The organism is Streptomyces sp. NPDC002701, assembly GCF_042889045.1.
GTDB lineage: Bacteria > Actinomycetota > Actinomycetes > Streptomycetales > Streptomycetaceae > Streptomyces.
In genome coordinates this window covers 57672-114848 of the sequence record NZ_JBIAQL010000005.1, presented here as the reverse complement: position 1 = coordinate 114848, position 57177 = coordinate 57672, and the positions used below count along the sequence as shown (strand labels likewise).

Below are 57177 nucleotides of genomic sequence, written 5' to 3'. Positions count from 1 at the left end.
GGAGGACAGCTCGGGGAGGCGTATCTGCACGGGATGAACGGAGTGGCGGAGGGAGTGCGGCAACTGCGCGGTGCGTCCGCGAACCAGATACCCGGAGCGAGTCGGGTGCTGGTGACCTCGGGGACGGGCGTTCCGACGTCGGGGCTGGTTCTCGGTTCGGACGATCGGGGCTGATCGGCTGATTGCGGGGGCGGACGGATGAACGTGGCGCGTGTCCGGCCCCGACAGCGAGGCCGGGGCCGTTGACTCGGCTCATGCGTTGGCTGCGATGTCACAAGATGATCGTCGGATTCGGATTCGTCCTGCTTCTCCTCGGGCTCACGGCGGCACCGCCGGCGGAGGCGGGGTCGTGGGCGCCGGGCGCCGCCGCTCGGGTGGGTTCCCGGACCCCGGATGCGGAACTCCGTGTTCCGGAGTCCGGCATGGAACCTGAGGTGCGCACCTTCAAGGGCCGCGCGTTCGACACCTGCCGGGCGCCGTCCGCGGACACCATGCGGAGGTGGCGGGCATCCCCGTACCGGGCCGTGGGTGTCTACTTCGGCGGTCGTGGGCGGGCCTGCAAGGCGCAGCCCCATCTGAGTCACGGCTGGATGCGGACGGTGCAGGGCCAGGGCTGGCGGGTGCTGCCGCTGTACGTGGGCTCACAGGCGACCTGCGTGTTCGCGCGGCACAAGAAGAGCGTCCCGATCGGGCGGCACCCTTGGAAGCAGGGGACGGCGGAGGCCCGCGACGCGGTGAAGAAGGCGGCGGCGCTCGGCATCCGGCCGGGTAGCCCGCTGTTCCTGGACATGGAGGCTTATGCGGACGGGAAGAAGAAGTGCGCCCGCTCCACGCTCCTGTTCGTACGGGGGTGGAACCGGGAGGTGTCGCGCCGGGGGTACCTCGCGGGGTTCTACAGCAGCGCCGAGTCGGGCATCCGACACATGGAGCGCTCGCGGCGGGCCGGAGTGCGGGACCTGCCGTCGGTCGTGTGGTTCGCGCGATGGGGCGTACGGAACGGGCTGCACAGCGAGCCCGTCCTGCGGAAGACCGCGTGGACGCCCGCGCGGCGCATCCACCAGTACGCGGGGAACGTACGGGAACGGCACGGCGGCCGTACGCTGCTGATCGACCGCAATCTGATGCACGCGCCGGTCGCACGCATCGACTGAGCCGACAGCACGCCGGAGCATGGGCGTACTCCTTCCGCACCATGCCGGCGGGCGGCCTACTGCGGGCGGAGTGGGGTGGGGGCCGTTTCTCAGGGGTGAACCCCCAGGGGTCCGGAGCCTCGTGTCCACCTTCAGGAGGTGGGGCCTGCCCCCCTCCTACAACCTGAGGCGGACACGGCTTCGGGACCTGCGGCCGATCCGCTGGAGTAGGGGGCGATCCTAGCGTGGAGCCATGACCACATCCGTCTGCACCAGCGCTTCGAACGCAGCGACGCGGACCCATGCGTACCCGTCGTTCTCCTCGTACATGAGGGCTCGCCAACCCGTGTTGCTGCGTACCGCGCGCTCGCTTACCGCGAACCCGTGTGACGCGGAGGACCTGCTGCAGACCGCCCTCACCAAGACGTACGTCGCCTGGGAGCGGATCGAGGACCACCGGGCGCTCGACGGCTATGTACGGCGGGCGCTGCTGAACACGCGGACGTCGCAGTGGCGGAAGCGGAAGGTCGACGAGTTCGCGTGCGACGAGCTCCCGGAGCCGGAGGCTCCGCCGGCCGGGGACCCGGCGGAGCAGCAGGCCCTGCACGACGCGATGTGGCGCGCGATCATGAAGTTGCCCGCGCGGCAGCGGGCGATGGTCGTACTGCGGTACTACGAGGACCTGAGCGAGGCACAGACGGCGGAGGTGCTGGACGTGTCGATCGGTACGGTCAAGTCGGCCGTGTCCCGCGCGCTGGGCAAGCTCCGAGAGGACCCTGAGCTGGGCCCCGTGCGCTGACCGTGCACCTACCGCGCGCCGACCGGTGCGGCGGAGCACAGGGTGTACGACCCGGCAAGCAATCCTTGCCGTGATGTGATCGATCACCCGGGAGTAGTGACATACCGCGCGGTATGTGAGCAGAATCAGCCCAACCCTTACCACCGCGTAGGCAATGTCGCCCCCGGGAGGACGCCGTGCTGAGCACGATGCAGGACGTACCGCTGCTGATCTCAAGGATCCTGACCCACGGGTCGACGATCCACGGTTCATCTCAGGTGATCACCTGGACCGGAGAGGGCGAGCCCCAGCGGCGCTCGTTCGCCGAGATCGGGGTCCGGGCGGCCCGCCTGGCGCACGCGCTGCGTGACGACCTCGGAGTCCGCGACGACGACCGGGTCGCGACGCTGATGTGGAACAACGCCGAGCATGTCGAGGCGTACTACGCGATCCCGGCCATGGGCGCGATTCTCCACACGCTCAACCTCCGGCTGCCTCCCGAGCAGCTCGTCTGGATCGTCAATCACGCCGCCGACCGCGTGATCGTGGCCAACGGTTCGCTGCTCCCGCTGCTCGCGCCGCTGATCCCGCACCTCAAGTCGGTCGAGCACGTGGTCGTCGCCGGCCCCGGTGACCGGTCGCTGCTCGACGGGGCGACCGTCCAGGTGCACGAGTACGAGGACCTGATCGCGGACAAGCCGGACAGCTACGACTGGCCCGCGTTGGACGAACGCCAGGCCGCGGCCATGTGTTACACGTCCGGCACGACCGGTGACCCCAAGGGCGTCATCTACTCGCACCGTTCCATCTACCTGCACTCGATGCAGGTCAACATGACGCAGTCCATGGGTCTCACCGACGGGGACACGTCCCTGGTCGTGGTCCCGCAGTTCCACGTGAACGCCTGGGGCTTGCCGCACGCGATGTTCATGACCGGCGTGAACGTGCTGATGCCGGACCGTTTCCTGCAGCCCGCTCCGCTCGCCGAGATGATCGAGAGCGAGCGTCCGACGCACGCGGCAGCCGTCCCGACCATCTGGCAGGGTCTGCTCGCGGAACTCACGGCCAAGCCGCGTGACGTGAGTTCGCTGACCCAGGTCACCATCGGCGGCTCCGCCTGTCCGCCCGCCCTCATGAAGGCGTTCGACGACCTGGGCATGCGTGTCTGCCACGCCTGGGGCATGACGGAGACCTCGCCGCTCGGCACGATCGCGCGCCCTCCGGCCCACGTGGAGGTGGGCTCGGACGAGGAGTTCGCGTACCGGCTGACCCAGGGCCGTTTCCCGGCCGGTGTCGAGCCCCGGCTGACCGGCCCGGGCGGCGAGCGGCTGCCGTGGGACGGCGAGTCCGCGGGCGAGCTGGAGGTGCGCGGCCCGTGGATCGCGGGCGCGTACTACGGCGGTCAGGGCGCCGAGGTGCTGCGTCCCGACGACAAGTTCAGCGAGGACGGCTGGCTGAAGACCGGTGACGTCGGCACGATCAGCCCCGACGGGTTCCTGACCCTCACCGACCGCGCCAAGGACGTCATCAAGTCCGGCGGCGAGTGGATCTCCTCGGTCGACCTGGAGAACGCCCTGATGGCGCACCCCGATGTCACCGAGGCAGCGGTCGTCGCGGTCCCGGACGACAAGTGGGGCGAGCGGCCGCTCGCCACAGTGGTGCTGAAGGAAGGCTCCGACGCCGACTTCGACTCCCTGCGGTCCTTCCTCGCCGACGAGGGCAAGATCGCCAAGTGGCAGCTCCCCGAACGCTGGACGATCATTCCGGCGGTGCCGAAGACGAGCGTCGGCAAGTTCGACAAGAAGGTGCTGCGCAGGCAGTACGCGGCGGGAGAGCTGGACGTCACGCAGCTCTGACGGCTCGCGGACCCGGGCCTCCTACGGGACCGGGTCCGGTCCGAGGGTCTTCGCGGTGACCTATGGGTTGGGGCGCTGTTTCACGTGAAACAGCGCCCCAACCCATAGGCAAGTCCGCATGCACATCCGTACGCAAATCCGTGTGCCGTCCCCAACCTGTGGGTGGGGGCGTTCAGTTCGTGCCGATGCGGGCCAGCAGGTCGACGATCCGGTCCTGCACCTCGGCACTCGTCGATCGCTCGGCCAGGAACAGCACCGTCTCCCCCGCGGCCAGGCGCGGCAGTTCGGTCTGGTCGACGGCCGCCGTGTAGACGACGAGCGGGGTGCGGTTGAGCTGGCCGTTCGCGCGCAGCCAGTCCACGATCCCGGCACGCCGACGGCGTACCTGCATCAGGTCCATCACCACCAGGTTGGGCCGCATCTGACCGGCCAGCGTGACCGCGTCCTCGTCGGACGAGGCCCGCGCGACCTGCATACCGCGCCGTTCCAGTGTCGAGGTCAGCGCCAGCGCGATCTCGGCGTGCTCCTCGATGAGGAGAACACGCGGCGGGTGCTGCTCACTGTCGCGCGGCGCCAGCGCCTTGAGGAGGACGGCGGGGTCGGCACCATAGGCCGCCTCGCGGGTCGCCTGCCCGAGACCCGCCGTCACGAGGACCGGCACCTCGGCGGCGACGGCCGCCTGACGCAGCGACTGGAGCGCGGTACGCGTGATCGGGCCGGTGAGCGGGTCGACGAACAGCGCGGCCGGGAAGGCGGCGATCTGCGCGTCGACCTCCTCGCGCGAGTGCACGATGACGGGCCGGTAACCGCGGTCGCTCAGTGCCTGCTGCGTGGTGATGTCCGGCGCGGGCCAGACCAGCAGCCGGCGCGGGTTGTCCAGCGGCTCCGGGGGGAGCTCGTCGTCCATCGGCTGCGGATGGGGCTGGTTCGCGACCTCCACCGCGCCGCCGGGGCCGTCGAGCGGCTCGGGGCCTTCGTCGGCGTTCTCGTCGGGGGCCCCTATGGCGTACGACCGGCCGGTGCCTTCGGTGGTGTGGGCGAGCCGCGACTGCTGGCCCCCCGCTCCCGGATGCGCGCGCGTCGCCGGGTCCGGCTGCTCGGCGACGGGCTCGGGGCGGGTGCCGAGCTTGCGGCGCCGCCCGGAACCGTTGGTCGCGTGCGGGGGAGGCGTGGGTGCCTGGGGCTGCGGCGCGGCTCCCGGCTGCGTCGAGGGCTGAGCCGCGGGGTGTGCCTGTGCCTGGGCCGCGGGCGCAGGGGATCCTGCCCGGCCCGGCAGGGGCTGCTGCGCGTCGGTCATACGGCGGCCGAACGGGACGCCCTGCCCGAGGGTACGGACGCTGATCGCCCGGCCCTGGGTCGAGTTGGGGTCGATGGGCGGCGCCGCGGCCTCGTCGGGAAGGGGCTGCGCGGCGCGCGCCTGCTCCGGGGCCGCTGCGGACTCCGGGACGGCCGAGCCGACCGCGGCGGCTGAGGTGTCGGCCGTGCCGGGCCACGGCTGGGGCGCGGCGGCGGCGTCCGGCTGTACGGGTACTCCGGCGCCGGAGGTGTCGGACGAGCCGGGCCACGGCTGAGGAGGCCCGGCCGGATCCGCAGCCGGTGTGCCGGCCGAGGACACCGGAGGTTGCGGTTGCGGTAGCGGCTGAGCCGGTCCCGCGGCCATGGGGGTGCCCTGGGCGGGCGTGGTGGGGGCCGGGACTCCACCCTGGTTCGCGGATCCCTCGGCCACGGCCGGTGCTACGGGCGCCGCGGAGGCCGCGGGCCCTGCGAGACCGGCTGGGGCAACCTGACCTGGGGTGACCTGACCTGGGGCGACCTGTCCTGGGGCGACCTGCGGCGGAAGAGGCTGTCCCTGGGCGGGCACTGTCTGCGGCGGCAGAGCCTGACCGGGGGCGCCCGGCTGCGGGATGCCCTGCGGGGGCACGGCCTGCGGAGGCACGGCCTGTGGAGGCACGGCCTGTGGCGGGCCGGCCTGCGCAGGGGCGGCGTGTCCCGCGGCGGCGGGAGCGGCTGACGGTGTGCCGTGACCCGGGGTTCCCTGAACGGGTACGGGTACGGGTGCCGGCTGCCCCGGGAGGGGCTGCTGGCCGGGAAGGTGCTGGGCGGGCGCGCCTTCCGCGGGGACCGCCTGCGCGGGGGGCAGGTGGCCCGGCATGGCCGGCCCGGGCATGCCGGGCGCAGGGGGAGCGGGCGCGGGCAGTGAGGGCTGGGCGCCCTGCACCGCACCCGGCTGCCCGGAGACCCCTGCCTGTCCACCCGCCGTCGTATGGCCCACGCCCGCGCCCGTCTCCTCGGCACCGGTGCCCTGCCGGGCCCGTCGGCGCCCGCTGGGGGCCTGCACCGGATGCGGCTGGGGCGGGGTGTGCTCCTCGCCGGGGTCGTGCAGAACCGCGTCATGGCGTCCGTCGGCGGACTGGACGCGAGCCCGGGCGCGGCCCTCGGCGTGCTGGGCGGCGTATCCGGGAGAACGGTCCGCCTCGGCGGGCGGCAGTGCGAACACCGCGCGCGGCTCCGCCTCCTGGGCCGCCGCCCGCTCCGCCGCGGCCGCCAGCGCACGCCTGCGCCGTCCGGTCGGCTGAGCTCCGCCACCGTCGGCGCTCCCGCCCGTACCCGCGTCCGGAGCGGGAGAGGGTGAGGGAGCCGCGGGCAGCGCGGCCGGCAGAGCCTGCCGCCCGCCACCGTCCTGCCTCCCTCCTCCGTCCTGTTGCGTGCGCAGGCCGCCCGCGGGCGCGGGCACACCCTGTGGCGGCACGGTCTGCCCCAGTCCGGTGGCCGCGGTACCGGCCGCATGCTCGGCGGCGGTCACCACCGCGCCCTCGGAGACGCCACCCGTGGAGCCGCCACCGCCTGCGGAGCCGCCACCGGGCGCGGCGGTCTCGCCGCCGTCGACGGGGCTCGGCCGCCCACGCCGTCGCCCGGTCCCGCCGTTGCCCTCGGAACCACCCTCGTCCGTAGAGACCTGAGCCGGCAGCGCCGGCTGTCCCCCGCCCTCCGCGGCACGCCTGCGTCGACCGGTGGGCACGGCCGCCTCCGTCGAAGGCCCGACCCCGCTCTCCAGGAACGCGTCCACGGACGCGCGCCGAGCCCGCCGCCGGCCGCCCTGCGGGGAAGCCTGCTCGGGCAGTGCGAGAGCGGAACCGGCCGCACCGGCACCCGCGGCCTGGCCGCCGTCCGAGGCCCCGCCGGGGACCGGACCCTTAACGGCATGCGCACCCGCAGTACCGGTATCAGCGTCCGCGCCGCCACCAGCCGCGCCCACACCGGCAACCGCGCCCCCACCCGGAGCAGCCGGAACCGACCCGGCACCGCCCCCGATGGGCACTTCGAGGACGAACGCGCTGCCGCTCATCCCGGGGACCTCGTGCGTCTGCAGCACCCCGCCGTGCGCGCGCACGATGCCGCGCACGATCGGCTCGTGCACCGGGTCCCCACCGGTGTACGGCCCGCGTACCTCGATCCGTACGCCCTCACCGCGCTGCGCGGCCGCCACGACGACCGTGTTGTCCATGTAGCCGCCGGCCGAGACCGGCGAGTTCCCCGTGGAGTCGACGCCCGCGACGTCCGCGATGAGGTGCGCGAGCGCGGTGGCGAGCCGCTGCGGGTCGACCTCGGCCTCGATGGGGGGCGCGTGCACCGCGAACTGCACCCGGCCGGGCCCGATCAGCTCGACCGCCCCGTCGACACCGGCGGCGACGACCGCGTCCAGCATCACTTTCGTACGGGTGACGCCCTCGGTTCCGGAGTCGAGCCGCTGGTACGCGAGCACGTTGTCGACGAGGGTGGTGATGCGCGAGTAACCGGCCGACAGGTGGTGCAGGACCTGGTTGGCCTCGGGCCACAACTGCCCGGCGTCGTCCGCGGCGAGCGTCGCGAGTTCGCCGCGCAGCTGGTCGAGCGGTCCGCGCAGCGAGCGCCCCAGGACGGCCAGGAGCTGCTCGTGCCGCGCGGACAGCGCCTCGTAGCTGTCCTTCTCGCGCTCGGCGAGGGCCGCGTACCGGTCGTCCCCGGCGGCCAGCTCCTCCTCGTGCTGCTCCCGGAGCTCGCCGAGTGCCCGGGCGTGCTCCTCCCGGAGCGAGGCCAGCTCCTCGGCGTGCGCCTCGGCGGCCCGCGCGAGTTCCTGCCGATGCCGTTCGGCCGCGGCGTCCTTCTCCTCGGCGAGGGCGTCGTACGGCCGCCGGTCCGTGAAGGTCATCACGGCCCCGACGAGTTGGTCGCCGTCCCGCACCGGGGCCGTGGTCAGATCGACCGGGACCCTGTCGCCGCTCTTGGACCACAGCACCTGCCCGCGCACCCGGTGCTTGCGCCCGGAGCGCAGGGTGTCGGCGAGCGGCGACTCCTCGTACGGGAACGGCTCACCGTCCGCACGTGAGTGCAGCATCAGCGGGTGCAGCTCCTGCCCGCCGAGGTCGCTGGCCCGGAAACCGAGTATCTGGGCGGCCGCGGGGTTGACGAGGACGACCCGGCCCTCGGTGTCCGTGCCCACCACACCCTCGGCGGCGGCACGCAGGATCATCTCCGTCTGCCGTTGCGAACGCGCGAGCTCGGCCTCGGTGTCGACGGTGCCGGAGAGGTCGCGTACGACGAGCATCAGCAGCTCGTCGCCCGTGTAGCCGTAACCGTCGTACGCCTGCTGGGCGTTCTCCAGGTTCGCGCTCGTCACCTCGACCGGGAACTCGCTGCCGTCGGTGCGGCGGGCGACCATCCGGGTCGGGCGGGTACGGCCGCTCTCGTCGACCGTCTCGGGCCGCCGCATCGTGCCGGGGATGAGCCGGGAGTCGAACTGCGGCAGCAGATCGAGCAGCCCGCGCCCCACGAGGGCGGTGCCCGGCGCCTCGAAGGCTTCCAGGGCGATGGTGTTGGCGTTGACGACCGTTCCGTTGGCGTTGACCAGGACCAACGCGTCGGGAAGCGCGTCGAGTATGGCTGCGAGGCGAGCAGCGCCTCGGGATGGCCTGCTGCTCACGAGACGCTTCCTCCCTGTTACCGCTCCTTGCCGACCGCGGTAGCCATCTTGCCAACGGGTCCGCGACGTGTCACGCGAGGGAGTCTACGGGCAGTGGTTGCGCTCGCGACGCCGGATGAGAGGGAGGTCGCACGCAGAGGGGACGCAGAACGGACGCAGCGGCCTGATGGGGCCGGTCTACGCGCCGACATCCGGAAGCAGCGGCACGAGAGCGTCCCAGCGCGCGATCTCGCATCCGTCACCGCGCCGGTAGGTCGCGTCCACGGGGCGGCCGGCCCAGGTGCCGGTGACGTGCGCGGTGGCGGGACCGCCGTACTGCATCGTGCACATCCCGCCCTCCTGCGCGGGCGCGAACGGGCTCTTGCCCCACAGGGTCTTGCGGTCGAGCTGCTCGCAGGCGGCCCGCGCGTCGGGGTGACTGCCGCCCGCGGGGTGACAGTCCAGCTCGAACGTGCCGTCGTGTCCTTCGCCCGCCTTGTCCACCGTCACGGTGAGGCGGTCGGTGGTGTCCGTACCGCTCACGGGCGGCGGCAGGAGGGGGAGCGAGTCGGCGTACGCGACCGGCGGCGTGGCGGACAGCGCGGCGAGGGACGCCGCGGCGGAGGTGGCGACGGTGAGGGCGATACGACGCAGCATGGGGGCTCCACGGGGTGCGGGCGGTTGCGTGAAGAACTCGGAGCACGCGGCCGGCCCGACGAGGCCGACGAACCGGGGGAACCGTCTCCGGCGGCTCTCCGTCGGGGCGCGTGCCCCACTGCACTAACGCCGTCCGCCCCGTGACGTTGCGCCGCAGGCGGGGGCTTTGCCCTCGGGCCTTTCCGCCTAGTACCGTAGGGGGCGATTGGTGACAGCCCGCTGGGCTGTGTCATCATCTGCACGCACCATTCGCACTCACGCGGACGGTTGTGCTGGAGGCGTCGCCTAGTCCGGTCTATGGCGCCGCACTGCTAATGCGGTTTGGGACGCAAATCCCATCGAGGGTTCAAATCCCTCCGCCTCCGCAGAAGATCACGAAGCCCCGGTCGTCCATGATCGGGGCTTCGTCCGTTCCTTGATCGATCCCGGCGCTCCACGGGACCGCGTCCGGAGCCCTCTGAAGGCTGTTTTCGCAGGTCAGGCCGGGTCTGACAAACGGATTTCGCCTCACGCCGCCAGTCATGTAATGTTGTTCCCGCAACGCCGACCAGGCAGAAAAGCCCGGAAGGAAGAGCAGACACAACAGAACACACAAGCACTCGTAGCTTAACGGATAGAGCATCTGACTACGGATCAGAAGGTTGCAGGTTCGAATCCTGCCGAGTGCACACAGGTCGAAGGCCCCGGAGAGATCCGGGGCCTTCGGCGTTTCAGGGCGTACGGCAGCGAAGTACAGCAGCCGTGTAGTGAGGTGAGGTCACCTTGGCCGGCGACAACAGGACGGCGCGCACACTGTTCGGTGCCGGTGTGGCCGTGGCCCTCGCGCTCCTCGTGGGCGGCTGCAGTCCGGCCGAGCGTCCGCTGGTGGCCATCGGGAAGGGCCCTGCCGGAGACGTAAGGGCGCTGCTGCGGCCCTGCTCGGACGACGATCCCGTCCGGGAGGTCGTGCTCCTCAGGAACGACGAGGAACGCGGTAAGGAGGGCGGCGAAAAGGGCGTCGAAGCGGATCCCGCGGTCCTGGACCACTGGTCGGCCCGGCCGCCCGGTCCGGCGACCGGCGAGCAGGAGTTCAGCCTCCTCAGTCTGCCGAAGGGCTGGCGGGGCGGCGGGGCGGGTTCCGCCACGAAGCTGGCATCGGACGGGAACTACTCGCTGAGCTTCGTCGTCGGGCCGGACGACACGGTGCGTTACAAGGGCGTCGCCAGGTTCACGCGCGCGGACGTCGAGGAACTGGCGCCCGGGCAGTGGTGGGCCGACGGAAGGGCTGTGAGCCGCGCGGAGTTCCGGAAGCAGGCGGACGACGCCTGTTCGTGAGGGGTGTCAGTGGTGACCTCTACGCTCGTGTGATGGCACAGGTGTGGACGTGCGCGGGGCTCCGGTGGGTCGGGGGCGCGCCCGTGCTGGCGTGGGGCGGGGGTCGTCGTAGTGCGTTGCCGTGGGGGAAGCAGGTCGCGTTCGCCGTCGTCGGCGGGGGTGTGCGGCGGTGTGTGGGGGCGCGCGGGCACAGTTGTCCCCTGGCGGCCACGGTGTCCGGGCGGAGTGTCGGCGCCCGGTGTGAGGAGTGTGCGCGGCTGGACCGTGCCCATTCCGTCGCTGCGGACACCATCGCCGACGATCCCCGGCCCTACTCCGTCTATCTGGCGTGGTTCGGACCCGGGATGGTCAAGGTCGGCATCACCGCGGTCGAGCGCGGGTCGGCCCGGCTGCTGGAGCAGGGAGCCGTCGTCTTCACCTGGCTGGGGCGGGGACCGCTGATGTCGGCCCGGCGCAGTGAGGAGTTGCTGCGTACGGCGTTGGGCGTGCCGGACCGGATCGCGTACGACGCCAAGCGGGCGGTGCGGAGCACCCTGCCGGAGGCGGGGGTCCGGCAGGCGGAGGTCCGGGAGCTGCACGCGCGCGCCATCGGGCTGGACCGGTGGCCGGAAGCCCTGGCGCGGATGCCGTTCGAGGCCGTCGATCACGCGGGCGCGTTCGGGCTCGACGGGCTCGCGCCGGCCGTGGCCGTCGTCGGCGAACTCGCGCCGGGCGGAGTCGTGCGGGGGGAGCTGGTCGCCGCCGCCGGGCCCGATCTCCATCTCCGGACCGGGCGGGGGGTCGTCGTGCTCGATACGCGGCTCATGACCGGGTGGGAGCTCACCGCGGCGACGGGGCCGTCCGGAGCGGCGGAGTCGTCCGGGGCCGGCGAAGGGGAGAGGGAGAGGGAGAGAGGCAGGGAGAGAAGTGAGTGGGGGGAGATCACCGTGCCCGTGCGGGAGTTCGGCGGGGTCCAGGACGGACTTTTCTGAGTGCGGGGGCTGATGGTCAAGAGTTCGATCCCTTGCGGATCCCCTTCGGCAAAAGCTCTGGACGTGGCGCGGCGGCCGGACCGAGAGTGGGCGACATGAGCCATCAGCCGATAGCACCTGTCCCTGCCACTGCTCCTGCTCCTGTCTCTGCACCTGTTTCCGCCCCTGCTCCTGCCTCTGTCCCTCGCTCGTCCTCCTCCCCCGCCGTCGTGCCGGTCGGCGCGTACGAACCGCCCTATTACGCCGTCGTGTTCACCTCGGTGAAGACGGAGGCTGCCGACGGGGGGAACGGCGGGGCCGGCGCGTACGGCGAGACCGCCGAGCGGATGGAGGAGCGGGTCAAGGGCATCCCGGGGTTCCTCGGGATGGACCATGCGGGCTCCCCCGGCGGGCTGTCCATCACCGTCGGGTACTTCCGCGACGCGGACGCCATCGACGAGTGGCGGAGCGATGTCGAGCACCGGGCGGCGCAGCGGCGTGGGCGCGCCGAGTGGTACGAGAGCTACACGCTGCACGTCGCCAAGGTCGAGCGAAGCCATGGGTTCGAGCGGGGGCACGGCTGACGTGGAGGAGGCGACGGCGGGCGAGGCCGTTGACGTACGGCGGTTCTGGGAGGGGCTCGGTCTTCCCGGGCTCGTCGATGTGCACACCCACTTCATGCCCGAGCCGGTCCTGAAGAAGGTCTGGGCGTACTTCGACGGGCTCGGGCCGCTCACCGGCGGTGTCGAGTGGCCCATCACCTACCGGGCCGAGGAGAGCGAACGGGTCGGCCTGTTGCGGGGGTTCGGCGTGCGGGCCTTCACCGCCATGCTCTACCCGCACAGGCCGGGCATGGCCGACTGGCTGAACCAGTGGGCGGTCGACTTCGCCCGGCGGACCCCCGACTGCCTCCATACGGCGACGTTGTTCCCGGAGCCAGGTGTGACGGCGTACGTGCGGAAGGCGCTCGACGAAGGAGCCCGGGTCTTCAAGGCGCACGTCCAGGTGGGGGCGTACGACCCGGGTGACGAGCTTCTCGATCCGGTCTGGGGGCTGCTGGCCGACGCGGGGACACCTGTGGTCATCCACTGCGGCTCCGGGCCCGCGCCCGGCAAGCACACCGGGCCGGAGCCGGTCGCGCGGGTGCTCGCGCGGCATCCGCGGCTGCGGCTGGTGTTCGCGCACATGGGCATGCCGGAGTACGAGGACTTCCTGGACCTCGCCGAGCGGTACGGCGAGGTGCGGCTGGACACGACGATGGCGTTCACGGACTTCAGCGAGGAGCTCGCGCCGTTCCCCCGGCGGGCGCTGCCCCGCCTCGCGGACCTCGGTGACCGGATCCTGCTCGGGACCGACTTCCCCAACATCCCCTATCCGTACGTCCAGCAGCTGCGGGCGCTGGAGCGGCTCGGACTGGGGGAGGAGTGGCTTCGCGGGGTCTGCCACGACAACGGCGCGCGGCTGTTCGGGCCGACAGGAGGGGAGCGGACGCGGACGGCCGGCCGGTGACGACGAGCTGTTCGTCCGCGGACGAACAGGGTCGGTCACGGCCGGTCGCCCTCACGGGCCGGTCGCCTCACACGCCGGTCGTCCCACGAAACGGTTGCCCTGAGCACGGCACCCGGCGGACGGATCTTCCCCCGCCGCGGCGCCGATCGGCCGCATCGGCCTGCCGTGCGGGAAGTCGCAGCGGAGCCGCAGTGTGATCCCTGAGAAGGGCCTGTGTGTTTCTCAGGGGATTCACAGGTCGGGGAAAGCGTGCTCTCAGACCGGCCCAGCAGTGTGTCGACCATGACCACGACCTCGCCCCAGGGGCGCACCGAACTGCTGAGGCCGGACGGGAGCCCCGTCCGCGTGCTGGTGGTGGACGACGAGCTGTCGATCACCGAGCTGCTGTCCATGGCCCTGCGCTACGAGGGCTGGCAGATCCGCAGTGCGGCCGACGGGACCGGTGCGGTGCAGACCGCGCGCGAGTTCCGGCCCGACGCCGTCGTCCTCGACATGATGCTGCCCGACATGGACGGCCTCGCCGTCCTCGGGCGGCTGCGCCGGGAGCTGCCCGACGTGCCCGTCCTCTTCCTGACCGCGAAGGACGCGGTCGAGGACCGGATCGCCGGTCTGACGGCCGGCGGCGACGACTACGTCACCAAGCCCTTCAGCCTGGAGGAGGTCGTGGCCCGGCTGCGCGGCCTCATCCGCCGGTCCGGTGCCGCCGACCGCCGTTCCGACTCGGTGCTCGTCGTCGGTGACCTCACCCTGGACGAGGACAGCCACGAGGTGTCGCGTGCGGGTGACGGCATCCACCTCACCGCGACCGAGTTCGAGCTGCTGCGGTTCCTGATGCGCAATCCGCGCCGAGTGCTCAGCAAGGCGCAGATACTCGACCGCGTGTGGTCGTACGACTTCGGCGGGCAGGCCAACGTCGTCGAGCTGTACATCTCGTACCTGCGCCGCAAGATCGACGCCGGCCGTGAGCCGATGATCCACACGCGGCGCGGTGCCGGGTATCTGATCAAGCCCGCGGTGTCGTGAGCGGACGACGACGGCCGCGGACGCGGCGGTACGGGCAGGCCGGGACTCCGCGGACGCGGCGGTACGGGCGGTCCCAGGCCCCCCAGGCCCCCCAGGACCCTCAGGTTCCCCAGGCCCCCCGGACGCAACGGCGCCGGCAGCCCCGGACCCTGCGGACCCGGCTCGTCGTCTCGGCGGTCGCGCTGATCGCGGTGGTGTGCGCGGTGATCGGCACGGTCACGACCATCGCCCTGCAGCAGCACCTGTACGCGCAGCTGGACACCCAGGTCGTTGAGGCCGCCAAGCGTGCCGGTGGGCTGCCGCCCGACCAGCTGCCCCGGGACCGGGGCGACGACGGTGTGCCGGCCGGCTCCCCGGGCGACTCCTCGGAGGAGGACCCGCTCGACAACTTCGTCACCCGGGGCCCGACGCAGAAGGACACCATCGCCGCCGAGGTGGACGCCGACGGCGGGATCACCAGGGCGGTCGTCGCCGTGGAGAAGTCCAGCGGCGGCGCCTTCGACAGGATGGCGCCCAAGGACCTCAGCGAGACGGCGGAGGCCGCGCTCGGCTCCGTGCCCAAGACCGGCATCCACACCGTCGACATCCCCGGCATGGGCGAGTACCGCGTCACCTACTTCACCGGGGGCAAGGGCCTCTTCTACGTCGCGCTTCCCACCGACACGGTCACCAGCACCATCAACACCCTGATCCTCGTCGAGGTCAGCGTCACCGCCGCCGGTCTGGTCGCCGCCGGAATCGCCGGGTCCGTCCTGGTCACCGTGGCCCTGCGGCCCCTCCGCAAGGTCGCCTCCACCGCCACCCGGGTCTCCGAACTCCCCCTCCACACCGGCGAGGTGACCCTCAACGAACGCGTCGCCGAGTCCGAGACCGACCCCCATACCGAGGTCGGGCAGGTCGGGGCCGCGCTCAACCGGATGCTCGACCACGTCCACGGCGCCCTGCACGCGCGTCAGGAGAGCGAGACGCGCGTACGCCAGTTCGTGGCGGACGCCAGCCATGAGCTGCGGACGCCACTGGCGTCCATCCGCGGATACGCCGAGCTGACCAGACGCGGCAGGGAGGAGACCGGGCCCGACACGCGGCACGCGCTCGGCCGGATCGAGTCCGAGGCCGGGCGCATGACGGGCCTCGTCGAGGACCTCCTGCTGCTCGCCCGCCTCGACGCGGGACGGCCGCTGAGCTACGAGCACACCGACCTCTCCCCGCTGGTCGTGGACGCCGTGAGCGACGCCCGTGCGGCCGGGCGCGAGCACAACTGGCGCCTGGAACTGCCCGACGAACCCGCCCTGGTCCTCGCGGACGCCGCCCGCGTCCAGCAGGTCATGGTGAACCTCTTCGCGAACGCGCGTACGCACACACCTCCGGGGACGACGGTGACCGCGCGGGTGCGCCGCCGGGACGCCTGGGTGTGCGTGGACGTCCAGGACGACGGGCAGGGCATTCCCCCCGACCTGCTGCCGCACGTCTTCGAGCGGTTCGCGCGGGGCGACTCCTCGCGCTCGCGCGCCTCCGGGTCCACCGGACTCGGGCTCGCCATCGTGCAGGCCGTGGCCGCCGCGCACGGCGGCGCGGTGACCGTCGACAGCGTGCCCGGACACACGGTCTTCACCGTGCACCTGCCCGCGCCGGAGCCCCAGGCGCCCCGTTCTCATGAGGCGTTCATCTCCGGAACGGACGCATCACCGTACTCACAGGCACAGCACAGCACGACCACATGGGTGCGACAGGGCGCTTGACGACAGTCGTCGTCATGCGAACCGAACCTTCTCCCGGCACCCTGCCGGCGCGGGAGCACCTCCCGGCCGGAAACGCCGGTACGCCTGTCCTGGACGTAGTGATCCCCGTCTACAACGAGGAGAAGGACCTCCAGCCGTGCGTGCTCAGACTGCACGAGCACCTCTCCCGCACCTTCCCGTACGCGTTCCGCATCACGGTCGCGGACAACGCGTCCACCGACACCACCCCCCTGGTGGCGGCGCGGCTGGCCGAACAACTGCCCGGGGTCAGGTCGTACCGGCTGGAGCAGAAGGGCCGCGGCCGGGCGCTGCGCACCGTCTGGTCCGCGTCGGACGCCCCGGTCCTCGCCTACATGGACGTCGACCTGTCCACCGACCTCAACGCGCTTCTCCCGCTGGTCGCCCCGCTGATCTCCGGCCACTCGGACCTGGCGATCGGCTCGCGCCTCGCCCGCAGTTCGCGGGTCGTGCGGGGCGCCAGGCGCGAGTTCATCTCGCGTTCCTACAACCTGATCCTGCGGGGCTCGCTGCAGGCGCGGTTCTCCGACGCGCAGTGCGGGTTCAAGGCGATCCGGCGCGATGTCGCGCAGGTGCTGCTGCCGCTCGTCGAGGACACCGGCTGGTTCTTCGACACCGAGATGCTGGTCCTCGCCGAACGGGCGGGGCTGCGCATCCACGAGGTGCCGGTCGACTGGGTCGACGACCCGGACTCGACGGTGCACATCGTCAGGACCGCGACCGATGACCTGAAGGGCGTGTGGCGCGTGGGACGCGCCCTCGCCACCGGCTCGCTGGCGCTCGACCGGCTCGCCCGGCCGTTCGGCGACGACCCGCGCGACCGTGAGATCAGCGGCGTACCGAAGGGGCTCGCCCGCCAGCTCATCGGGTTCGGGGTGGTGGGCGTCCTGTCCACGCTGTTCTACCTGGTGCTCTACAGCGGCTTCCGTACGTTCTCGGGGGCGCAGGTCGCCAACGCGCTCGCCCTGCTCGTCTCGGCGGTCGCCAACACCGCGGCCAACCGGCGCCTGACCTTCGGCGTGCGCGGCCGGGGCGGGGCCGTGCGGCACCAGGCGCAGGGGCTGGTCGTCTTCGGTATCGGACTCGCCCTCACCAGCGGTTCGCTCGCCGCCCTGAACGCGGCGACGACCGAACCGGCGCACTCCACCGAACTGGCCGTCCTGATCGTCGCGAACCTCGCGGCGACCGTGCTGCGGTTCCTGCTCTTCCGGGCCTGGGTGTTCCCGGACCGGCACGACGAGTCACCGTCGACCGTCGTCGCCTCCCACATCCCCACCTTCCCGCCGACCGCACCGGCCGCACCGACGGCACCGGCCGCACCGACGGCACCGGCCGGACCTGCCTCGCCCGTCTACGCGACGGCGCCGCGGTCCCCGTACGGCCAGGGTGCGGACGACGCTCCGTACGACCACACGACCCGGGGGGACGCGACCATGCGGATGCGGCCGGTGCGCCCGGACCACCACGATCCGAGGGACGCGCGATGACGACGACTCAGCACGAGTACCCGAGCACGGGGGCCACCGGTTCCGGCGAGGGCCCGACCACGCCGACAGCGACAGCCGTACAGGAACCAGTGGTTCCGGCGGAGCCGGCCGTCCCCGCGGACGGCCGCCCCCGACAGCCCCTCGTACGCCGTCTGTGGCGCGGCCGGCCCGAGGACCACCGCTGGGTGCGCCCCGCGTTCCTCGGCGCGCTGCTGCTGATCGGCGCGCTCTACACCTGGAACCTCACGGCCTCCGGGTACGCCAACTCCTTCTACTCCGCGGCCGCCCAGGCCGGCAGCCAGTCCTGGAAGGCGTTCTTCTTCGGCTCGCTCGACTCGGCCAACGCCATCACCGTCGACAAGCCCCCGGCCTCCCTGTGGCCGATGGCCCTGTCGGTACGGCTGTTCGGCCTGAACTCGTTCGCGATCCTGTTCCCGCAGGTCCTCATGGCCGTCGCCACGGCCGGCGTCCTGTACGGGGCGGTGCGCCGCCGGTTCCGTGCCTCGGCCGGCTTCATCACGGTGGCGGTCTTCGCGCTCACGCCCGTCGCCGCGCTGATGTTCCGGTTCAACAACCCGGACGCGGCCCTCGCGCTCCTGATGGCCGTCACGGTGTACTGCGTGCTGCGCGCCATGGAGAAGGCACAGACGAAGTGGCTGCTGTGGGCGGGAGCGGCCGTCGGTCTCGCCTTCCTGGTGAAGACCCTCCAGGCGTTCCTGATCCTGCCGCCCCTCGCACTCGTCCATGTGGTCTTCGCGCCCACGACCCTGCGCAGGCGCGTCGGGCAGGTGCTGCTCAGCGGCCTCGCGATGATCGTCGCGGGGGGCTGGTGGGTGGCCGCCGTCGAACTGTGGCCCGCGTCCTCCCGCCCGTACATCGGCGGCTCGCAGAACAACTCCTTCCTCGAACTCACCTTCGGCTACAACGGACTCGGCCGCATCAACGGCGAGGAGACCGGCAGTGTCGGAGGAGGCGGCGGGGGCGGCGGCTGGGGCGAGACCGGCTGGGACCGGATGTTCGGCTCCTCCATCGGCGGCCAGATCTCCTGGCTGATCCCGGCCGCGCTGATCGTGCTCGTCGCGGCCGTCGCCCTGACCTGGAAGGCGCGGCGGACCGACACGGCCCGCGCCGCGTTCCTCGCCTGGGGCGGCTCGCTGCTGATCACCATGGTGGTCTTCAGCTTCATGCAGGGCATCTTCCACGAGTACTACACCGTGGCCCTCGCCCCGTACGTCGCCGCCGTGCTCGGCATGGGGGCGAGCGTGCTGTGGGAGGAGCGCGGCCGGCTGTGGGTCTCGCTCACCATGGCCGCCGCGATGACGGCCACCGCCGCCTGGGGGTACGTCCTCCTGAACCGCTCCTCCGACTACCTGCCCTGGCTGAAGTGGCTGGTCCTGGCCGGCGGCCTGGTCGCCGCGCTCGGGCTGGTCTTCATCACGCGGCTCGGGCGCCGGCTCGCCCTCGGGGTGGTCGGGATCAGCTTCGTCGCGGCGCTCGCGGGCCCGACGGCGTACACGCTCACCACGCTGAACGAGGGCCACAGCGGCTCGATCGTCACGGCCGGCCCCTCGGTCTCGGGCGGCCGCGGCGGTCCGGGCGGCGGCGGTGGCATGGGTGGGGGCCCCGGTGGCGGCGGTATGCCGGGCCGGAACCAGCAGGGCGGCGGCATGGGACAGCCCCCGACCGGCGGCTTCCCCGGCGGCGGCCAGCAAGGTCAACAGAACGGCAATGGGCAGACGGGGCAGAACGGGCAGACCCAGCCGGGCGGCGGTACCGCCGGCGGCACCGGTGACGGTGGCGGCATGGGCGGCGGAGGCGGTGGTGGCGGTATGGGCGGCCTGCTCAACGGCGCGACCGTCGGCTCCGAGGCGAAGGCGCTCCTGGAGAAGAACTCCGGTGACTACACCTGGACCGCGGCGGCCGTCGGCGCGCAGAACGCGGCGAGCTACCAGCTCTCCACCGGCGACCCGGTGATGGCGATCGGCGGCTTCAACGGCAGCGACCCGTCGCCGACACTGGCCCAGTTCAAGGAGTACGTGGCGGACGGGAAGATCCACTACTTCATCTCGTCCGGCTCCATGGGCGGTGGTGGCGGCAGCGACTCCGGTACGGCGTCCCGGATCAGCGAGTGGGTGCAGGAGAACTTCAAGGAGGTGACGGCGGGTTCGTCCACCTTCTACGACCTGACGCAGCCCACGAGCGGCTGACGGTTCCCCACGGGAGGGCGGGGCCGGGCGAGAGCGCCCGGCCCCGCCCTCCCGCTGTTGTACACCGTATAGGAACTGTTCTACGCTGTATGGCATGCCAACCTCGCAAGGCCACCCCCAGCGGTGGCTGATCCTCGGTGTCATATGTTTCGCGCAGCTCACCGTGCTGCTCGACAACACCGTGCTGAACGTCGCCATCCCGTCCCTCACCGAGGAACTGGACGCGGGCACCGCCGACATCCAGTGGATGATCAACGCGTACTCGCTGGTGCAGTCGGGCCTGCTGCTCAGCGCAGGCAGCGCGGCCGACCGCTACGGCCGCAAGAAGATGCTGGTGACCGGCCTCGCCCTGTTCGGCATCGGCTCACTGACCGCCGGACTCGCCGACACCAGCGGGCAGTTGATCGCCGCCCGCGCGGGCATGGGGGTGGGCGGCGCGCTCCTGCTCACCACCACGCTCGCCGTCGCGATGCAGATCTTCACGACCGAGGAGCAGCCGAAGGCCATCGGCATCTGGAGCGCCGTCAACGCCCTCGGCTTCGCGACCGGCCCCCTGGTCGGCGGATTCCTGCTCGACCACTACTGGTGGGGCGCGATCTTCCTGGTCAACCTGCCGGTGGTGGCGCTGGCGCTCGTCGCGGTGATCTCCCTCGTACCGGAGTCGAAGAACCCGCGCGGCGACCGCCCCGACCTCCTCGGCGCGCTGCTCTCCACGATCGGCATGACCGCCCTCGTGTACGCGATCATCTCCGGCCCGGAACACGGCTGGACCTCCGGCCGCGTCCTCGCCACCGCCGCCCTCGCGGTCGTCGTCCTGGCGCTCTTCGCGTACTGGGAGAGCCGGATCCCGTACCCCATGCTGGACCTGCACTTCTTCAGGAACCGGCGCTTCACGGGGGCGGTCGCCGGTGCCGTGCTGATCACCTTCGGCATGGGCGGCGCGCTCTTCCTGCTGACCCAGCACCTCCAGTTCGTCCTCGGGTACGGGCCGTTGGAGGCGGGACTGCGCACCGCGCCGCTCGCCCTGACCGTGGTGGCCCTCAACTTCACCGGGCTGGCGGCGAAACTGACGGCGAAGCTCGGCACGCCGGTGTCGATCATCCTCGGCATGGTGCTGATGTCGGGCGGCCTGGTGTCGATCGCGACCCTCGCCACGAGCGGCTACCCCGGCACGCTGCTCGGCCTCCTGCTCATCGGCGCGGGCGCCGCGATCGCCAACCCCGCCATGGCGTACGCCATCATGAGCGCGATCCCGCCGGAGAAGGCGGGCGTGGGCGCGGGCGTCAACGGCACGCTGGCCGAGTTCGGCAACGGCCTCGGCGTCGCCGTCCTCGGCGCGGTCCTCAACGCCCGCTTCGCCGCGCTGATCCCGTTCACCGCAGCCTCGCTCCCGGCGGCCCTCGCCTCCGCGGACTCGGCGGACGAGCGTGCGCGGATCACGGACGCGTTCGCCGCGGGGCTGGAGACCAGCCAGCTGGTGGGCGCGGTGGCCGTGCTCGCCGGCGGACTCCTGGCCGCCGCGTTGCTCCGGCGGGCCGAGCGGGAAGACTCCGCGGTGGCGGCGCGGGTATGAGGCCCGCTTAGCATCAGGGCGGGGCGGACCCCGGTGTCACGGACCGCCCCTTCCGCAGAGTTCCGAGGAAGGTGCGCCATGGTGAGGGCAGCCGGCCGGGCCGAGCGCCCGGCGCGGACCAGCGTCTGGGTGGAGGGCAAGACCCCGCGAGGCGGCGGCGCGCGGGGCGGTCAGCCGGCGTCGCTCGACCGGGACCGGATCACCGAGGTGACGGTACGGCTGCTCGACGCGGAGGGCCTGGCCAAGTTCTCCATGCGGCGGCTGGCCGCCGAGCTGAAGGTGACCGCGATGTCCGTCTACTGGTACGTGGACACGAAGGACGACCTTCTCGAACTCGCCCTCGACGCGGTCTACGGCGAACTGGAGCTGCCGGATCCGGACGCCGACGAGGACTGGCAGGACCAGCTCCGGGCGATCGCCACCGGATACCGGGCCCTTCTCGTACGGCATCACTGGGCGTCGTCCCTCGCCGGGACGTTCCTCAACATCGGGCCCAGGTCGGTGACGTTCTCCCGCACCGTGCAGCGCGTGATCCGCAGGACGGGGCTGCCCACGCACCGGCTGGCGGGGGCCATCTCGGCCGTCTTCCAGTTCGTGTACGGGTTCGGCACGATCGAAGGGCACTTCACGCTGCGGTCCGCCGCGGCCGGGATGAGCCCCGACGCGTATTTCCAGCAGGCGCTCAGCTCGTTGCAGGAGTCCCCCGAGCTGGATGACGTCCTTGAGGAGTCCAGGGAGATCATGCGGGCGCGTGGGGGGAGCACGGTGGAGGAGATGTACGAGCGGGACTTCCACTTCGGGCTGGATGTGCTGATCGCGGGGATCGTGGCGATGGTGGACCGCGAGGCGGGGGCCGCGTCGGCGGAGGCGTCGGCGCCGGCGGAGGCGGAAGCGGAGTCCGGGGGGCGGTGAGTCGGGTGCGGGTCGGTGGGGGCTGGTCGCGCAGTTCCCCGCGCCCCTTGGGGCGCGCCTCTGCGGGCGCGTCCCTGGCGGGGCACGCGCGGTCTATGCCAGGCGGGCGGGGAAGCCGCCCGTCGCCACCGGGCCCCACTTCTCCGGGGTGATCCTGATGATGGACTTGCCCTGCTTGAGCATGGCCTGCCGGTACTCGTCCCAGTCCGGGTGCTCGCCCGAGATGTTGCGGAAGTACTCGACCAGGGGCTCCACCGAGTCGGGGGAGTCGATCACCTCGGCCGTGCCGTCGATCTGGACCCAGGGGCCGTTCCACTCGTCGCTCAGGACGATGAGGCTGACCCGGTCGTCGCGCTTGGCGTTGCGGGTCTTGGCGCGCTCCGGGTAGGTGGAGACGACGACGCGGCCCGAATCGTCGACGCCGCAGGTCAGCGGTGAACCCTGCGGGCTCCCGTCCGCCCTGCGGGTGAGCAGGACGGCGCGGTGACGGGGCCGTACGAAGTCCAGCAACTCGTCGAGCGATACGGCGGTGTTCGTCGCGATGTTCGGTGCCATGCGGGCAGCTTAGGCGGTGGGCCGCGGCTGAGCCTGCTCCTGTCGTGCCTACGCCTGCGGGAGTGTCTCCCCCTGCACGGCCTGGATGTCCAGCTCGACCTTCAGCGTCGTGCCGATGGCCGCGATGCCGGCCGCGACGACCTGGTTGTAGTTCATCGCGAAGTCCTCGCGGCGCAGTTCCGTGGTGGCGCGGAAGGCCGCCCGGGTCCCGCCCCAGGAGTCGGCGCCGGTGCCCAGGTAGGCCAGCGACAGGTCGACCGGGCGGACGACCCCGTGCAGGGTCAGTTCGCCGTGGACCGTCCAGCGGTCGCTTCCGACGGCCGGGGTCACACCCGTCGAGACGAACCTGATCTCCGGGTGGCGCTCGACGTCCAGGAAGTCCGGCGACTTCAGGTGACCGTCGCGCATGGCGTTGCCCGTGTCGATCGAGTCGGCCCGGATCACCGCCTCCACACGGGACTTGGCGACGTCGTCCGGCGCGATCTCGATCGAACCGGCGAACTGGGTGAACCGGCCGTGCACGCTGGAGATCCCCAGGTGCTGGGCGACGGCGGCCACCGAGGAGTGCGCCGGGTCCACGGTCCAGGGGCCGGGCGGCGGCAGCTCGGTGCCGCCCTGCCGGGCGAGCGTCACCGTGCCGATCTCGGCCCGGCCGCTCGCCGTGACGAGGGCGCTCGACGCGACGGGTGCGTACCCGACGGCCGTGACGATCACCGTGTACGCGCCGGGCGCGACCGCGACCGCGTCCCGCACGGTGCCTTCCTCGTCGGCCTCGGCGCGCACCACCTGGGCGCCCGTCATGTCGGTCACCGTGACGACCGCGTGCGACACGGCCCAGCCGTCCCGCGTACGGATCCGCGCGGTCAGTCCCATTTCACACAACCTCTTCTCAGTCTCTTCCCCACGAGAACCGGCCCGCGGAGCGCGCCTCCGCTCGGAACGCGCTCCACGGGCCGGGGTCTTCAGCTACCGGTCCCCGACTACTCGCCCGGGTGGGCGAGCCGGATGTCGTGACCGTCCACGCCGGTGCCACTGACGGTCAGTGCCGTGGCCACCGGCGGATAGCCGGTCGCGATGACGGTGTACTCGCCGCTGTCCAGGTCGGTGAAGGCGTACGCCCCGTCCGTCCCGGTGGTGGCGGTGCCGACCACATTGCCCGCCGCGTCGACGAGCGTGACCCGGGCGTCGCCCAGCGGCCCGCCGGGTGCGTGCACGACGCCCTGGAGCTGCGCTCCGGCCGTCAGCTCGACCTCGACCCGGGTGACCCCGGTGCCGCCGACCTCGACGGGCAGGGCGCGGGGCCGGTGTCCGGCGGCGTTCACCGCGACGGTCACGGCGCCGGGCACCAGCTCGGCGAAGGTGAACTCGCCCTGTTCACCGGTGGTCCCGGTGGCCAGGACGTCGCCGCGCACATCGGTCACGATGACCATCGCGCCCACGACCGGCCGGCCGCTCTCGGCGGCCTTCACCGCGCCGGACAGCCCGCTCGTGCCGCTCAGCAGGATGTCGTACGCGAGCGGCTCACCGTTCACGACGACCGTCGACGCCTGCGGCTGGAACCCGTCCGCGGAGGCGATCAGCACGTACGAACCCGTGCCGGGCGCGTCCACCGCGTAGGCGCCGTCGGCCTGGGCGACCGAGCGGCCCAGCTGACGGCCCGCGAGGGAGATCAGCGTGACGGCGGCACGGGGGACGGGCGCGCTCTCGGCGCCGCGTACGAACCCGTGGACCGGGACCCCGCCGGAGGCGGCACCCGTGCCCGGGTCGGTACCGGCCGCCAGGGTGGCGACCGCCGAGAGCCGCTGGGTGCCCTGGGCGCTCCGGGTGCCCTCGGGGCCGGACCCGGTGCCGTCATACGAGCCGGCGTCGGTGCCGGGGCTGCCGGTGCCGTTGTCCTGGACGGCCCAGCTCGGGACCCGCTCGTCGGACTCGGCCGGGAACGCGTCGGCCGAGTCGGCCGACGCCGGGGTGGCCTCGGCGACCGCCGGGACCTCCGCCTGGGCCTCCGCCGCCTGCGCCAGCCCGCCCGACGTACGCAGCGGGACCTCCTTGATGAAGATCGTGACGACGAAGGCGATCAGCGCCATGGCAGCGGCTATCAGGAAGATGTCCGCGATGCCGTGCCCGTAGGCGTTCTCGACGACGGTACGCAGCGGACCGGGCAGCGAGTCCACGTTCGGGATGCTGTCGCTGCCGCCGCCGGCGGCCGCGGAGTACTTCGGGTCGATGCCGGCCAGGCCGTCCTTCGTGTAGTGCGTGATGCGGTTGGCCAGCACGGCACCGAGCGCGGAGACACCGATCGCGCCGCCGAGGGACCGGAAGAAGGTGACCACGGAGCTGGCCGCGCCGAGGTCGGAGGGGGCGACCTGGTTCTGCGTGCAGAGCACCAGGTTCTGCATCATCATGCCGATGCCGAGACCCATGACCGCCATGAAGACGGCGACCTGCCAGTAGTCCGTGTCGTACCGGATCGTGCCGAGCAGGCCGAGACCCGCGGTCACCAGGGCGCCGCCGGCGACCAGCCACGCCTTCCACTTGCCGGTCTTGGTGATGATCTGACCGGAGACGGTGGAGGAGATGAACAGACCGCCGATCATCGGGATCGTCAGCACACCGGACATGGTCGGCGACTCGTCCCGGGCCAGCTGGAAGTACTGGCTGAAGAACACGGTGCCCGTGAACATCGCGATACCCACGAAGAGCGACGCGACGGACGACAGGGTGATGGTGCGGTTGCGGAACAGGCGCAGCGGGATGATCGGCTCGCTCGCCCTGGACTCGACGAGCACGAAGAGCAGACCGAGGACGACCGCGCCGGCGACCATCGCGTACGTCTGCCACGACACCCAGTCGTACTTGTCACCGGCGAAGGTGACCCACAGGAGCAGCAGCGAGACCGCGGCGGAGATGAAGAACGCGCCGCCCCAGTCGACCTTGACCTCACGCTTCACGGTGGGCAGGTGCAGGGTCCGCTGCAGGACGATCAGCGCGATGATCGCGAAGGGCACGCCGACGTAGAAGCACCAGCGCCAGCCGAGCCAGCTGGTGTCGGTGATGACACCGCCGAGCAGCGGGCCGCCGACGGTCGCGACTGCGAACGTGGCGCCGAGGTAGCCGGAGTACCGGCCGCGCTCGCGCGGGGAGATCATCGCGGCCATGACGATCTGCGCGAGGGCCGAGAGACCGCCGACGCCGATGCCCTGGACGACGCGGACGGCGATCAACATGCCCGGGTTCTGCGCGAGCCCCGCCACCACCGAGCCCAGGACATAGATGACCAGGGCTATCTGGACCAGGGCCTTCTTGCTGTAGAGGTCGGCGAGCTTGCCCCACAGGGGTGTCGTCGCCGTCATGGACAGCAGCGTGGCCGTGACGACCCAGGTGTAGGCGGACTGGCCGCCGCCCAGGTCGCCGATGATCTCGGGCAGTGCGTTGGAGACGATCGTCGACGACAGGATCGCGACGAACATGCCGAGCAGCAGCCCGGAGAGGGCTTCCATGATCTGCCGGTGCGTCATCGGAGCGCCGTCGGGCGAACCTCCGTGCTTGGCGTGTGAGCCCCGCACACCGGCTGGTGTGGTCGTTGCCATGGGCTTCCTTTTCTTGTGGTGCGTCATACGGGTGTACGGGTGGTCCGCCCGGGCGGAGCCTCTGGGGCCTCCCCGGACGGGAGGGGCGGTGCGAGCGGCGCGGCCGGCGGCGGCGGTGAGGCCGGCGTCGGCACGGCCGGTGCCGCCGGTGCCGCCGGGACGGTCCGGCAGTCCCCGAAGCTCGCGCGCAGGCGTCCGAGCAGGGCGCTGAGCTGGTCGACCTCGTCGTCGGTCCAGTCCGCCAGGTAATGGGCGAGCGCGTTCATATAGCGCTCGGAGAGGTCGGCGAGCATGCCCCGCCCTGTGGGGGTGAGCCGCAGGATGCGGGAGCGCTTGTCGGCGGGGTCGGCGGACCGGTCGATCCAGCCGCGTTCGGCGACGTGCGCCACGTGCCGGCTGGTCACCGACATGTCGATGGCCATCAGCTCCGCGAGCCTGCTCATCCGCATCTCGCCGTGCCGGTCGAGCAGCGTGAGCACGGCGGCGGACCCGGCCGGACATTCGTGCGGGAGGACCCGGCCCAGGCCCCGCTTCACGGCGCCGATGGCGCCGAGCTGCTGGGCCAGCTCTTCGTACTGCCGTCGAGCGGCCATCGCACCTCCCTTGCTTGTTGCTTCAGGCAACTATAAAAACGGTTGGTTGCTGCAGGCAAACGAAATGGGGCCCCAGGGGATAAAACCTTGGCAAAGGCAAGTATTGACAAACGTAAACCTGCAGGTGGGAGGGCGCTTCGCAGTGGCGGTGGCGGCGGGGGGCTGAGGTAGGGCGAGGGCGAAGCCCAGCCCCACCAGTGGCGCGGGGAACTGCGCACTCAGCCACAGCGCACCCGCAACCGCACACGGTCCCCGCCACGGCGTACCCGGGCCGCACACGAACTCGGCCGCGGCGCATCCGCGGCTGCACCCGCACCCCGCCAGGGGCGCGGGGAACTGCGCGCTCAGCCACGGCGCACCCGCGGCCGCACGCACGCCCCGCCACCCCACCCCCTCGTCACCCCGTCATCAGAAAGCGCACACGATGACCAGAAGGCGGCACCCAAAACTTGGGACCTCAGAACGCACCCGATAGGGTCACGCGCATGGCAAACACCCAGGGACCCGAGGGCAACTACGACCCCGCGGGTAGCACCCAGATGTTCCGAGCGTTCGTCGACGACCCGCAGAGCAGCCGGCAGCAGGCGGCTCCCCGCGGTCCCCGTATCGGTCTGATCGTCGGCGTGATCGTGGCCATCGCGGTCGTCGCCGTGGTCGCCTGGCTCGCACTCAAGTAGGCGGTGGGGCGCCGAAGGGCGCCCTCGCCCACCTTCGGCAGCGCCAACGGGAACCCCGGCGCGACGCACACCGCTCAGTTCGCGCTGACGAGTTGGGTCCCGCAGGTCGCCGTGCCCGAACGCACCGCGGGATTCCCGCCGTTGCTGCCGGGCAGGCCGACGGTGGCCGCTTCGCACCGGCGCCCGTCGGCAGGCAGCCGCGACCGCGGACCGGCCCCGGGGGCGGGACCACTCGGCTCACCGGCTGCGAACTCCCGCCGCCGTCACCGCCGTTACGTGGGTCGCCCGTACCGTCCGTAGGACCGGAGCGGACTCCCGGCCGAGAAAAGCCGCTGCCCGCAGACAGCGGCAATCGGCAAGTAGCGGCAGCCGCCGCCCGGCAGCCCAAAGGCACCTCGGCGACCACGCGTTGACGGCTGCCCCGCTCGCCGGTGCGTCCAGCCCGCCGGTGCATGCCGCCGCCGGCACGTCCCGACTGCCGACGCGTCACCACCCGTGTGGGACATCACGCCCGTGCGACGCGTCACGCCCGTGTGGGCGTCGGGCAGATGCGGCATCGGACCCGTGCGGGCATCGCGCCCGTGCGGCGGCTGACGGGGACCGTCAGCCAACGCAACCACCCGGCGGGGACGGCAGATCAGTCGGAGACGAGCCCTTCCCGCAGCTGGGACAGCGTCCGCGTGAGCAGCCTGGAGACGTGCATCTGCGAGATGCCGACCTCCTCGCCGATCTGCGACTGCGTCATGTTGGCGAAGAAGCGGAGCATGATGATCCGCCGTTCGCGGGGCGGGAGTTTGGCGAGCAGGGGCTTGAGGGACTCGCGGTACTCGACGCCTTCCAGTGCCGTGTCCTCATACCCGAGGCGGTCCGCGAGGGAGCCCTCGCCGCCGTCGTCCTCGGGGGCGGGCGAGTCGAGGGACGACGCCGTGTAGGCGTTGCCCACCGCCAGGCCGTCGACCACGTCCTCCTGCGACACACCGAGCACGGTGGCGAGTTCGGCGACGGTCGGGGACCGGTCCAGCTTCTGGGAGAGCTCGTCGCTGGCCTTGGTCAGCGCGAGCCGCAGCTCCTGGAGCCGGCGCGGCACCCGCACCGACCACGACGTGTCCCGGAAGAACCGCTTGATCTCACCCACGACGGTCGGCATCGCGAACGTCGGGAACTCCACGCCCCGTTCGCAGTCGAAGCGGTCGATCGCCTTGATCAGGCCGATCGTGCCGACCTGGACGATGTCCTCCATCGGTTCGTTGCGCGACCTGAAGCGGGCGGCGGCGTAACGCACCAGCGGGAGGTTGAGTTCGATGAGGGTGTCTCGTACATAGGCGCGCTCGGGGCTGTTCTCGTCGAGTGCGGCGAGCCGCAGGAACAGGGAGCGGGACAGAGTGCGGGTGTCGATCGCTTCCGAGGTCGGGGGGAAGGCCGGGGCTTCCGCGGCCGGGATGGCCGGTACCTCGACAACCACACTGTGAAGCACGTCGGGTGCGGATTCGCTCTTCGTGAGCGTGAGCACCTTGGAGCTGCCCTGGTCTGCGGACATGCCACCCCCTTTGGGTCGCGGACGGTCGCGGCGGACGCTCCCGTCGAAGGAACGCAGCCTCCACCTGAATACCGGAGGCGAGGCTGCGGCAAACGCGTCACCGGAAGAATGTCACATGTCGGCAACACGCTGTAGTGACATGTCGACACAACAAGGGTGAATAGGCCCTGGAAAAAGGGGGTCTGGCGTTTTTTCGACGGATAAACGTCGGGAAAAGTCCTTGGGGACGATTCGCTCCCCGGACTTACGTCTCGATCCTGTTTGCGGATCGAAGCCGGGCGAAACTGCGGGCGAGCAGCCTTGACACGTGCATCTGCGAGACACCCAGTTCGGCACTGATCTGTGACTGCGTCAGATTGCTGTAGTAGCGCAGCAGAAGGATGCGCTGTTCCCGTTCGGGGAGCTGCACGAGGAGGTGCCGTACGAGGTCCCGGTGCTCCACGCCGTCCAGTGCGGGGTCCTCGTAGCCGAGCCGGTCGAGGAGGCCCGGCAGCCCGTCGCCCTCCTGGGCCGCTTCCAGGGAGGTCGCGTGGTAGGAGCGCCCGGCCTCGATGCAGGCCAGGACCTCGTCCTCGCCGATGCGCAGCCGTTCGGCGACCTCACCGGTCGTGGGGGTGCGCCCGAAGGCCGTGGTGAGGTCCTCGGTGGCGCTGTTCACCTGCACCCACAGCTCGTGCAGCCGGCGCGGTACGTGGACCGTGCGGACGTTGTCGCGGAAGTACCGCTTGATCTCGCCGACCACGGTGGGCATCGCGAAGGTGGGGAACTGCACGCCCCGGTCGGGGTCGAAGCGGTCGATGGCGTTGATCAGCCCGATGGTCCCCACCTGGACGACGTCCTCCATGGGTTCGTTGCGCGACCTGAAGCGGGCGGCGGCGTACCGCACCAGCGGGAGGTTCGCCTCGATCAGCGCGGCCCGCACGCGGTCGTGCTCGGGGGTACCGGGTGTCAGGTTCTTGAGCTCGCCGAACAGGACCTGGGTGAGGGCCCGGGTGTCGGCCCCGCGGCGGCGCTGCGGACCCGGCTCCTGGGACTCGCCCGGTTCGTCGAGCCGTTCGGTGACCTGCGGCTTCTGCTGGGGAGGTGCTTGAGGCGCGGTACTGGCCGGCACGGTCAACTCCACCTCTGGGTCCGTCAACCCGTGAAAACACAAGTCCGAACGACGTCCGTCAGACACCTGCGTCAACTCATCGATCAAAAGCGGTCATAGCATCACAAGACATGTGCACTGTGTGCAAGCACCTCATCACTTCGTGTTGAGGGTCCGAGCGGTGTCGGGAGGGTGGGTCCGGGCCGGACCGGGACCAGGTCCGGGGGCAGACGGGGATCGGGTCCGGGCCGGGATCTGGTCCGGGGCGAACCGCAGGGCATGAAACAGCCCCCCGCCGTTCGGGCGAGGGGCGTGCGGTCCGCGTGGAGCCTGGCTTGTCGGCGTCGGCGTCGGCGTCGGCGTCGGCGTCGGAGACGGAGGCGGAGACGGAGGCGGAGACGGCGCGGCTCAGAACTCGTAGTCGGCGATCACCCACGTGGCGAACTCGCGCCACAGCGCGACTCCCGCCTGATGGGCGGGATGCTCCAGGTACCGCTTGAGCGCGTCCGTGTCCTCGACCGCCGAGTTGATCGCGAAGTCGTACGCGATGGGGCGGTCGGTGATGTTCCAGTCGCACTCCCAGAACTGCAGTTCGGGGATTTGTCCGCCGAGTGCGCGGAAGGCGGCGACGCCCTCGACGACGCGGGGGTCGTCCCGCCCGACGCCTTCATCGAGCTTGAAGAGGACCAGGTGGCGGATCACAAGCACTCCCAGGGCGAACGGCGATACGGGGACGGCGCCGCCGGGCGGGAATGCGACGACAGGGTCGCCTAGTCCTTGGCCCCGTCGGCGATCCACGTCATGAAGTCACCGACGGACTGAGCGGCGCTGGAGATGCCCTCGAACCCTATCTGGACGTAGTCCGCCGCCTTCTCGGGGTCGGTGATGATCACGTACAGCGCGAAGACCACGAGTACGTAGACGGCGATCTTCTTGGCGTTCACCGCCATCGCGGCCTCCCCCTGTGCCTGCTGTCCGTGCCTGCTGTTCGTGCCGGCTGTGCCAACTGCGGCTGCTGTCTGTGCCGACTGTGTCGGCTGTGCCTGCTGGGACCCCTGTTGTCGGCGGTGAGTGTAACCCGGACAGCTGATATGACGATCTTTCATGCATACAGGACGTGGCGGGACGTGCGGGAGCCGGCCGGGACGCACGAAGGGCCCCGTCTTTCGACGGGGCCCTTCAGAAGCGGTAGCGGAGGGATTTGAACCCTCGGTGACTTGCGCCACACTCGCTTTCGAGGCGAGCTCCTTCGGCCGCTCGGACACGCTACCGAGAGAGATCCTAGCCCACGATGGGCCGTGCTCGGAAATCCGTATCCGACCGTGGGTCCGGGTGCTTGGGGGAGCGGTCCGGGCAGGCGCGTGGCGGTGTCAGCGGTCGCGGAAGAAGTCCGTGAGCAGCCGGGCGCACTCCTCGTCGAGCACGCCGGCGACGACCTCCGGGCGGTGGTTGAGCCGGCGGTCGCGTACGACGTCCCAGAGGGAGCCGGCCGCGCCCGCCTTCTCGTCCCGGGCGCCGTAGACGACCCGGTCCAGCCGGGACTGGACGATCGCGCCGGCGCACATCGTGCAGGGTTCGAGGGTGACGACGAGCGTGCAGCCGGTGAGCCGCCACTCACCGGTCCGCGCGGCGGCCCGGCGGATGGCGAGCACCTCGGCGTGGGCGGTCGGGTCGCCGGCCGCCTCGCGTTCGTTGTGGCCGGTGGCGAGCACCGTCGTGCCGTCCGGGGACAGCACGACGGCGCCGACGGGTACGTCCGGGCAGTGGCCCTGCCCCGCCAGTGCGGCCTCGTCCAGGGCGAGCCGCATCGCGGCCCGCCAGCGGTCGCGTACGGGGTCCTGTGCCTCCGTTGGGTTCGACGATGTGTTCGACGGGGTCAGCGGACGGCCTCCATGACCTCCGCCGCCCCGAGGACCTCGGCGATCTCGGCGAGTGCGTCGGTGCTGTCCAGGGTCAGCAACTCCTTCTGGCTCACCCCGAGGTCGGTGAGGACCTCGCGGTCCCCGACGGGTCCGGACGGCACGATCCGGCCCTTGGCGGTGGTGCCGACGTCGTCCTCTTCGTCGTCGTCGGCCTCGTCCTCGGGTTCACCGTCCTCCGTGCCGTCGAGGTCGAGGGAGTCCAGGTCGGCGACGCCGTCGTCGCCGGGATCCCTTCCGAGCAGTTCGTCCGTGAGCAGGATCTCGCCGTACGAACTGCGGGCAGCGGCCGCGGCGTCCGAGACGTAGATGCGAGGGTCCTCCTCGCCGTCCACGCGGACGACTCCGAACCACGCGTCCTCCTGCTCGATGTAGACGAGGACCGTGTCGTCGTCGACCGAGGCTTCGCGGGCCAGGTCGCTCAGATCCGACAGGGTCTCCACATCGTCGAGCTCTGTGTCGCTCGCTTCCCACCCGTCTTCGGTGCGCGCGAGCAGTGCGGCGAAGTACACCGTGACTCTCCCACTGGTCCTAGGCGTGCCGGTTGGGGATCCCCCCGGCGGAGGTTGCGGGCGGGGGATGAGTGCTCCGAGCCCCGCCCACTCGGAATCGTGGCAGAAACAGAGCGTTCAGGAGAGGTCTTCGGCTCGCTGTGTCCCGGTCGCGTCCTCGCGCCCGGTCACGTGGCGCGTGCGTCACGCCGCCGCATGGCCTCACCTGGGCGCCCGGCGCCCACCGACAGCGGGATCGTACGCCGCCGGGACCCCCACTCCGTACGAGCCCGCCCGAGCGTTGCCCGGCGGGTCGCGCCCCGACCGCCCGGCGCGTCGCGAGACGGCGCCCCCGCGGACACCCTGCCGACACCATCCGAACGACACGACCCAACCGCACGCCGACCGCATCCGCCACGCCAACGGCCCGCACGCCGCGCCGGCATGCGGGGTCCCGTCGCGGTCGCGCTGGCACGCGGGCGGCAGAGACATGCGGGCCGCGGCGGCGTCCGCGGGGCAGCCGCGTCCGGCGCACGGTCGCGTCCGGCGGGGCAACGGCTGACGGGCGACAACGGTCGACGAGCGGCGACAGCTGACGAGCCCGTAGCCGTACGCCGCCGCGGCGGTATTCGAGCGGCGGCGGCACGCGTGCCGTGGCGAAATCCGCGCGGCGGTGTCATGCGTGCGACGGTGTCATGCGTGCCGCGGCTGCGTCCGCGAGGCGCCCGTGTCTGGCGCACGGCCGCGTCCGGCGGGGCGACGGCTGACGGGCGACGGCGGTTGACGAGCGGTGACGTCTGACGCGCCCGTGGCCGTACGCGCGCCGCGGCGGTATTCGAGCGGCGGCGGCACGCGTGCCGTGGCGAAATCCGCGCGGCGGTGTCATGCGTGCGGCGGTGTCATGCGTGCCGGGCGGTATCCGAGTGGCGACGGTATCCGAGCGGCGGCACGCGCGCCGTAGCGGCATCTGGACGGCGGCGGCACGGGCCGCGATGCCATACGTGCGACGGCGGCGTGCGGGCGGCGGTGGCATCCGCGCGGCGGCGGTATGCGCGCCCTGGCCGCAGCCGCGCGGCGGTGCCATGCGTATCGCGGTGGCATGCGTGCCACCGCCGCACGCGTGTCGCGGTGGCTCGTGGTGCGGGGCCGGTGGCGGGCCGCTACCAGCGGAACGTGCGCATGCGCATGGCGTGGCGCAGGCGGGCCGTCTTGGCCCGCCGCGGCTGCACCCTGTCGCGCAGCTCGCGCGCCTCCTTCAGTTCCCGCAGGAACTGGGCCCGGCGCCTGCGGCGCTGCGCGTCGCTCTCCAGGTCTTCCAGGTTCCGCTGCTCCGGGTCCGGCATCGGCAACACCCCCAGTCGGTCACTCCCACTTTCCCTCCGACGGGCGGTTTGATGCCAACGGAGGTTTGCGCGGTGGCAGCGGCGAAGGTTCCGGAACCGCAGGTGACGGGCGACGGACGGGCGGTACGGGCCCGGATACCCTTGGGGCATGCGTCTCCACGTCGTCGACCACCCTCTGGTCGCTCATAAGCTCACCACGCTGCGCGACCGCCGCACCGACTCCCCGACCTTCCGTCGCCTCGCCGACGAGCTGGTCACCCTGCTCGCCTACGAGGCCACGCGGGACGTGCGCACCGAGCAGGTCGACATCGAGACCCCGGTGTCCAGCACCACGGGCGTCAAGCTGTCCTACCCGCGGCCCCTCGTCGTACCGATCCTGCGGGCCGGCCTCGGCATGCTCGACGGCATGGTGCGCCTCCTGCCGACCGCCGAGGTGGGCTTCCTCGGCATGATCCGCGACGAGGAGACGCTCCAGGCGTCCACGTACGCGACCCGTATGCCGGAGGACCTCTCCGGGCGCCAGGTGTACGTCCTGGACCCGATGCTGGCCACCGGCGGCACTCTCGTCGCGGCGATCCAGGAGCTGATCAAGCGGGGCGCCGACGACGTGACGGCCGTGGTCCTCCTCGCCGCCCCGGAGGGCGTCGAGGTCATGGAGCGCGAGCTCGCGGGCGCCCCGGTCACGGTCGTGACCGCCTCGGTCGACGAGCGCCTGAACGAGCACGGCTACATCGTCCCGGGCCTCGGCGACGCGGGAGACCGCATGTACGGCGCGGCCGAATAGCCCAACGCCAGTACGTAGACGGCCGGACAGGGCAACGGCCGACTCGAAGCAGTGGCGGGCGGGCCGGACGGGCTGAGGGGCCGGCGGACCGTACGGGCCCGCTAACAGCCCTTCTTCGTCACCGAGGGCGTCGGCTCCGGCCTGGCCAGGGTGGTCAGGGCCTTGTCGGCGTCCTTCTCCTTCGCCAGGGCTTTGAACGCCTTGCCGAGGATCAGGTCGACCTCCGCGGGCTTCGTCCGGGTGTCGGTCTTCGTCTCGGCGCCGGCGAGCTGGGTCGCGAGAACCGGGAGCGCCGCGTCGACCGCCGTCTTCGCGCCGAGCACCAGACCGGGCCCGTCGACCTTCTTGTCGTACGCCTTGGTGGCGTTGCCCACCTCGCCGATCTTGAAGCCGCGTTTCTTCAGCGCGTCCGCGGTGTCCTTCGCGAGGCCCGAGCGGGCCGTGGCGTTGAGGACGTTCACGGTGATCTGGCCGGGCTCCGGCACGGCCCTGACGGGGCTCGCGGAGGGCGAGGGGGACTTCCCGCAGCCCGCTGCCGCAGCCGCGGACGCCCTGTCGCCACCGCCCGTGAAGACGTCGATGAGCTGCAGGGTTCCCCAGCCGACCAGTCCGAGCGCGGCGACGGAGGCGACGACCGCGAGCACGATCCGGCGGCGCCCCCGGTTCCTGCGCATCCGTGGGTACTTGTCCCCCGTGATCCGGTACTGGCCGCCCATGCCAGGGGGAGTGAGCATGCTCATGAGCGCAGCGTAGTGCGCCGAGGCCGCAATGCCTACTAGATGATCATTGACCCGCGCCCAGTCCAACCCGAAAGGGTCAACCCGGGCGTGAACCGCCTGGAGGTCAGTCCAGTTCGAGGACGCGGGCGTGCAGCACCTGGCGCTGCTGGAGCGCGGCGCGGACGGCGCGGTGCAGGCCGTCCTCCAGGTACAGGTCGCCCTGCCACTTCACGACGTGCGCGAAGAGGTCGCCGTAGAACGTGGAGTCCTCGGCGAGCAGCGTTTCCAGATCGAGCTGGCCCTTGGTCGTCACCAGCTGATCGAGGCGGACCGGGCGCGGCGCGACGTCCGCCCACTGCCGGGTGCTTTCCCGGCCGTGGTCGGGGTACGGCCGGCCGTTTCCGATGCGCTTGAAGATCACACGGAAAGCCTACCGGGCAAGAGCTTCCGGGCGCAGCCTTGGATGCGGAGTGCGGCGCTGGAAATGACGTCGTAAATATGGGCAAACCGGTAATTCTCCGGGATCACCCTTTCATGATCGTTTCGGAGCCCGGCCCAGGGTTAATCAGGGCAAAACCGGGTCAGAGCCCCGAAATGGTCGGCGCCGAAGCGCCGTCGACGAGGACCTCCGAGGGCCCGAGCGGTGCTCGCGCACTTCCTTCGGAAGTTCTGAAAATTGCATCCGGATACGCCTTTCAGGGCCCTCGGCGCCGGGAGGGCCGGCGGCGACACCGTGCGGGCGCGCGCCGAGGCGGAGGCGGCAACGATCCCCGCCTCCGCCTCCTCCGCGTCTGCGTCCGAGTCAGCCGCGTTCGTGGTCCCGGGGCGGGGTCTGCCTTTCCGGGAGCCTTTCCGGGAGTCGTTCCGGCGCGCTTTGACGAGCGTCGGAATGCCGGACGTCGGGACGACGGGCGTCGGGGTGCCGCGTGTCGGAAGGCGGCTTCGGGGCGTTGCGGAGGGATTCGGCGCGTACCAGGGCGCGCAGGATCGCGTACGGGTCCGTCGGCATGTAGGGAGTCCTCTCGTGCGGCTGGGGGGTGGTCCGGTGGGAGCCGGACTCCTCAGCAGCGCAGGACCATGCAGCGCCGGGCGCGTGGCAAAGGGATGTGATGGGGGGCCGGGAGGGAGTGGACCCGTCGGCGCGGACGCCCGGTGATGGGCCGGTGCGCGGGGCGTACGGGCAGCAGGGGACGGCGGTGACGCTGACGTGCGGCCGGACGGAGGGCGGTGTCCAGGACGTCGTGGGGGAGTTCGACGCCCGACTCGGTGGAGACGGCGGCGGGCGGAGCCGTGCGGCTTCCGGTGAGGCCGCCCGCGGAGCCGACCGCGCACATCGCGCACAGCAGCGCGGCGAGCGCCACGAGGAACCGCTGCCGGGCGGGCCGGCGCGGCGTACGCGGAACGAACCGGTCGGGGCTCATGACAGGTCATGTCCCCGGTCACGCGTCCCGGTGCATCGGCCGCCTCACCAGAACCGCCCACTTGGCGTACGCCGGGACCGTCGCCAGGTGCGGCGGGAGGTGCGGCGGGAGGTGCGGGGGCGCCGCGGGCGCGGGCCAGGGCGTGCGGGAATCCCCAGCCGCCGAAGGCCCCTCTAGTTCTCGGCTTTCCCGGTCTTCCCGGTCTTCGCGGTCTTCGCGGCTTTCTCGGCCTTCGCCGCCGCCTTCATCTCCTGCTTGTGCGCCCGTACCTTCGTCAGTGACTCCGGGCCCGTGATGTCCGCGACCGAGCGGAAGGCGTCGGCCTCGCCGTACGGACCCGCCGCCTCGCGCCAGCCCTTCGGGCGGACGCCCAGCTGTTTGCCCAGCAGGGCGAGGAAGATCTGGGCCTTCTGCGTGCCGAACCCGGGCAGCTCCTTCAGCCTGCGCAGCAGCTCCGCGCCCGTCTCCGCACCCTCCCAGACCTTCGAGGCGTTCCCGTCGTAGTGCTCGACCAGGTACTGGCACAGCTGCTGGATCCGCCGGGCCATCGAACCGGGGTAGCGGTGCACGGCCGGTTTCGTGGACAGCAGGCCCGCGAACGCCTCCGGCTCGTACGCGGCGATCTCGTGGGCGTCGAGATCGTCCCCGCCGAGCCGTTGCGCGATCGTGTGGGGGCCTGCGAACGCCCATTCCATCGGGACCTGCTGGTCGAGCAGCATGCCGACGAGCGCGGCGAGCGGGCTGCGCCCGAGGAGTGCGTCGGCCTCGGGCCGCTGGGCCAGGTGAAGGGTGACGTCCATGGTCCGATCATCACCCGTGGGGGTTCAGGCCGCTCGCCAGTACCCCAGCGCGTTCACCCGGTGCTTCGGCAGGGCCAGTTCCTTGCGGAAGTACGCCGACAGCGACCGGGTCGTCGCCGTGTCGCAGGCGATCCAGACGTAGGGGTCGGCCGTCTCCTTCAGGAGCTCAGGCACGGCCGCGCGCACCTGGTCCACCAGATGCGCGCCGTGATCGCGACGGGGTACCGCACGGAGGTCATGGCGGGCCGGGTCCACCCGGAAGGGCAGTCCCTCCGTGCCCTCGGAGGTCTCGAACCAGATCGTGGCCGGCACCGGACCCACCGCGTCCAGAAGGGAGTTGAGGGCGGGGAGCGAGGCGGTGTCGGCGATCGCCAGCACCCGGGAGGGGGCCGGGTCCGGCTGGGTGAAGCCCGTGCCCTGGACCGTGGCCTCGATCGTGTCGCCCGGCCCGGCGGCCCGCGCCCAGTCGCTGGCGCACCCCTCGTGCAGCGCGAACTCCAGACCGAAGGTCCCGGCGGCCGGGTCGGGGTCCACGAGGGTGTAGGCCCGCTGGTGCGGCTTGCCCGCGTTGTCGAACCACAGCCGCACCCACATGGTCGGGTGCACCCCGGTCGCCGCGAGCATGCCGCCGTCGGTGAGGTGCAGCCGGCGGTAGTGCTCCGTGACGTCCTCCGCTCCCACGACCGTGAACGTGAAGTCCTTGCCACGGAACAGTCTGAGGACCGCGCCCTCCCAGCCGTGCCCCTGCGCCATGACGTTTTCACCCTTCGCGTACGATTCCGCCACACCTTATTTAGGTGAGCCTAACCTAAGGCGAAGACGGCAGGGAAATGAAGGAACAGAGGAGCGCAGGGTGACTGTCGAGATCTATCGCGACGCCTGGGGCGTACCGCATCTGCGCGCGGGCGACGCGCGCGAACTGGCCCGCGCCCAGGGCCTGGTCACGGCTCGCGACCGCGCCTGGCAGCTCGAGGTCGAGCGGCACAGGGCGCGCGGCACCTCGGCCGCCTTCCTCGGCGCGGACGCGCTCGCCTGGGACCGGTTCGCGAGACAGGCCCTGCTCGACGACACGGCGAGACGTTGCCACACGGCCCTGGAGAGACGGGACCCCGAGACGGCCGCCTGGGTCCGGGCGTACGTCGACGGGGTCAACCAGGGTTTGCCCGAAGGGGCCCGCCGCGCACCCGAGTTCGCGGCCGTCGGTCTCGCGGCGGGGCGTTGGGAGCCCTGGACGCCGATGGCTGTCTGGCTCGCCACGCACATCCTGTTCGCGGGGTTCCCGGCCAAGCTGTGGCGCGAGGAGGTCGTACGCCGTCTCGGTCCGGCCGCCGTCGGCCTGTTCGCCACCGACGGGCCCGGCACCGCGGGCAGCAACGGCTGGCTCGTCACCGGCGAGCGCACGGCCACCGGGCGGCCGGTCCTCGCGGGCGACCCGCACCGCTTCATCGAGGCTCCGGGGGTCTACCAGCAGATCCGGCTGGCCTGCCCCGAGTTCGACGTCGTGGGTCTCGCCGTGCCGGGCGTCCCCGGCATCGCGCACTTCGGCCACACGGGGACGGTGGCCTGGTCCATCACCAACGCGATGGCCGACTACCAGGACCTGTACCGCGAGCGGCTCCGGCGGTCCGGCGGCGGGGCGGGACGACGGATCGAGGCCCTCGGCCCGGACGGGGAGTGGCACCCCGCGTCCCGGCACACCGAGACGGTCGAGGTGGCCGGCGGCGCCCCCGTCGAGGTCGAGGTGATCGAGACCGGCCGGGGCCCGGTCATCATCGGCGCCGACGCGGCCGGTCGTGCCGACGCCGCCCATGACGCCGGCTCCGACGCCGGCCCTGATACCGAGGCCCACCCCGACGCCGGCCCCATCAGCCTCCGCCACCCGCCCCGGGTGGCGGAGGACCTGGGCTTCAGCGCGCTCCTCCCCCTCCTCCGTGCCCGCCGGGTCGCCGACGTCGACCGCGCCTTCGACGACTGGGCCGAGCCGGTCAACGTCGTCCAGGCGGCCGACACCGAGGGCGGCACGCTCCACCGCGTCGCGGGCCGGGTGCCCACCCGGAACCCGGCGAACGGCATCCGGATCGTCGCGGCCTGGGAGCCCGGCCACGAGTGGCACGGCTGGTACGCGCCCATGCCGCGCGGCACGGTCGACGACGGCATCGCCGTCATGGCCAACCAGCGGGGCCCCGCCACCCCCCTCGGCGTCGAGTTCGCACCGCCGCACCGGGCCGCCCGCCTGCGCGCACTCCTCGACCGGAGGTCGGACTGGAAGGCCGGCGACATGGCCGCCCTCCACATGGACACCCATCTCGCCTCGGCCGGCGCGCTGCTGGACCACGTCGGCGCTCTCGACGGCCTCACCCCCGAGGCCGTCGCCCTGCGCGACCGGCTCCTGCGCTGGGACCGCCACATGGCCGCCGACAGCGTGGAGGCCGCCCTCTACGCGGCGGTCCGCAACGCCGTCGTACGCCACCTCGCCGCCCACCCCGCCCTGGCCCCGCTGACCGGCCCCCCGTCACCCGCATCGCCCGCCTCGCCGCCATCACCTGCGTCGCCCCCGCCGCGCCCGCCGTCGCCGCCGTTCCCGTCGTACCCCGCGGTGTTCCGGCCCTGGCTCGCGCTCGTCCCCCGAGTCGCCTTCGCCCTGGAGAGCCTGCTGCGGGCGGAGGAGCTGTACGGGATCGACCGCGGTCCCATCGTCCGGGCGGCCGTGGAGGAGGTGGCCGGGAACCCGCCGGACGGCACGTGGGGTGACACCCACCGCCTCGCTCCCTGGCGGGCGGTGCCGGACCCGGCGTACGACGGGGAGGAACCCGCGCTCTCCGGCGACCACGACTGCGTGCTGTGCACCTCGGCCGTGCCGGGTCTCACCGACCGGGCCGCGCGGGGCCCCGCCGCCCGCTACGTGTGGGACCTGGCGCGGCGTGAGAACAGCCTCTGGGTGGTGCCGTTCGGCGCCTCGGGCGTACCCGGCTCGGCGCACCACCGCGACCAACTGCCCCTGTGGCTCGGCGGCGGACTCGCCCCCGTGGTCACCGACTGGAACCAGCTCAGCAAGAAGGAAGAGGACAACGATGACGTCGTACGCGAGGGATCGTGACCGGCCGGCCGTCCACCAGGAGACTGTGGCAGGTCTCGGCACCGTCCGCATCGTGCCCGTGGACCCGGACGCCGACCTGGACGTGCTCCACTCCTGGGTGACCGCCGAGCGGGCCCGGTTCTGGGGCATGGCCGGCTTCAGCAGGCAGCAGGTGCTGGAGACGTACCGGCATCTCGGGTCCCTGGACACGCACCACGCGTTCCTCGCCGTCGTCGGGGACGAGCCGGCGGCGCTCTTCCAGACGTACGAGCCGACGGCCGACCGGGTCAGCGAGTGCTACGAGGTGCAGCCCGGTGACATCGGCGTCCATCTGCTGATCGGACCGGCTCCCGAGGGCGTCGGCCGGGCCGGGTACAGCACCGCACTGCTGACGGCCTTCACCACGTACGTCCTGCGGGTCCTGGACCGGCCGCGGGTCGTGGTGGAGCCCGACATCCGCAACGAGAGGGCGATCGCCCGCCTGCTCCGACAGGGTTTCGTGCTCGGCCCGCCCGTCGTGCTGCCGGAGATCGACCTCCCGGAGGTGTACCTGCCGGAGAAGAAGGCCCAACTCGCCTTCCTCGACAGGGACAAGGGACCGGGACTGGACAGGGACAGGGACGAGAACGGGGGAGCGTCCGTCCGCAGACCGCTGTAACGTCGGCGGGTGGTCGATGACATCACTCCCGAAGCCCTGATCGCGCACTACCGACTGGAGCCCATCCCGGAGGAGGGCGGCCTCTTCCGCCGCACCTGGGCGGGCCCCGAACGGCCCGACGGACGTCCCGAGGGATCCGCCATCGTGGCCCTCCTGACCTCACGGCCGGGCGACTTCTCCGCCCTGCACCGCCTCCCGTCCGACGAGACCTGGCACTTCTACCTGGGTGATCCGCTGGAGCTGCTGCTCCTCTCCCCCGACGGCACCTCCCGTACGGTCCTGCTCGGCCCGGACGTCCTCGGCGGGCAGCACGTCCAGTTCACCGTGCCCGCGCGTACCTGGATGGGCGCGCGGGTCACCGCCGGCGGCGCCTGGTCGCTCTTCGGGTGCACCATGGCGCCCGGCTTCACCTACGAGGGGTACGAGCACGGGGACGGAGCCGAACTCGCCGCCGCCCACCCGTCGGAGGCAGCGCGGATCGCCGCGCTGAGCCGCCCGTGACCGGCGGGTCCGGCGGGCCTGACGGGTCCGGCGCGTCCGGCCCCCGCGGCGGGCTGCTCGACGGACAGGTGGCGCTGGTCACCGGCGCCGGGGGCGGCATCGGGCGGGGGATCGCACTGCGGTTCGCGGCGGAGGGAGCGGCCGTGGCCGTCCACTTCCGTACGAACGCGGAGGCGGCGCGTGAGGTCGTCGCCCTCGTCACGGACGCGGGCGGACGCGCGGTGGCCGTACGGGCCGACCTGACCGTGGAGGCCGAATGCCACCGAGTGGTGCGCGAGGCCGCCGACTGGGGCGGGGGCGTCCTGACGGCCCTGGTCAACAACGCCGGCGTACAGCCGGTCCAGGCACTGCCCGGCATGACGGTGGCGGACTGGCGGGCGGTGGTCGACACCAACCTGTCGAGTGTCTTCGCGTGCACACAGGCCGCCGCCGAGCTGATGCGGAACGGGACCGGTGGGCCTGTGCGCAGCATCACCCACATCGCGTCCGTCGAGGCCACGCACCCCGCCCCGCACCACGCGCACTACTCCGCGGCGAAGGCGGCCGTCGTCATGCACGCGCGCGCGGCGGCCCTGGAGTACGGTCCCTACGGCATCCGGGTGAACACCGTCTCCCCGGGACTGATCGACCGCGAAGGTCTCGCGCAGGCGTGGCCGGAGGGCGTACGGCGCTGGCAGCGGGCGGTACCCACCGGGAGGCTGGGACGCCCGGAGGACGTGGCCGACGCCTGTGTCTTCCTCGCCTCGCCGATGGCGTCCTGGGTCTCCGGGCACGACCTGGTCGTGGACGGCGGGGTCTCGGCACGGCCGACGTGGTGAGCCGGGGGGAAGCGGGAGACGGGGGAGACGCGGGTCGCGTTGAACAGCGTGCCGCGTACATCCGTACTTCCGCAGAGGCCGCGTACGTATCCCGCCTCCGCGGAAGGACGCGCGTGACGGGCATCACAGGCATGACGAGCATGACGGGCACGAGAAGCAGGGAGAGGTGACGTGGGCCGAGTGCGCCGTACACACCAAGTACTCCGCGAAGTACGGGTAGTACGGGTAGTACGGGTGCCGCGACCGTCGGTGCGTCGCCGGGCGGCCGCCCTCGCCGCCCTGCTGGGCACGCTGCTCCTGCTCCTGCTGGGCGGCGCGACCTCCGCGTCCGCCCACTCGGCGGTGCGGGACACCGACCCGCGTGAGGGTTCCGTCCTGCGGACCGCGCCGCGCGAGATCACCATGACCTTCACCGAGTCGGTCGGCGTCACCGACGACTCGCTGCGCGTCCTCAGCCCCGAGAACCGCGGGGTGCACGCGGGCGCGGCAGAACACGTCCCGGGCAGCTCCGACAGGGTCCGTGTGAAACTCGGCGACGATCTGTCCGACGGTACGTTCACGGTCGCCTGGCGGGTGGTCTCGGCGGACAGCCATCCCATCTCCGGTGCCTTCACCTTCTCCATCGGCGAACCCTCCGCGACGACGGCGTCCATAGCCGCCGAGCCGGCGGTGAACCCCGCCTCGGGCGCCCTCTACGACATCGCCCGCTACGCCGCGTACGCCGCCGTCGCCCTGCTCATCGGCGTGGCCGTCTTCGCCCTGGTCTGCAGTCCGCCCAGCGCTCAGGCCCTGCGCGGACTCGTACGCGCCGGCTGGTGGACGCTTCTGGCGACCACCGTCCTCCTGGTCTTCCTGCGCGGCCCGTACGAACGCGGCACCGGGCCGTCGACCCTCCTCGACCCGGCCCTCATCGAGACCACGCTGACCAGCAGACCCGGCTGGGCGCTGCTGGCCAGGCTGGCCCTGCTGGCCGGGGTCGCGGTCTTCCTCGTACGGACCGAGGCCGGACTGCGGCGGTCCCCCGAACCGAAGCCGGCCGTGCTCGCGGCCGGCGGGTTCCTGGCCGTCGCCCTGGCGGGCACCTGGGCCGTCGCCGAGCACGCGTCCGCGGGTATCCAGGTGCCCGTGGCGATGACCTCCTCCGTACTGCACCTGCTGGCGATGGCCGTCTGGCTGGGCGGTCTCGGTGCCCTGCTCACCGCGCTCCACCGGTCGCGGACCCCGCTCACCGCCACCTCGGTGCGCCGCTTCTCACGGCTCGCGTTCAGCTCGGTCACGGTCCTGGTGGTGACCGGTGTCTACCAGTCCTGGCGGGGGCTCGGCTCGTGGGACGCGGTGTTCGACACGTCGTACGGCCGGATCCTGGTCGTGAAGGTGTGCGCGATCGCGGTGCTGCTGGCCGCGGCGGGCTTCTCGCGCCGCTGGACCGCCCGGCTCACGGACGAGGTGGCACAGCCGTCCGAGACGCGCGTGCCGGCGATGGCAGGGGCGCACGGTGTGACGCTCGATGGGACGTCTGAGAAGACCTCTGGGGTGACCTCAGACGTGACGTCTGAGGTGACCTCGCACGTGACGTCCGAGCCGCCGCCACCGCCACCGGGGCCGTCGTCGGAGTCGCCGTCGCACTCGTCATCCGAGGCGACTTCGAAGAGGGCCGGTGACGAAGGGGCCGGTGCCCGGCACCGGCGGCTGCGGCGTTCGGTCCTCGCCGAGGTCGTCGTGGGTGTGGCGGTGCTGGTCGTCACGACGGTGCTGACCGGCACCCAGCCCGGCCGGGCCGAGCTCGAGACGGCGGCGGCCCGGTCCACCGCGACCGCCGCGGACGCCCCGACCGCGTCCACGACCCTGATCCCCTTCGACGTCGGCACCCCGGGCGGCCACGGCAAGGTCCAGATCGTCCTGGAGCCGGGCCGCGTCGGGGAGAACACGGTCGAGGCGGTCGTCATCGGCCCCGACGGAGGCATCGCCACCGTCCCCGAGATCCGGCTCTCCTTCACCCTCAAGGCCCAGAAGATCGGCCCCATCGACGCCGGACTCACCAACAAGGGCGGCTACTGGGGGACCCAGTCCCTCAACCTGCCCCTCGACGGCACCTGGACGATGAAGGTCACGATCCGCACGTCGGACATCGACCAGGTGTCGGAGACCCGCCAGGTGAAGATCGCCCGCTGAGTCGGTACCGCGAGGGCACCTGCCCCGGACGTCACCAGGACGGCATGATCGCCTCGGGATAGCGGGACCCGGCGGCCCCCTTGGGCAGGATCTCCTGGACGCGGGCCAGGTCCTGCGGAGTGAGCGTGACGTGCGCGGCGGCCACGTTCTCGGCGAGGCGCTGCGGACTGCGGGTGCCCGGGATCGGCACGATGTCGTCGCCCTGGGCCAGCAGCCAGGCCAGGGCGAGCTGTGTGACGGAGATCTCCCTGGCCTCCGCGAGCGCGGTCAGTTCGCGGATGGCGGTCAGGTTCCGCTCGTAGTTGCCGGGCTGCCAGCGGTCGTCCCAGCTGCGCATGTCGTCGGCGGGATACTCGGCGGCGGGCTTCACCACGCCGGTCAGGAACCCCCGGCCGAGCGGCGAGTACGGTACGAAGCCGATGCCGAGCTCGCGCACCACGGGCAGTACGTCGGCCTCCACGGCCCGCTCGAACACGGAGTACTCGGTCTGCAGTACGGACACCGGGTGGACGGCGTGGGCCCGCCGGAGCGTCTCGGGCCCGGCCTCGCTGAGCCCGAGGTACCGCACCTTGCCTTCGGCGATCAGCTCGCCGACCGTGCCCGCCACGTCCTCGATGGGTACGTCCGGGTCGACGCGGTGCTGGTACAGCACGTCGATGTGGTCGGTGCCGAGGTGGCGCAGGCTGTTCTCGGTGACCTCGCGGATGTGTTCGGGCCGGCTGTTGAGCGCGTAGCCCTCGGCGGTCTGCGGTGCGTCCATGTCGAAGCCGAACTTGGTGGCGATCACGACGTCGTCACGGAAGTCCCGCACGGCACGGCCGAGCAGCTGCTCGTTGCTGCCGGTGCCCATGCCGTACAGCTCGGCGGTGTCGAAGAGGGTGACACCGAGTTCGTACGCCCGGCGGAGGGTCGCGATGCTCCCGGCTTCGTCACCGGTGCCGTAGGCCATCGTCATGCCCATGGTGCCGAGCCCGACCGCGCCGACGGCCAACCCCTGACGGCCGAGACGGCGAACGGGCAGGCTCCTGTCCTCGCCCGGCTGCCCCGTGCCCGTGCCCTGGGGGCCATCGGTTTGTGTGGTTCGTGTGGTTCGTGCTTCGTTGTCGTGCTGTGTCATGTGGTCAACGCTAGGAGCGCGGAGGCCGCGGGGCATGGGCCGTCGGCCGCATAGGATTGCCTGATCCTCTCAGGACCGTCCCAGGACCGTCTCAGGCAAGTCAGGACAAGACAGGGAGCGTGCGCATGCTGGACGAACTCGTCGCGGCCATCGCCCGGCACGGTGGCGACATGTGGTCCGACACCGCCGTGCCGCGCCAGCGGCTGGTGACGCTGGACGAGCCCGTCGCGCCCCTCGACATGCTGTACGAGCCGATGGTCTGCTTCGTCGTCCAGGGCTCCAAGAGCAGCGTGGCGGGGGACCGGAGGTGGACGAGCGGCTGTGGCGAGGTGTTCCTCAACTCGCTGGTCCTGCCGGTCACGGCCACGTTCGAGGAGGTGCCGTACCGCTCGGCGGTGCTGCGCCTGGACGGCGGCATGCTCGCCGAACTCCTGCTGGAACTGGAGCCGGACCCGGACCCGAGGGACACGAGAGGGAGCGGCACGAGGGGGATCGGCGCGCAGGCGGGCGGTGTGCATACGCGTGGTGCGCAGGCGGGCGGTGCGCATGCGGATGGTGCGAGCGGGCCCCCCGGCCCGGATCCCGAGGGTCGGCTCGCCACCCCGATGACCCCCGAACTCGCCGACGCGGTCACCCGCTGGGTACGGCTGCTGGACACCCCGCAGGACATCCCGGCCCTGGCGGGCCGTATCGAGACGGAGATCCTCTACCGCCTGCTGGGCAGCGAGCTCGGCCCGACCCTGCGCCACTTCGCCCTGGACGACTCCGCCGCGGCCAGGATCCGTACGGCGGCCCGGTGGATCTACGCCCGTTTCACCGAACCGCTGGGCATCGAGGCGATCGCGGCGGTGGCGCACATGAGCACCGCGAGCCTGCACCGCCACTTCAAGGCGGCCACCGGCATGAGCCCGCTCCGCTTCCAGAAGCACCTGCGCCTCCAGGAGGCCCGGCGGCTCCTGCTGGCCGAGGACACCACGGCGGCCCTGGTCGCGGAGAGGGTCGGCTATGTGAGCGCGACCCAGTTCAACCGCGAGTACCGGCGGACGTACGGGCTGCCGCCGGGACAGGACGCGGCACGTCTGCGCGACCGTCTGGCCGACGTGCGCCGGGGCGCATAGGGCGATCCGATCAACGGCCTCGGAGACTTCTCACTCGGGGTCCCAGTGGGCGAGCCGGTGCAGGTCGGCGGCGGTACGTGCGAACCCCTGGTCGCCGAGCAGTTCGCGCAGCTCGCCGTTGAAGCGGTCGATCTCGGGCTGGGCGGCGAGCAGGGCGGCGAGGCCCTGGTCGGTGAGTTCCAGGGTGACGGCCCGGTGCTCACGCGGATGGGCCCGCCTGACGACGAACCCGGCCGCGGTGAGGCGTCCGACGAGCGCGGTGACAGCGGACTCGCGCAGCCCCAGGGTCTGGGCGAGCTGCCGCTGGGTGCAGCCCGGCCGCTCCCGCACGGCGAACAACGCCCCGAGCTGGGCCGTGGTGACCCCGGCGGCGGCCACACAGCGCCGGTCCGCAGTCGTACGCAGCCGGTGCGCGGCCCGCTGCAACAGAAAGAACAGACGCTGGTCGGACGCGGGCTCGGACGAGGGCTCGGACATGGCCCGATATTGGCAGACGATTCACGGACGATTGACAGACGGAAGGCAAGTGGGGGACGGTCGCTTCACCAGTGAAGTGAGAAACGAGAAGCCGAGGTGCCGATCGTGAGCGATCCCCTGACCCTGCCCCTGTCCGTCGCCCGGAAGGCACTGGCGGCGCAGCCGTTCAGCACCCTGCTCGGCACCCGCCTGGTGGCCTTCGGCGAGGGTGAGGCGGTACTGGAACTGGACATCCGGGACGACCTGCGCCAGCAGAACGGTTTCCTGCACGGCGGCGTGCTCGGCTACGCGGCCGACAACGCGCTGACCTTCGCCGCGGGCACCGTCGCCGGGATCCGCATTCTCACCTCGGGCTTCACGATCGACTACCTGCGCCCGGCCGACGGCACACTGCTACGGGCCCACGCCCACGTCGTCCGGGCCGGCCGCACCCGAGTCGTCTGCCGCTGCGACCTGTCCACGGTGGACGCCGCCGGAACGGAGACGCTGTGCGCGGTGGCACAGGGAACGATCGCGGTACCGACCGAGAACGGCTCGGTCGGACAAGGGTGAACGACCACGCTCCCGGTGTCACCCGGCGGCGGGACGCGGGCTGCCGTGGAAGACCTGGCTGGTGTGCCAGGAGCGGTGCGCCTCCGCGACGGGGCGGGCACCCGGTTGAGGTCCGATGAGCGGGCGCCCCGCGAGCGCTGTGACGTACTCGCGGGCGGCGCGGCCGCGGCCGACGAAGCGCTGCGAGACCAGAATCCGGTGGCCTGCCCCACTCACGGGTGTGCCCGGGTGGGCGGGCCCGTCTCCGATGCCGAGGACTCCCTTGTCGAAGAGCTTGTGGTGCAGGGAGCACAGGCACAGGCCGTTGTCGACGTCGTCCGGTCCGTCGAAGGCGAACCAGCGGACGTGAGCGGCCTCCAGCCCGACCGGCGCCCCACCGAGGCTGCCGTCGTAACCGCAGAAGGCGCACTGGTACTCGTAGGCGGTCAGGACCCGCTCACGCATCCGGGGATCCCGCTGCCTCCGTACGGCGGCCGGGACCTGTCCGGTCTCCGCGGGCTCCAGTTCCAGACCGACGGCCTCGCACAGATCGCCGTGCAGGGAGGGCGGGAAATGCAGGTCGAGCAGGAGCCGTGCCAGCCGCCCGAGCAGCGACGGCTCACGCCGCAGCGCCGCCCGCAGCTCCGGCGCCAGCCGCCCCGCCGCTCCCGTGGCCCGCAACTCCCGCACGCCGCTGCCGGGGCTGCCGAGTCCGCGGTCGGTGCGCACCTCCCACACACCGTCGCTGACCAGGTGGTGGAAGGGGTAGGCGGGAGACGTCCGGTGCGACGGACCGTACTCGTCGAGCAGCCGCCCGAGATCCGCCTCCACCGCGCTGTACCGCAACTCGCCGTCGGCATCCCGCTGGAACCGGCCGAGGGCGTACAGGAACAGCAGAGGCTTGTGCGGAGCCCGCGCCCCACTCCTGCTCCACTGCCGCAACTCGGCGGCACGCCCCAGCCAGTCCACGACCGGCGATCGTAGTGGCCCGCCAGAGGCCGTGTCCGATCGGGTACGGCAACCGCAACCACACGACGAAGGGCCCCGCCGCGAACGGTGGGGCCCTTCGACATCGTGCCCGGTGAGGCACTGGCGGAGGATACGAGATTCGAACTCGTGAGGGGTTGCCCCCAACACGCTTTCCAAGCGTGCGCCCTAGGCCACTAGGCGAATCCTCCGCGGCAAACAATACAAGACGTTGAGCCGTGCTCGCGAACTCGTTCCCCCCCGCTCGGATCGGGTACTGTGTGCGCAGCCCCTCACGTGGCGCTATCTGACTGAACTCCCCCAGGGCCGGAAGGCAGCAAGGGTAGGTTGGCTCTGGCGGGTGCGTGGGGGGCGTTTGCGTTGTCGGGCGTACGTGGGTGGGCCGGGCGGGGTCGCGCCGGGGCCCGGGTGCCGGGGTGATGCGGGACGTCCGGTGGGCGGTCCTCTTTGTCAGTGGGCGCCTATAACCTCGTATGCGTGTCGTCTCTCGCGCTGTACCGCCGTTATCGCCCGGAGTCGTTCGCCGAGGTCATCGGGCAGGAGCATGTCACCGACCCGTTGATGCAGGCGCTGCGGAACAACCGGGTCAATCACGCGTACCTGTTCAGCGGGCCGCGTGGCTGCGGGAAGACGACCAGTGCGCGGATCCTGGCGCGCTGTCTGAACTGCGAGCAGGGGCCCACCCCCACGCCCTGCGGCGAGTGCCAGTCCTGCCGGGACCTCGCGAGGAACGGGCCCGGGTCCATCGACGTCATCGAGATCGACGCGGCCTCCCACGGAGGTGTGGACGACGCCCGTGACCTGCGCGAGAAGGCGTTCTTCGGCCCTGCGAGCAGCCGGTACAAGATCTACATCATCGACGAGGCCCACATGGTCACGTCCGCCGGCTTCAACGCGCTGCTGAAGGTCGTCGAGGAGCCGCCGGAGCATCTCAAGTTCATCTTCGCCACCACCGAGCCCGAGAAGGTCATCGGGACGATCCGGTCGCGGACGCATCACTATCCGTTCCGGCTGGTTCCCCCCGGGACCCTGCGTGAGTACCTCGCCGAGGTCTGCGGCCGCGAGGGCATGGCCGTCGAGGACGGTGTGCTTCCGCTCGTCGTGCGGGCCGGCGCCGGATCCGTGCGTGACTCCATGTCCGTCATGGACCAGCTCCTCGCGGGAGCCCGCGAGGACGGTGTGACGTACGCCATGGCCACCTCGCTCCTCGGTTACACGGACGGGTCGCTGCTCGACTCCGTGGTCGAGGCATTCGCCGCGGGCGACGGCGCCGCCGCCTTCGAGGTCGTCGACCGGGTCATCGAGGGCGGCAACGACCCCCGGCGCTTCGTCGCCGACCTGCTGGAGCGGCTCCGCGACCTCGTGATCCTCGCCGCCGTGCCCGACGCGGGCGAGAAGGGGCTCATCGACGCCCCCGTCGACGTGGTGGAGCGCATGACGGCCCAGGCGAGTGTGTTCGGTGCCGCCGAGCTGAGCCGCGCCGCCGACCTCGTCAACACCGGGCTGACGGAGATGAGAGGCGCCACCTCGCCCCGTCTCCAGCTCGAGCTGATCTGCGCGCGCGTGCTGCTGCCGGCGGCGTACGGGGACGAGCGGTCCGTCATGGCGCGGCTCGACCGCATAGAGCGCGGCGTGAACTTCACGGGAGCGGGAGCGGGAGCGGGGGCCGGTGCCCCCGCCGTGTCCATGGGGTACGTCCCCGGGCCCGACGCGCACGCGGGGCCGGGGCCGGGACCTGGCACAGGGATGGTGGGCGGGATGCAGGGCGGTGGGTCGGCTTCCGTTGTTCCGCCGGGCGGCGGGGTCGCCGCGGCTCGTGCCGCTGTGCGAGGTGCCGGGCCCGGAACGGGAGCGGGAGCCGGACAGGGGCACGGTCCCTCCGGTGGTGCCGGGGGCCCCGTCGGTGCCGACGGCGGTAGCAGTGGCAGTGGCGATACGGGGCATGGGGCGCCCCATGCCCCGGCGGCCGCCGCCTCCGCCCCTCCTCCCGCTCCGGCTCCGGCTCCGGCTCCTGCCGCTCCCACTCCACCCGCCGCTGCCCCTCCCGGTGCGGGGCAACCGCCCGCTCCGGCCCCGGCGGCCGGTGGTGCGCCCGGTGCCTGGCCCACCCCGACCGCCGCGGGCAGCGGGCGGCGGCCCGGCGGCTGGCCGACCACCGCGGCCGCGGGCGGCGGGCAGCCTTCGTCCGGGGCGCCCGGGGCGTCCACGACAGCCGCGCCGGGTGGCGCGGGCAGTAGCGCGGGTGGTTCGGGCGCGGCTCAGTCGTCCGCGTCGTACGGCCGGCCCCCTGCCCCCACCGGTGCGCCCGCGCCCCAGAGCGCCGGGGGCTCCGCCCCCTTCGCCTCTCCGAGCGGTGGACCCGACCCGCGGACGCTCTGGCCGAACATCCTGGAAGCGGTGAAGAACCGGCGCCGTTTCACCTGGATCCTGCTCAGTCAGAACGCCCAGGTGACCGGCTTCGACGGCACCACCCTGCAACTCGGCTTCGTCAACGTCGGCGCGCGGGACAACTTCGCGAGCAGCGGCAGTGAGGAAGTGCTGCGCCAGGCGCTGTCCGAGCTGTTCAACGTGCAGTGGAAGATCGAGGCCGTCATCGACCCGTCCGGCGGCTCGGCCCCGCCGCCGTCGCCCGGGGCTGGGTTCGGTGGCGGCGGAGGAGGCGGTGGCGGGTACGCGTCCGGTGGCGCCGGTGGTGCGGTGCAGCAGGGCGCGCCCCGCCCCGCCCCGCAGCAGCCGGCGGCTCCCGCGCCTGGTCCGTCCGCCCCGTCCGGCCAGGACAGGCCGACCTCCGGGAGCGGGTCCCCGTCCGCGTCGGCCCACCGCCCCGCGCCCCGCCCCTCCGCCCCGGAGCCGCCCCCCATCTCCCCCGAGGACGACATCCCGGAGGACGACGACCCCGACCTCGACGAGTCGGCCCTGTCGGGCCACGAACTGATCGTGCGAGAACTGGGGGCGACGGTGGTGGAGGAGTTCGCGAACGAGTAACGAGTGATGGGCAGGCCCGCCCCGCCCATCACAGCGACGCCCGTCACGGGGACGTCCGTCACGGGGACGCCGGTGACCGGGCAGGCCCGACCGGTCACCGGCGTCCCCGGCACACCCGTCCCCTGACGCCCTGACGGTCGTCCGTCCCCTGGCACACCCGTCCCCCGGCGGTCGTCCCCGGCGCGGGACCGCGCTCCCGTCGCCAGAACCCCGTCGACCGGGCGCCCGCTAAGGTGACCCCCGTGAAGGTCCTAGTAATCGGCAGCGGTGCCCGCGAACACGCCCTGTGCCGCTCCCTCTCCCTCGATCCCGACGTCACCGCGCTGCACTGTGCCCCAGGCAACGCGGGCATCGCCGAGGTGGCCGAGCTGCACCAGGTCGACGCCCTCGACGGCAAGGCCGTGGCCGCGCTGGCCACGGACCTCGGGGCCGAGCTGGTGGTCGTCGGCCCGGAGGCGCCCCTCGTGGCCGGGGTCGCCGACGCCGTGCGCGAGGCGGGCATCCCGGCGTTCGGCCCCTCGCGGGAGGCCGCCCGGCTGGAGGGTTCCAAAGCCTTCGCCAAGGACGTCATGGCCGGCGCGGGCGTACCCACCGCCCGTTCGTACGTGTGCACGACCCCGGACGAGGTCGACGAGGCGCTCGACGCCTTCGGTGCCCCGTACGTCGTCAAGGACGACGGTCTCGCGGCCGGCAAGGGAGTCGTCGTGACGGCCGACCTCGCCGAGGCCAGGGCCCACGCCAACGCCTGCGACCGCGTGGTCATCGAGGAGTTCCTCGACGGCCCCGAGGTCTCCCTCTTCGCGGTCACCGACGGCGCGACGGTCGTCCCGCTGCAGCCGGCCCAGGACTTCAAGCGCGCCCTCGACGGCGACGAGGGCCCGAACACCGGCGGCATGGGCGCGTACTCGCCCCTCCCGTGGGCCGATCCCAAGCTGGTCGACGAGGTCATGCAGACGGTCCTGCAGCCGACCGTCGACGAGCTGCGCCGCCGCGGCACCCCGTTCTCCGGGCTGCTCTACGCGGGTCTCGCGATCACCTCGCGGGGTGTCCGGGTCATCGAGTTCAACGCCCGTTTCGGCGACCCCGAGACCCAGGTCGTCCTCGCCCGCCTGAAGACCCCGCTCTCCGGCATCCTCCTCGCGTCGGCCGACGGCACCCTCGCCGACCTGGAACCGCTGCGCTGGAGCGACGACGCGGCCGTCACCGTGGTCGTCGCCTCGCACAACTACCCCGGCGCCCCGCGCACCGGTGACCCCATCGAAGGGCTCGACGAGGTGGCCGCCGAGGACGCCCCGCACGCGTACGTCCTGCACGCCGGTACGAAGCGGGACGGCGACGCGGTCGTCAGCGCGGGCGGCCGGGTGCTCTCGGTCACCGCGAGCGGCACGGATCTCACCGAGGCCCGCGCCCGCGCGTACGCGGCGGTCGGCCGGATCCGCCTCGACGGCTCCCAGCACCGTACGGACATCGCGGCGAAGGTGGCGGAGGCGGCGGAGGCCGCCGCGGAGTAACCCGCGGACACGGGCTGTCACCTGCGTCGACACCCACAGCACGGCACGTCCGGGCCCCGGATCCGGCACAGGATCCGGGGCCCGTTCGTCAGCCACCTTTAGCCAAAGCCATTCCATCGAGTGACCGATCCCCCATCCGGCTGACGATGGGCGGGGCCCCAACTAGGGTGCGGCGCAAGCGTTCCGGCACTTGGCCCACCGGCATTGCGATGTCTGTCGTGGGTGCCACAGTGGGGGAGTGAGCAACACCATGAACGTCCGCCGGCGGTGGCTGGGTATGCACACGCCGGGCGGGCAGTAGGGGGTGACACCGGTCGTGTCCGGTATGGGAGTGGAGTTGGGTGCGCAGGCCGCGCGCTCACGGGCCCTCGCTGTGCTGCGCATCCGCAGCAGGGCGCTGGCCCTCGCCCTGCTGCCCGCGGCCGTCGCCGTCGTCCTGCTCGTCGGCGGGGCGACCGGGCACGTCGACGGCAGTGGCTGGGGCCTGGTGCGCTCGATCGTGACGGGTCTGGCCGTGCTCGTGCTGCTCTCCGCGGCGGGCATCGCGCTGGTCGTCGCCCGGTCGCGGCCCGCCCTGAGCCCCACGGTCCCGGTCGCCGAGGAGTCGGCGCCCGACCTGTACCGCATGGTCCGGGACCTGGCCGACCGCCTAGAGGTGCCGGCGCCCTCGGCGATAGCGCTCACCCCCGACTGCGACAGCTGGCTGGAGGACCGCACCCACCCGGCGCACGGCCCGCCCCGTGCGGAGCCCGGGGACGAGATGGGGGGCGGCCGGGGCATGCCGTCCGCACACCGGCGTACGCCTGCCGCGCCCGTCCTGGTGATCGGGTCGCCCTTCCTGTGGTGGATGCGGGTCGGCGAGCTGCGCGCCGTTCTCGCGCCGGTCGTCGCGGGTACGGGACCGTCGGCGCACCCGGACATAGCCGCCGCCCGTCGTTTCGTACGGGGTCTCGACGCGGCCGTGGCGGTGACGTCGGCGCCCGAGCGCGGACCCCTGGCCCGCCTGGTGCTCGGCGGGGCCGGCTGGGTGACGAGGCTCCTGCTGCGCAGCTGCCGCGGGCACGCGGCCGAGATGGAGCGGGGTGTGGCGGCCGCCGCGGCGGAGCGTGCACAGGCTGTGGACTACGGCCTGCGGATCGTCGCCCAGGAGCAGGTGGGTCTGGCGTACGCGGGCTGGGACCGGCTGCTGACGAGGGTCGCGCTGCCCGCCTGGCGCATGGGGCGGTGGCCGTCCCGGCTGGACGCGGGTGTCGTCGCGGCGCTCACCGAACTCTCACGGCGTGACCGGCTGGCCGAGGGTTTCGCCTCCCGGCTCGGCGAACGCCCCGCCTGCGACCTCCTGGAGGAGCCGGGCGCCATGGACGAGGCGACGTCCCTGCTGGCCGCCCGCCTCTTCCACGGCGGCCCCGCCGAGACCGGTCCCGACTGGGCCCCGGTCGACTGGGCCGAGTATCCGGACGAGGTCGTGGACCGCAAGTGGCGTACGGACGCGGCACGGCTGCACCGCGTCCTGGACGCGCTCGGCGTCACCCGCACGTCGGACCCGACCACCACGGCCCCCAAGGGCCCGACCCTGGCCCGAGTCCTGGACCACCTGACCACCCCAAGACGCACACCCACGGAGGCCGCCGAGGCCGCCGAGACCGCGGACGTCACTGGGTCCGCGGGATCCGTGATGGGGGCCGGTGGCCCGGTCCACGAGGCCGACGGGCCGGACAGCGACAGCGACGGCGGCATCGGGCTCGGGCCGGAGCCCCACGAGACCGACGCGGAAACCGGACGGGAAAGCGACGCGGCCGACGAACCCCTGATGAGCGAGGGCGTCGGAGCCGAGGGCGACGAGGACGACGAGGACGGTGGGCCCGCGACCGAGCGGAGCGCGGAACTCGCGGCCGTCCTGAGCGCGGAGCTGGCGCGTGAGGAGGCCGCGGCCGCCGCTCGGCCCGCGGCGCCCAAGGCGGCCCCCGCCGGGCAGGGCGGCCCCGATCTGGCGCTCTGGGACGACGGCGCGCTGCCGCTCTTCCCCCTGCAACCGCCGCGCACAGGACGCGAGTTGCTGGGCGACCATGTGACGGCGATGGTCTGCTGCGCGGCGATGGACACGGCCGGGGCGATGCCGGGACTCGACTGGCTGGACGGCCCGTCGCTCCTCGTCAACGGCGAGCGCTCCGTCGACCTGGGCCCCCGGGTGCTCAGCCTCATCGAGGACGGCGACCCCGCCCCGCTCCGGGCCTGGCTCCTGGACCTCGGCGTACGCCCCGAAAAACCGGTCCGCCTGGTCTGACGACCACCACCTCCACCCCACCCGGGCCCGGGGCACCCCACCAAACGGCCCCGCCCCCAACCCCCCCCAGGGGCGCGGGGAACTGCGCGCCCAGCCCCCACAAATCCGCACCCGCCAATGCACCCGGGCCCGGCCCAAGACCCCCGGGCCCGGACGCCCCACCAAACCGCTCCGCCCCCAACCCCCCAGGGGCGCGGGGAACTGCGCGCCCAGCCCCCACAAACCCGCACCCGCCCACACACCCCCACCCCCGCCCCCCAACCCGCCCCCTCATCTCCCCACCCGTCGAAGGCAATTCGCGACGAACGGTGACCGAACGCGTGCTGAATGTGATGTGCTGAGGTCGGCCGCCCACGCGGCAGAGACCTACGCCGCCCGCCACGGCGGCGGACACACGCACGAGGGAGGGAACGCCGTATGGGGTCGGAGCAGATCCGCCGGTGGGAGTCGGGAGCACTGGCGCACGCCGTCACGGACCCCTTCGGACAGGGCCCCGTCCCCTGGCTGCGCGGCAGCGAGCACTACTTCGACGACACGGGCAACGTGGTCCCCTGGTACGTCGACCCCGTCCCGCCGCCCGGCGCGACCCCTACCGGCGACCGCCACAGAAGCACCGGCCCGGGCACCCGCCCCTCCCGTACCACCGCCGGAGGCCCCCGCTCGGCGGACGACGTCCGCCGGCAGATCAAGGGCTTCGCCTCCACCGGCGCGGTCGCCCCCGGAGAGGCCGTCGACTTCCACATCACGGTGGACCCGCCCCAGCGGTTCAGCGTCGACGTCTACCGCATCGGCCACTACGGAGGCGACGGCGCCAACAAGATCACGACCAGCCCGCGCCTCAGCGGAATCGTCCAGCCGCCCCCGCTGACCGCGGAGCGCACGGTCTCCTGCCACCACTGGTGGCTGTCGTGGCGGCTGCAGATCCCGTCGTACTGGAGCATCGGCGCGTACGTCGCCGTCCTCACCACCGACGACGGGCACCGCTCGCACGTCCCGTTCACGGTCCGCGACGACCACCCCGCCGACCTGCTGCTGCTCCTGCCGGACATCACCTGGCAGGCGTACAACCTCTACCCGGAGGACGGCCGCACGGGCGCGAGCCTCTACCACGCGTGGGACGAGAACGGCCGGCTGCTCGGCGAGGCCGACGCCGCGACGACGGTCTCCTTCGACCGCCCGTACGCGGGCGCGGGCCTGCCCCTGCATGTGGGCCACGCCTACGACTTCATCCGCTGGGCCGAGCGCTACGGCTACGACCTCGCGTACGCCGACGCCCGCGATCTGCACGCCGGCCGCGTCGACCCGACGCGCTACCGCGGCCTGGTCTTCCC

48 protein-coding genes, 4 tRNA genes and 1 other RNA gene (2 of these 53 running past the window's edge) are annotated in these 57177 nt (G+C 72.4%); 30 read left to right on the top strand and 23 right to left on the bottom strand.

The window, feature by feature from the left end:
- The 4 genes from ACFYXC_RS16315 to ACFYXC_RS16300 form a co-directional block, all read left to right on the top strand.
- Positions 1-174, top strand: partial view of a lipid-transfer protein gene (locus tag ACFYXC_RS16315; RefSeq protein ID WP_389551878.1) — the 3' end only. 999 nt of this gene lie to the left of the window's left edge; 174 of the gene's 1173 nt are visible here — the last part of the coding sequence; its start codon lies beyond the left edge, outside the window; the stop codon is at positions 172-174.
- 248 nt (positions 175-422) lie between these two features.
- Entirely contained in the window at positions 423-1151 is a 729-nt protein-coding gene (locus tag ACFYXC_RS16310) for a DUF1906 domain-containing protein (protein WP_389551876.1), read from the top strand.
- A 232-nt stretch (positions 1152-1383) separates the two neighbouring features.
- Positions 1384-1929, top strand: a complete 546-nt coding sequence (locus ACFYXC_RS16305) for a SigE family RNA polymerase sigma factor (protein WP_388921078.1) — start codon at positions 1384-1386, stop codon at positions 1927-1929.
- Between the two features lie 188 nt (positions 1930-2117).
- Positions 2118-3764, top strand: a complete 1647-nt coding sequence (locus ACFYXC_RS16300) for a long-chain fatty acid--CoA ligase (RefSeq protein WP_389552798.1) — start codon at positions 2118-2120, stop codon at positions 3762-3764.
- A gap of 172 nt (positions 3765-3936) precedes the next feature.
- Here ACFYXC_RS16300 and ACFYXC_RS16295 read toward each other — a convergent pair whose 3' ends face one another.
- On the bottom strand, positions 3937-8724 hold the full coding sequence (locus tag ACFYXC_RS16295; RefSeq protein ID WP_389551873.1) for a PAS domain-containing protein: 4788 nt from the start codon (positions 8722-8724) through the stop codon (positions 3937-3939).
- A gap of 177 nt (positions 8725-8901) precedes the next feature.
- Positions 8902-9360 carry an SSI family serine proteinase inhibitor gene (locus ACFYXC_RS16290; protein ID WP_389551870.1) on the bottom strand — a complete coding sequence of 153 codons (459 nt, stop codon included), beginning with the start codon at positions 9358-9360 and terminating at the stop codon, positions 8902-8904.
- A 274-nt stretch (positions 9361-9634) separates the two neighbouring features.
- On the opposite strand from ACFYXC_RS16290, the gene ACFYXC_RS16285 reads away from it, so the two are divergent.
- From ACFYXC_RS16285 to ACFYXC_RS16230, 12 genes are all read left to right on the top strand, one after another.
- Positions 9635-9725, top strand: a tRNA-Ser gene (locus tag ACFYXC_RS16285).
- Positions 9726-9955: 230 nt separating this feature from the next.
- Positions 9956-10028, top strand: a tRNA-Arg gene (locus ACFYXC_RS16280).
- Positions 10029-10122: 94 nt separating this feature from the next.
- On the top strand, positions 10123-10674 hold the full coding sequence (locus ACFYXC_RS16275; RefSeq protein WP_389551867.1) for a hypothetical protein: 552 nt from the start codon (positions 10123-10125) through the stop codon (positions 10672-10674).
- A 32-nt stretch (positions 10675-10706) separates the two neighbouring features.
- Positions 10707-11645 (top strand): DUF2797 domain-containing protein, encoded by a 939-nt coding sequence (locus tag ACFYXC_RS16270; RefSeq protein WP_389551864.1) that lies wholly within the window; start codon positions 10707-10709, stop codon positions 11643-11645.
- Positions 11646-11854: 209 nt separating this feature from the next.
- Positions 11855-12208, top strand: coding sequence for an antibiotic biosynthesis monooxygenase family protein (locus ACFYXC_RS16265; protein WP_389551861.1), 354 nt, complete (start codon positions 11855-11857; stop codon positions 12206-12208).
- A complete protein-coding gene (locus ACFYXC_RS16260) occupies positions 12183-13133 on the top strand; it encodes an amidohydrolase family protein (protein WP_389551858.1) in 951 nt (316 codons plus the stop codon). Before ACFYXC_RS16265 ends, ACFYXC_RS16260 begins: the two co-directional genes overlap by 26 nt.
- Positions 13134-13415: 282 nt before the next feature.
- Positions 13416-14156, top strand: coding sequence for a response regulator transcription factor (locus ACFYXC_RS16255; protein WP_221348745.1), 741 nt, complete (start codon positions 13416-13418; stop codon positions 14154-14156).
- Positions 14153-15895, top strand: a complete 1743-nt coding sequence (locus tag ACFYXC_RS16250; protein ID WP_389551855.1) for a sensor histidine kinase — start codon at positions 14153-14155, stop codon at positions 15893-15895. The genes ACFYXC_RS16255 and ACFYXC_RS16250 overlap by 4 nt, the downstream gene beginning before the upstream one ends.
- A gap of 14 nt (positions 15896-15909) precedes the next feature.
- Complete coding sequence (locus ACFYXC_RS16245; RefSeq protein ID WP_389551852.1) at positions 15910-17400, top strand: glycosyltransferase; 1491 nt, start codon at positions 15910-15912, stop codon at positions 17398-17400.
- Positions 17397-19607 carry an ArnT family glycosyltransferase gene (locus ACFYXC_RS16240; protein WP_389551849.1) on the top strand — a complete coding sequence of 737 codons (2211 nt, stop codon included), beginning with the start codon at positions 17397-17399 and terminating at the stop codon, positions 19605-19607. The genes ACFYXC_RS16245 and ACFYXC_RS16240 overlap by 4 nt, the downstream gene beginning before the upstream one ends.
- 94 nt (positions 19608-19701) lie before the next feature.
- Positions 19702-21180, top strand: coding sequence for an MFS transporter (locus ACFYXC_RS16235; protein WP_389551846.1), 1479 nt, complete (start codon positions 19702-19704; stop codon positions 21178-21180).
- Between the two features lie 78 nt (positions 21181-21258).
- Positions 21259-22092: a TetR/AcrR family transcriptional regulator gene (locus tag ACFYXC_RS16230; RefSeq protein WP_389551843.1), complete on the top strand. Its 834-nt coding sequence runs from the start codon at positions 21259-21261 to the stop codon at positions 22090-22092.
- A gap of 93 nt (positions 22093-22185) precedes the next feature.
- On the opposite strand, the gene ACFYXC_RS16225 is transcribed toward ACFYXC_RS16230, so the two are convergent.
- From ACFYXC_RS16225 to ACFYXC_RS16210, 4 genes are all read right to left on the bottom strand, one after another.
- Entirely contained in the window at positions 22186-22647 is a 462-nt protein-coding gene (locus ACFYXC_RS16225; RefSeq protein ID WP_388921045.1) for a PPOX class F420-dependent oxidoreductase, read from the bottom strand.
- Positions 22648-22695: 48 nt separating this feature from the next.
- Positions 22696-23520, bottom strand: coding sequence for a YceI family protein (locus ACFYXC_RS16220; RefSeq protein WP_389551840.1), 825 nt, complete (start codon positions 23518-23520; stop codon positions 22696-22698).
- A gap of 107 nt (positions 23521-23627) precedes the next feature.
- On the bottom strand, positions 23628-26237 hold the full coding sequence (locus tag ACFYXC_RS16215) for an MFS transporter (RefSeq protein WP_389551838.1): 2610 nt from the start codon (positions 26235-26237) through the stop codon (positions 23628-23630).
- 23 nt (positions 26238-26260) lie between these two features.
- Positions 26261-26830, bottom strand: a complete 570-nt coding sequence (locus ACFYXC_RS16210; protein ID WP_389551835.1) for a MarR family winged helix-turn-helix transcriptional regulator — start codon at positions 26828-26830, stop codon at positions 26261-26263.
- Positions 26831-27315: 485 nt separating this feature from the next.
- On the opposite strand from ACFYXC_RS16210, the gene ACFYXC_RS16205 reads away from it, so the two are divergent.
- A complete protein-coding gene (locus ACFYXC_RS16205; protein WP_388921033.1) occupies positions 27316-27507 on the top strand; it encodes a hypothetical protein in 192 nt (63 codons plus the stop codon).
- Between the two features lie 637 nt (positions 27508-28144).
- On the opposite strand, the gene ACFYXC_RS16200 is transcribed toward ACFYXC_RS16205, so the two are convergent.
- The 8 genes from ACFYXC_RS16200 to ACFYXC_RS16165 form a co-directional block, all read right to left on the bottom strand.
- A complete protein-coding gene (locus ACFYXC_RS16200; RefSeq protein ID WP_388921030.1) occupies positions 28145-29044 on the bottom strand; it encodes an RNA polymerase sigma factor SigF in 900 nt (299 codons plus the stop codon).
- Positions 29045-29288: 244 nt separating this feature from the next.
- The gene (locus ACFYXC_RS16195; RefSeq protein WP_388921027.1) at positions 29289-30155 is read right to left on the bottom strand and encodes an RNA polymerase sigma factor SigF; all 867 of its coding nucleotides are present in this window, start codon (positions 30153-30155) and stop codon (positions 29289-29291) included.
- Between the two features lie 387 nt (positions 30156-30542).
- Positions 30543-30836 (bottom strand): Dabb family protein, encoded by a 294-nt coding sequence (locus tag ACFYXC_RS16190; RefSeq protein ID WP_388921024.1) that lies wholly within the window; start codon positions 30834-30836, stop codon positions 30543-30545.
- A gap of 68 nt (positions 30837-30904) precedes the next feature.
- Positions 30905-31084: a hypothetical protein gene (locus tag ACFYXC_RS16185; protein ID WP_388921021.1), complete on the bottom strand. Its 180-nt coding sequence runs from the start codon at positions 31082-31084 to the stop codon at positions 30905-30907.
- 236 nt (positions 31085-31320) lie between these two features.
- Positions 31321-31405 (bottom strand) — tRNA-Ser (locus ACFYXC_RS16180).
- Positions 31406-31504: 99 nt separating this feature from the next.
- Positions 31505-31942: a tRNA adenosine(34) deaminase TadA gene (gene tadA, locus ACFYXC_RS16175; protein WP_389551830.1), complete on the bottom strand. Its 438-nt coding sequence runs from the start codon at positions 31940-31942 to the stop codon at positions 31505-31507.
- Positions 31943-32010: 68 nt separating this feature from the next.
- Positions 32011-32565 (bottom strand): hypothetical protein, encoded by a 555-nt coding sequence (locus tag ACFYXC_RS16170; RefSeq protein ID WP_389551828.1) that lies wholly within the window; start codon positions 32563-32565, stop codon positions 32011-32013.
- Between the two features lie 1139 nt (positions 32566-33704).
- Complete coding sequence (locus ACFYXC_RS16165) at positions 33705-33887, bottom strand: hypothetical protein (RefSeq protein WP_388921012.1); 183 nt, start codon at positions 33885-33887, stop codon at positions 33705-33707.
- Between the two features lie 148 nt (positions 33888-34035).
- Between ACFYXC_RS16165 and upp the strand changes: the two genes are divergently transcribed.
- Entirely contained in the window at positions 34036-34671 is a 636-nt protein-coding gene (gene upp, locus ACFYXC_RS16160; protein ID WP_389551825.1) for a uracil phosphoribosyltransferase, read from the top strand.
- Between the two features lie 101 nt (positions 34672-34772).
- Here upp and ACFYXC_RS16155 read toward each other — a convergent pair whose 3' ends face one another.
- The 5 genes from ACFYXC_RS16155 to ACFYXC_RS16135 all read right to left on the bottom strand — a co-directional run bounded on the left by ACFYXC_RS16155 (position 34773) and on the right by ACFYXC_RS16135 (position 38364).
- Entirely contained in the window at positions 34773-35411 is a 639-nt protein-coding gene (locus tag ACFYXC_RS16155) for a LytR C-terminal domain-containing protein (RefSeq protein WP_389551822.1), read from the bottom strand.
- A 103-nt stretch (positions 35412-35514) separates the two neighbouring features.
- Entirely contained in the window at positions 35515-35811 is a 297-nt protein-coding gene (locus ACFYXC_RS16150; protein ID WP_003999914.1) for a type II toxin-antitoxin system VapB family antitoxin, read from the bottom strand.
- 640 nt (positions 35812-36451) lie between these two features.
- Complete coding sequence (locus tag ACFYXC_RS16145) at positions 36452-36811, bottom strand: hypothetical protein (protein ID WP_389551820.1); 360 nt, start codon at positions 36809-36811, stop codon at positions 36452-36454.
- A 173-nt stretch (positions 36812-36984) separates the two neighbouring features.
- Positions 36985-37611, bottom strand: a complete 627-nt coding sequence (locus tag ACFYXC_RS16140) for an HhH-GPD-type base excision DNA repair protein (protein ID WP_389551819.1) — start codon at positions 37609-37611, stop codon at positions 36985-36987.
- A gap of 24 nt (positions 37612-37635) precedes the next feature.
- A complete protein-coding gene (locus ACFYXC_RS16135) occupies positions 37636-38364 on the bottom strand; it encodes a siderophore-interacting protein (protein ID WP_389551816.1) in 729 nt (242 codons plus the stop codon).
- Between the two features lie 100 nt (positions 38365-38464).
- Between ACFYXC_RS16135 and ACFYXC_RS16130 the strand changes: the two genes are divergently transcribed.
- The 5 genes from ACFYXC_RS16130 to ACFYXC_RS16110 all read left to right on the top strand — a co-directional run bounded on the left by ACFYXC_RS16130 (position 38465) and on the right by ACFYXC_RS16110 (position 44836).
- Positions 38465-40708 carry a penicillin acylase family protein gene (locus ACFYXC_RS16130; protein WP_389551813.1) on the top strand — a complete coding sequence of 748 codons (2244 nt, stop codon included), beginning with the start codon at positions 38465-38467 and terminating at the stop codon, positions 40706-40708.
- The gene (locus tag ACFYXC_RS16125; protein ID WP_389551811.1) at positions 40683-41345 is read left to right on the top strand and encodes a GNAT family N-acetyltransferase; all 663 of its coding nucleotides are present in this window, start codon (positions 40683-40685) and stop codon (positions 41343-41345) included. Before ACFYXC_RS16130 ends, ACFYXC_RS16125 begins: the two co-directional genes overlap by 26 nt.
- 21 nt (positions 41346-41366) lie before the next feature.
- A complete protein-coding gene (locus ACFYXC_RS16120) occupies positions 41367-41846 on the top strand; it encodes a cupin domain-containing protein (RefSeq protein ID WP_389552796.1) in 480 nt (159 codons plus the stop codon).
- A complete protein-coding gene (locus ACFYXC_RS16115) occupies positions 41843-42664 on the top strand; it encodes an SDR family NAD(P)-dependent oxidoreductase (protein WP_388920986.1) in 822 nt (273 codons plus the stop codon). Before ACFYXC_RS16120 ends, ACFYXC_RS16115 begins: the two co-directional genes overlap by 4 nt.
- 234 nt (positions 42665-42898) lie before the next feature.
- Positions 42899-44836, top strand: a complete 1938-nt coding sequence (locus ACFYXC_RS16110) for a copper resistance CopC/CopD family protein (protein ID WP_389551808.1) — start codon at positions 42899-42901, stop codon at positions 44834-44836.
- A gap of 31 nt (positions 44837-44867) precedes the next feature.
- Here the strand turns inward: ACFYXC_RS16110 and ACFYXC_RS16105 are convergent, their stop codons facing one another.
- Positions 44868-45953, bottom strand: a complete 1086-nt coding sequence (locus tag ACFYXC_RS16105) for an aldo/keto reductase (RefSeq protein ID WP_389551805.1) — start codon at positions 45951-45953, stop codon at positions 44868-44870.
- A gap of 125 nt (positions 45954-46078) precedes the next feature.
- On the opposite strand from ACFYXC_RS16105, the gene ACFYXC_RS16100 reads away from it, so the two are divergent.
- The gene (locus tag ACFYXC_RS16100) at positions 46079-47071 is read left to right on the top strand and encodes an AraC family transcriptional regulator N-terminal domain-containing protein (RefSeq protein WP_389551802.1); all 993 of its coding nucleotides are present in this window, start codon (positions 46079-46081) and stop codon (positions 47069-47071) included.
- Between the two features lie 30 nt (positions 47072-47101).
- Here the strand turns inward: ACFYXC_RS16100 and ACFYXC_RS16095 are convergent, their stop codons facing one another.
- The gene (locus tag ACFYXC_RS16095) at positions 47102-47548 is read right to left on the bottom strand and encodes a MarR family winged helix-turn-helix transcriptional regulator (RefSeq protein ID WP_389551799.1); all 447 of its coding nucleotides are present in this window, start codon (positions 47546-47548) and stop codon (positions 47102-47104) included.
- A gap of 105 nt (positions 47549-47653) precedes the next feature.
- Between ACFYXC_RS16095 and ACFYXC_RS16090 the strand changes: the two genes are divergently transcribed.
- Positions 47654-48100 carry a PaaI family thioesterase gene (locus tag ACFYXC_RS16090; protein WP_388920966.1) on the top strand — a complete coding sequence of 149 codons (447 nt, stop codon included), beginning with the start codon at positions 47654-47656 and terminating at the stop codon, positions 48098-48100.
- Positions 48101-48118: 18 nt separating this feature from the next.
- On the opposite strand, the gene ACFYXC_RS16085 is transcribed toward ACFYXC_RS16090, so the two are convergent.
- Both ACFYXC_RS16085 and ACFYXC_RS16080 read right to left on the bottom strand, forming a co-directional pair.
- Complete coding sequence (locus tag ACFYXC_RS16085; RefSeq protein ID WP_389551796.1) at positions 48119-49048, bottom strand: phosphorothioated DNA-binding restriction endonuclease; 930 nt, start codon at positions 49046-49048, stop codon at positions 48119-48121.
- Between the two features lie 121 nt (positions 49049-49169).
- Positions 49170-49257: transfer RNA gene (locus tag ACFYXC_RS16080), tRNA-Ser, on the bottom strand.
- A 72-nt stretch (positions 49258-49329) separates the two neighbouring features.
- On the opposite strand from ACFYXC_RS16080, the gene ffs reads away from it, so the two are divergent.
- The 5 genes from ffs to ACFYXC_RS16055 form a co-directional block, all read left to right on the top strand.
- Positions 49330-49428, top strand: an RNA gene (ffs, locus tag ACFYXC_RS16075) — signal recognition particle sRNA small type.
- A gap of 115 nt (positions 49429-49543) precedes the next feature.
- Positions 49544-52051, top strand: a complete 2508-nt coding sequence (locus ACFYXC_RS16070; RefSeq protein WP_389551793.1) for a DNA polymerase III subunit gamma and tau — start codon at positions 49544-49546, stop codon at positions 52049-52051.
- Between the two features lie 242 nt (positions 52052-52293).
- Positions 52294-53562, top strand: a complete 1269-nt coding sequence (gene purD, locus ACFYXC_RS16065; RefSeq protein ID WP_388920954.1) for a phosphoribosylamine--glycine ligase — start codon at positions 52294-52296, stop codon at positions 53560-53562.
- A gap of 316 nt (positions 53563-53878) precedes the next feature.
- On the top strand, positions 53879-55846 hold the full coding sequence (locus ACFYXC_RS16060) for a hypothetical protein (RefSeq protein ID WP_389551789.1): 1968 nt from the start codon (positions 53879-53881) through the stop codon (positions 55844-55846).
- Between the two features lie 417 nt (positions 55847-56263).
- On the top strand, positions 56264-57177 hold the 5' portion of the coding sequence (locus tag ACFYXC_RS16055; protein WP_389551786.1) for a N,N-dimethylformamidase beta subunit family domain-containing protein. It continues 607 nt past the right edge of the window; the window shows 914 of its 1521 coding nt (coding positions 1-914); its start codon is at positions 56264-56266; its stop codon lies beyond the right edge, outside the window.

What these genes read in the sequence shown, in the direction of transcription:
- ACFYXC_RS16220 (WP_389551840.1), bottom strand. Translation starts at nt 23,520, where the DNA reads ATGGGACTGACCGCGCGGATCCGTACGCGGGACGGCTGGGCCGTGTCG.
- ACFYXC_RS16210 (WP_389551835.1), bottom strand. Translation starts at nt 26,830, where the DNA reads ATGGCCGCTCGACGGCAGTACGAAGAGCTGGCCCAGCAGCTCGGCGCC.
- ACFYXC_RS16205 (WP_388921033.1), top strand. Translation starts at nt 27,316, where the DNA reads ATGGCAAACACCCAGGGACCCGAGGGCAACTACGACCCCGCGGGTAGC.
- ACFYXC_RS16305 (WP_388921078.1), top strand. Translation starts at nt 1,384, where the DNA reads ATGACCACATCCGTCTGCACCAGCGCTTCGAACGCAGCGACGCGGACC.
- ACFYXC_RS16255 (WP_221348745.1), top strand. Translation starts at nt 13,416, where the DNA reads ATGACCACGACCTCGCCCCAGGGGCGCACCGAACTGCTGAGGCCGGAC.
- ACFYXC_RS16260 (WP_389551858.1), top strand. Translation starts at nt 12,183, where the DNA reads ATGGGTTCGAGCGGGGGCACGGCTGACGTGGAGGAGGCGACGGCGGGC.
- ACFYXC_RS16310 (WP_389551876.1), top strand. Translation starts at nt 423, where the DNA reads ATGGAACCTGAGGTGCGCACCTTCAAGGGCCGCGCGTTCGACACCTGC.
- ACFYXC_RS16225 (WP_388921045.1), bottom strand. Translation starts at nt 22,647, where the DNA reads ATGGCACCGAACATCGCGACGAACACCGCCGTATCGCTCGACGAGTTG.
- upp (WP_389551825.1), top strand. Translation starts at nt 34,036, where the DNA reads ATGCGTCTCCACGTCGTCGACCACCCTCTGGTCGCTCATAAGCTCACC.
- ACFYXC_RS16165 (WP_388921012.1), bottom strand. Translation starts at nt 33,887, where the DNA reads ATGCCGGACCCGGAGCAGCGGAACCTGGAAGACCTGGAGAGCGACGCG.
- ACFYXC_RS16185 (WP_388921021.1), bottom strand. Translation starts at nt 31,084, where the DNA reads ATGGCGGTGAACGCCAAGAAGATCGCCGTCTACGTACTCGTGGTCTTC.
- ACFYXC_RS16100 (WP_389551802.1), top strand. Translation starts at nt 46,079, where the DNA reads ATGCTGGACGAACTCGTCGCGGCCATCGCCCGGCACGGTGGCGACATG.
- ACFYXC_RS16215 (WP_389551838.1), bottom strand. Translation starts at nt 26,237, where the DNA reads ATGGCAACGACCACACCAGCCGGTGTGCGGGGCTCACACGCCAAGCAC.
- ACFYXC_RS16245 (WP_389551852.1), top strand. Translation starts at nt 15,910, where the DNA reads ATGCGAACCGAACCTTCTCCCGGCACCCTGCCGGCGCGGGAGCACCTC.
- ACFYXC_RS16155 (WP_389551822.1), bottom strand. Translation starts at nt 35,411, where the DNA reads ATGAGCATGCTCACTCCCCCTGGCATGGGCGGCCAGTACCGGATCACG.
- ACFYXC_RS16105 (WP_389551805.1), bottom strand. Translation starts at nt 45,953, where the DNA reads ATGACACAGCACGACAACGAAGCACGAACCACACGAACCACACAAACC.
- ACFYXC_RS16270 (WP_389551864.1), top strand. Translation starts at nt 10,707, where the DNA reads ATGGCACAGGTGTGGACGTGCGCGGGGCTCCGGTGGGTCGGGGGCGCG.
- ACFYXC_RS16095 (WP_389551799.1), bottom strand. Translation starts at nt 47,548, where the DNA reads ATGTCCGAGCCCTCGTCCGAGCCCGCGTCCGACCAGCGTCTGTTCTTT.
- ACFYXC_RS16145 (WP_389551820.1), bottom strand. Translation starts at nt 36,811, where the DNA reads ATGAGCCCCGACCGGTTCGTTCCGCGTACGCCGCGCCGGCCCGCCCGG.
- ACFYXC_RS16235 (WP_389551846.1), top strand. Translation starts at nt 19,702, where the DNA reads ATGCCAACCTCGCAAGGCCACCCCCAGCGGTGGCTGATCCTCGGTGTC.
- ACFYXC_RS16135 (WP_389551816.1), bottom strand. Translation starts at nt 38,364, where the DNA reads ATGGCGCAGGGGCACGGCTGGGAGGGCGCGGTCCTCAGACTGTTCCGT.
- ACFYXC_RS16290 (WP_389551870.1), bottom strand. Translation starts at nt 9,360, where the DNA reads ATGCTGCGTCGTATCGCCCTCACCGTCGCCACCTCCGCCGCGGCGTCC.
- tadA (WP_389551830.1), bottom strand. Translation starts at nt 31,942, where the DNA reads ATGCGGCTCGCCCTGGACGAGGCCGCACTGGCGGGGCAGGGCCACTGC.
- ACFYXC_RS16240 (WP_389551849.1), top strand. Translation starts at nt 17,397, where the DNA reads ATGACGACGACTCAGCACGAGTACCCGAGCACGGGGGCCACCGGTTCC.
- ACFYXC_RS16200 (WP_388921030.1), bottom strand. Translation starts at nt 29,044, where the DNA reads ATGTCCGCAGACCAGGGCAGCTCCAAGGTGCTCACGCTCACGAAGAGC.
- ACFYXC_RS16300 (WP_389552798.1), top strand. Translation starts at nt 2,118, where the DNA reads ATGCAGGACGTACCGCTGCTGATCTCAAGGATCCTGACCCACGGGTCG.
- ACFYXC_RS16230 (WP_389551843.1), top strand. Translation starts at nt 21,259, where the DNA reads ATGGTGAGGGCAGCCGGCCGGGCCGAGCGCCCGGCGCGGACCAGCGTC.
- ACFYXC_RS16140 (WP_389551819.1), bottom strand. Translation starts at nt 37,611, where the DNA reads ATGGACGTCACCCTTCACCTGGCCCAGCGGCCCGAGGCCGACGCACTC.
- ACFYXC_RS16125 (WP_389551811.1), top strand. Translation starts at nt 40,683, where the DNA reads ATGACGTCGTACGCGAGGGATCGTGACCGGCCGGCCGTCCACCAGGAG.